The 57,671-nt window shown below is 50.3% G+C and carries 49 protein-coding genes, 1 pseudogene and 1 riboswitch (1 of these 51 running past the window's edge); of the genes and pseudogenes, 13 read left to right on the top strand and 37 right to left on the bottom strand.

Going from position 1 to position 57,671, the window contains the following annotated elements; genetic code table 11:
- The 6 genes from H583_RS35075 to H583_RS0102760 form a co-directional block, all read right to left on the bottom strand.
- Positions 1-3,302, bottom strand: partial view of an S-layer homology domain-containing protein gene (locus tag H583_RS35075; RefSeq protein ID WP_051235894.1) — the 5' portion only. 1,135 nt of this gene lie to the left of the window's left edge; only the first 3,302 of its 4,437 coding nucleotides appear in the window; it begins with the start codon at positions 3,300-3,302; its stop codon lies off the left edge, out of view.
- A 309-nt stretch (positions 3,303-3,611) separates the two neighbouring features.
- The gene (locus H583_RS0102780) at positions 3,612-4,913 is read right to left on the bottom strand and encodes a pyrimidine-nucleoside phosphorylase (RefSeq protein ID WP_028559132.1); all 1,302 of its coding nucleotides are present in this window, start codon (positions 4,911-4,913) and stop codon (positions 3,612-3,614) included.
- A gap of 14 nt (positions 4,914-4,927) precedes the next feature.
- Entirely contained in the window at positions 4,928-6,109 is a 1,182-nt protein-coding gene (gene deoB / locus H583_RS0102775) for a phosphopentomutase (protein ID WP_028559131.1), read from the bottom strand.
- Between the two features lie 27 nt (positions 6,110-6,136).
- On the bottom strand, positions 6,137-6,532 hold the full coding sequence (locus tag H583_RS0102770; protein ID WP_028559130.1) for a cytidine deaminase: 396 nt from the start codon (positions 6,530-6,532) through the stop codon (positions 6,137-6,139).
- 129 nt (positions 6,533-6,661) lie between these two features.
- Positions 6,662-7,330, bottom strand: coding sequence for a deoxyribose-phosphate aldolase (gene deoC, locus H583_RS0102765; RefSeq protein WP_036708279.1), 669 nt, complete (start codon positions 7,328-7,330; stop codon positions 6,662-6,664).
- Between the two features lie 339 nt (positions 7,331-7,669).
- The gene (locus H583_RS0102760) at positions 7,670-11,863 is read right to left on the bottom strand and encodes a choice-of-anchor I family protein (protein WP_245585828.1); all 4,194 of its coding nucleotides are present in this window, start codon (positions 11,861-11,863) and stop codon (positions 7,670-7,672) included.
- A gap of 264 nt (positions 11,864-12,127) precedes the next feature.
- On the opposite strand from H583_RS0102760, the gene H583_RS37835 reads away from it, so the two are divergent.
- Positions 12,128-12,259, top strand: coding sequence for a hypothetical protein (locus H583_RS37835; RefSeq protein ID WP_281170091.1), 132 nt, complete (start codon positions 12,128-12,130; stop codon positions 12,257-12,259).
- 5 nt (positions 12,260-12,264) lie between these two features.
- On the opposite strand, the gene H583_RS0102750 is transcribed toward H583_RS37835, so the two are convergent.
- Together H583_RS0102750 and H583_RS0102745 are read right to left on the bottom strand one after the other, a co-directional pair.
- Complete coding sequence (locus H583_RS0102750; protein WP_173477133.1) at positions 12,265-14,505, bottom strand: UvrD-helicase domain-containing protein; 2,241 nt, start codon at positions 14,503-14,505, stop codon at positions 12,265-12,267.
- Positions 14,506-14,703: 198 nt separating this feature from the next.
- Complete coding sequence (locus H583_RS0102745) at positions 14,704-15,795, bottom strand: branched-chain amino acid aminotransferase (protein ID WP_028559126.1); 1,092 nt, start codon at positions 15,793-15,795, stop codon at positions 14,704-14,706.
- A 125-nt stretch (positions 15,796-15,920) separates the two neighbouring features.
- On the opposite strand from H583_RS0102745, the gene H583_RS0102740 reads away from it, so the two are divergent.
- Entirely contained in the window at positions 15,921-16,811 is an 891-nt protein-coding gene (locus H583_RS0102740) for a LysR family transcriptional regulator (protein ID WP_028559125.1), read from the top strand.
- A 56-nt stretch (positions 16,812-16,867) separates the two neighbouring features.
- A complete protein-coding gene (locus tag H583_RS0102735; protein WP_028559124.1) occupies positions 16,868-17,884 on the top strand; it encodes a methyltransferase domain-containing protein in 1,017 nt (338 codons plus the stop codon).
- A gap of 90 nt (positions 17,885-17,974) precedes the next feature.
- On the opposite strand, the gene H583_RS0102730 is transcribed toward H583_RS0102735, so the two are convergent.
- From H583_RS0102730 to H583_RS31680, 3 genes and pseudogenes are all read right to left on the bottom strand, one after another.
- On the bottom strand, positions 17,975-19,261 hold the full coding sequence (locus H583_RS0102730; protein ID WP_028559123.1) for an amidohydrolase: 1,287 nt from the start codon (positions 19,259-19,261) through the stop codon (positions 17,975-17,977).
- Positions 19,262-19,460: 199 nt separating this feature from the next.
- Positions 19,461-19,859 (bottom strand): RidA family protein, encoded by a 399-nt coding sequence (locus tag H583_RS0102725; protein ID WP_028559122.1) that lies wholly within the window; start codon positions 19,857-19,859, stop codon positions 19,461-19,463.
- 590 nt (positions 19,860-20,449) lie between these two features.
- Positions 20,450-22,075: pseudogene (locus H583_RS31680) on the bottom strand (endonuclease); the annotation flags it as partial.
- Positions 22,076-22,574: 499 nt separating this feature from the next.
- Here H583_RS31680 and H583_RS0102715 point away from each other — a divergent pair.
- A complete protein-coding gene (locus tag H583_RS0102715) occupies positions 22,575-23,456 on the top strand; it encodes a hypothetical protein (RefSeq protein ID WP_028559121.1) in 882 nt (293 codons plus the stop codon).
- Between the two features lie 72 nt (positions 23,457-23,528).
- On the opposite strand, the gene H583_RS0102710 is transcribed toward H583_RS0102715, so the two are convergent.
- The 3 genes from H583_RS0102710 to uraA form a co-directional block, all read right to left on the bottom strand.
- Complete coding sequence (locus H583_RS0102710) at positions 23,529-24,581, bottom strand: hypothetical protein (protein WP_028559120.1); 1,053 nt, start codon at positions 24,579-24,581, stop codon at positions 23,529-23,531.
- Complete coding sequence (locus H583_RS0102705; protein ID WP_028559119.1) at positions 24,568-24,915, bottom strand: PadR family transcriptional regulator; 348 nt, start codon at positions 24,913-24,915, stop codon at positions 24,568-24,570. Before H583_RS0102705 ends, H583_RS0102710 begins: the two co-directional genes overlap by 14 nt.
- A 423-nt stretch (positions 24,916-25,338) precedes the next feature.
- On the bottom strand, positions 25,339-26,640 hold the full coding sequence (uraA, locus tag H583_RS0102700) for a uracil permease (protein WP_028559118.1): 1,302 nt from the start codon (positions 26,638-26,640) through the stop codon (positions 25,339-25,341).
- A gap of 332 nt (positions 26,641-26,972) precedes the next feature.
- Between uraA and thrC the strand changes: the two genes are divergently transcribed.
- The 3 genes from thrC to H583_RS0102685 all read left to right on the top strand — a co-directional run bounded on the left by thrC (position 26,973) and on the right by H583_RS0102685 (position 31,213).
- Entirely contained in the window at positions 26,973-28,367 is a 1,395-nt protein-coding gene (thrC, locus tag H583_RS0102695) for a threonine synthase (RefSeq protein WP_028559117.1), read from the top strand.
- 312 nt (positions 28,368-28,679) lie between these two features.
- A complete protein-coding gene (gene pepT / locus H583_RS0102690; protein WP_028559116.1) occupies positions 28,680-29,918 on the top strand; it encodes a peptidase T in 1,239 nt (412 codons plus the stop codon).
- Positions 29,919-30,142: 224 nt separating this feature from the next.
- The gene (locus tag H583_RS0102685) at positions 30,143-31,213 is read left to right on the top strand and encodes an NAD(P)-dependent alcohol dehydrogenase (RefSeq protein WP_028559115.1); all 1,071 of its coding nucleotides are present in this window, start codon (positions 30,143-30,145) and stop codon (positions 31,211-31,213) included.
- Between the two features lie 179 nt (positions 31,214-31,392).
- On the opposite strand, the gene H583_RS0102680 is transcribed toward H583_RS0102685, so the two are convergent.
- The 10 genes from H583_RS0102680 to H583_RS0102630 form a co-directional block, all read right to left on the bottom strand.
- Complete coding sequence (locus H583_RS0102680; protein WP_028559114.1) at positions 31,393-32,268, bottom strand: phosphotransferase family protein; 876 nt, start codon at positions 32,266-32,268, stop codon at positions 31,393-31,395.
- A gap of 78 nt (positions 32,269-32,346) precedes the next feature.
- Positions 32,347-34,230: a M56 family metallopeptidase gene (locus H583_RS35070; RefSeq protein ID WP_028559113.1), complete on the bottom strand. Its 1,884-nt coding sequence runs from the start codon at positions 34,228-34,230 to the stop codon at positions 32,347-32,349.
- A 6-nt stretch (positions 34,231-34,236) separates the two neighbouring features.
- Positions 34,237-34,608: a BlaI/MecI/CopY family transcriptional regulator gene (locus H583_RS0102670; protein ID WP_028559112.1), complete on the bottom strand. Its 372-nt coding sequence runs from the start codon at positions 34,606-34,608 to the stop codon at positions 34,237-34,239.
- A 208-nt stretch (positions 34,609-34,816) separates the two neighbouring features.
- Positions 34,817-35,794, bottom strand: a complete 978-nt coding sequence (locus H583_RS31670) for a ferredoxin family protein (protein ID WP_051235892.1) — start codon at positions 35,792-35,794, stop codon at positions 34,817-34,819.
- A gap of 422 nt (positions 35,795-36,216) precedes the next feature.
- The gene (locus H583_RS0102655; RefSeq protein WP_028559110.1) at positions 36,217-36,825 is read right to left on the bottom strand and encodes an alpha/beta hydrolase; all 609 of its coding nucleotides are present in this window, start codon (positions 36,823-36,825) and stop codon (positions 36,217-36,219) included.
- Positions 36,822-37,772, bottom strand: coding sequence for a ring-cleaving dioxygenase (locus tag H583_RS0102650; RefSeq protein ID WP_028559109.1), 951 nt, complete (start codon positions 37,770-37,772; stop codon positions 36,822-36,824). Before H583_RS0102650 ends, H583_RS0102655 begins: the two co-directional genes overlap by 4 nt.
- A gap of 13 nt (positions 37,773-37,785) precedes the next feature.
- The gene (locus tag H583_RS0102645; protein WP_245585827.1) at positions 37,786-38,427 is read right to left on the bottom strand and encodes a nitroreductase family protein; all 642 of its coding nucleotides are present in this window, start codon (positions 38,425-38,427) and stop codon (positions 37,786-37,788) included.
- 142 nt (positions 38,428-38,569) lie between these two features.
- Positions 38,570-39,043, bottom strand: a complete 474-nt coding sequence (locus H583_RS0102640) for a MarR family winged helix-turn-helix transcriptional regulator (RefSeq protein ID WP_028559107.1) — start codon at positions 39,041-39,043, stop codon at positions 38,570-38,572.
- A 268-nt stretch (positions 39,044-39,311) separates the two neighbouring features.
- On the bottom strand, positions 39,312-40,508 hold the full coding sequence (locus tag H583_RS0102635; protein ID WP_028559106.1) for an MFS transporter: 1,197 nt from the start codon (positions 40,506-40,508) through the stop codon (positions 39,312-39,314).
- Positions 40,509-40,564: 56 nt separating this feature from the next.
- Complete coding sequence (locus H583_RS0102630) at positions 40,565-40,846, bottom strand: ArsR/SmtB family transcription factor (protein ID WP_028559105.1); 282 nt, start codon at positions 40,844-40,846, stop codon at positions 40,565-40,567.
- A 182-nt stretch (positions 40,847-41,028) separates the two neighbouring features.
- On the opposite strand from H583_RS0102630, the gene H583_RS0102625 reads away from it, so the two are divergent.
- Positions 41,029-41,478: a universal stress protein gene (locus tag H583_RS0102625; protein WP_028559104.1), complete on the top strand. Its 450-nt coding sequence runs from the start codon at positions 41,029-41,031 to the stop codon at positions 41,476-41,478.
- Between the two features lie 124 nt (positions 41,479-41,602).
- Here H583_RS0102625 and H583_RS0102620 read toward each other — a convergent pair whose 3' ends face one another.
- Together H583_RS0102620 and H583_RS0102615 are read right to left on the bottom strand one after the other, a co-directional pair.
- Positions 41,603-41,881, bottom strand: a complete 279-nt coding sequence (locus H583_RS0102620; protein WP_028559103.1) for a hypothetical protein — start codon at positions 41,879-41,881, stop codon at positions 41,603-41,605.
- 17 nt (positions 41,882-41,898) lie between these two features.
- The gene (locus H583_RS0102615) at positions 41,899-42,714 is read right to left on the bottom strand and encodes an AraC family transcriptional regulator (RefSeq protein ID WP_051235890.1); all 816 of its coding nucleotides are present in this window, start codon (positions 42,712-42,714) and stop codon (positions 41,899-41,901) included.
- 129 nt (positions 42,715-42,843) lie between these two features.
- On the opposite strand from H583_RS0102615, the gene H583_RS0102610 reads away from it, so the two are divergent.
- The gene (locus H583_RS0102610; protein WP_028559101.1) at positions 42,844-44,076 is read left to right on the top strand and encodes an MFS transporter; all 1,233 of its coding nucleotides are present in this window, start codon (positions 42,844-42,846) and stop codon (positions 44,074-44,076) included.
- Between the two features lie 120 nt (positions 44,077-44,196).
- Here the strand turns inward: H583_RS0102610 and H583_RS0102605 are convergent, their stop codons facing one another.
- The 10 genes from H583_RS0102605 to H583_RS0102560 all read right to left on the bottom strand — a co-directional run bounded on the left by H583_RS0102605 (position 44,197) and on the right by H583_RS0102560 (position 52,000).
- Entirely contained in the window at positions 44,197-44,919 is a 723-nt protein-coding gene (locus tag H583_RS0102605; RefSeq protein WP_028559100.1) for a DNA alkylation repair protein, read from the bottom strand.
- Between the two features lie 149 nt (positions 44,920-45,068).
- On the bottom strand, positions 45,069-45,650 hold the full coding sequence (gene clpP, locus H583_RS0102600; protein WP_028559099.1) for an ATP-dependent Clp endopeptidase proteolytic subunit ClpP: 582 nt from the start codon (positions 45,648-45,650) through the stop codon (positions 45,069-45,071).
- Positions 45,647-46,207 (bottom strand): hypothetical protein, encoded by a 561-nt coding sequence (locus tag H583_RS0102595; protein ID WP_028559098.1) that lies wholly within the window; start codon positions 46,205-46,207, stop codon positions 45,647-45,649. Before H583_RS0102595 ends, clpP begins: the two co-directional genes overlap by 4 nt.
- Entirely contained in the window at positions 46,204-46,620 is a 417-nt protein-coding gene (locus H583_RS0102590) for a MerR family transcriptional regulator (RefSeq protein ID WP_028559097.1), read from the bottom strand. The genes H583_RS0102595 and H583_RS0102590 overlap by 4 nt, the downstream gene beginning before the upstream one ends.
- Before the next feature lie 178 nt (positions 46,621-46,798).
- Positions 46,799-47,593 carry a helix-turn-helix transcriptional regulator gene (locus H583_RS0102585; protein WP_028559096.1) on the bottom strand — a complete coding sequence of 265 codons (795 nt, stop codon included), beginning with the start codon at positions 47,591-47,593 and terminating at the stop codon, positions 46,799-46,801.
- A gap of 355 nt (positions 47,594-47,948) precedes the next feature.
- Positions 47,949-48,344, bottom strand: a complete 396-nt coding sequence (locus tag H583_RS36455; protein WP_154665786.1) for a hypothetical protein — start codon at positions 48,342-48,344, stop codon at positions 47,949-47,951.
- A gap of 40 nt (positions 48,345-48,384) precedes the next feature.
- The gene (locus H583_RS37940; RefSeq protein WP_028559094.1) at positions 48,385-49,053 is read right to left on the bottom strand and encodes an RHS repeat-associated core domain-containing protein; all 669 of its coding nucleotides are present in this window, start codon (positions 49,051-49,053) and stop codon (positions 48,385-48,387) included.
- A 139-nt stretch (positions 49,054-49,192) separates the two neighbouring features.
- On the bottom strand, positions 49,193-50,488 hold the full coding sequence (locus H583_RS0102570; protein WP_028559093.1) for a nucleobase:cation symporter-2 family protein: 1,296 nt from the start codon (positions 50,486-50,488) through the stop codon (positions 49,193-49,195).
- A gap of 101 nt (positions 50,489-50,589) precedes the next feature.
- Positions 50,590-51,177, bottom strand: a complete 588-nt coding sequence (locus tag H583_RS0102565; protein ID WP_028559092.1) for a xanthine phosphoribosyltransferase — start codon at positions 51,175-51,177, stop codon at positions 50,590-50,592.
- A 176-nt stretch (positions 51,178-51,353) separates the two neighbouring features.
- Positions 51,354-51,457: riboswitch (purine riboswitch) on the bottom strand.
- A gap of 126 nt (positions 51,458-51,583) precedes the next feature.
- Positions 51,584-52,000 carry a DUF1284 domain-containing protein gene (locus tag H583_RS0102560; protein WP_028559091.1) on the bottom strand — a complete coding sequence of 139 codons (417 nt, stop codon included), beginning with the start codon at positions 51,998-52,000 and terminating at the stop codon, positions 51,584-51,586.
- A gap of 267 nt (positions 52,001-52,267) precedes the next feature.
- Between H583_RS0102560 and H583_RS0102550 the strand changes: the two genes are divergently transcribed.
- From H583_RS0102550 to H583_RS0102535, 4 genes are all read left to right on the top strand, one after another.
- Positions 52,268-53,293: a LacI family DNA-binding transcriptional regulator gene (locus H583_RS0102550; protein WP_028559089.1), complete on the top strand. Its 1,026-nt coding sequence runs from the start codon at positions 52,268-52,270 to the stop codon at positions 53,291-53,293.
- A 293-nt stretch (positions 53,294-53,586) separates the two neighbouring features.
- Positions 53,587-54,978, top strand: coding sequence for an ABC transporter substrate-binding protein (locus H583_RS0102545; RefSeq protein WP_028559088.1), 1,392 nt, complete (start codon positions 53,587-53,589; stop codon positions 54,976-54,978).
- A 146-nt stretch (positions 54,979-55,124) separates the two neighbouring features.
- A complete protein-coding gene (locus tag H583_RS0102540; RefSeq protein ID WP_028559087.1) occupies positions 55,125-56,207 on the top strand; it encodes a carbohydrate ABC transporter permease in 1,083 nt (360 codons plus the stop codon).
- Between the two features lies 1 nt (position 56,208).
- Positions 56,209-57,294, top strand: a complete 1,086-nt coding sequence (locus tag H583_RS0102535) for a carbohydrate ABC transporter permease (protein WP_028559086.1) — start codon at positions 56,209-56,211, stop codon at positions 57,292-57,294.
- A 121-nt stretch (positions 57,295-57,415) separates the two neighbouring features.
- Here the strand turns inward: H583_RS0102535 and H583_RS0102530 are convergent.
- The coding region (locus H583_RS0102530; protein ID WP_028559085.1) for a transposase at positions 57,416-57,671 on the bottom strand (256 nt) is incomplete at its 5' end.

The following is a 57,671-nucleotide window of genomic DNA, read 5'->3' as shown; positions in this document are numbered from 1 at the left end:
TCCTTGGCATCCGGCAGAACAATGCGGACAGTCTTCTCTGGCTGGCCTGCCGCCTTGTCAGCTGCGGCCTGTACTTTCTCAGATGTCAGCGTCACCTGATCAGTCAGTCTGCCGTCTTCATGCTTGGTGCGCTCCAGATCAACCTGGACTGCGCCATCCTCATTCTCCGCCCCCGTCACTACATCAACTGTAATGATCTGTTTGCCGCCATTGTTATTCGGATTCGAATTGCTGTTGGTTGGCACAGACGGTCCTGAAGGGTAATATGGCGCAGGCTTCAAGCCCTCTCTTGCTTCTTTCAATTTGCTGAGAGCAGCCGCCACTTCGGCTGGGACAGGGTTGGCCTTGTCCAGCACGATTTTCGCCTCAGCCAATGCTGCTTCAAGCGCTCTCCAGCTGTCAGTCGAGTAACTGGCCCGTGTCAGCTTCTCAGCGATAATCTCATCGTATTTGGCTTGCAGCTCCGTCTTGTCTACCAGGGCAAGGCGGGCAGCATCCAGTTTCTCCCGTGCCGCATCGGCAGCAACCTGAGTCGTATTCGGATCATTCAGTACAGCATGGGCTTCTGCCAGAGCTTCTTCAAGCGTCTGCCAGGCCTCCGGAGCATAGTCCGCCTCTTCCAGCGTCTCAACTTCATCTACCTTCGCTTGAAGCGCCTCTCTGTCAACCAGTGCTTCACGTGCGGCTTTCAAGTGTGCCAGTGCAGCATCAATTTGCTGCTGAGATGCAGAAGGGTTGTTCAGCACCTGCTCCGCACCAGCCAATGCTTCCTGAAGCACCGTCCAATTGGCCGGCAAGTAGTCCGCTTCCTGCAATTCGTTTACCTCATCTGTTTTCTGCTGCAAGGCATGCTTGTTCACCAGCGCGTCTCTCGCCGCGTTCAGGCTCGCTTTGGCAGCATCAACTGCTCTTTGGGTCGCATCATCGTTGTCCAGTACTGCCTGGGCATCATTAAGCTGCTGCTGCAAGGCATTCCAGCTTGTCTGCGTATAATGCTCCGGATTCAGGCTTTCAGCCTCAATGCGGTTTTTGGCTCCGCTCAATCCGTCCTTGTCTACCAGCCCTTGGCGGGCAGCATTCAGCTTGCTCAGGGCATCTTTCACATCAACCTGAGTCGCCTCAGGATCGTCCAGCACCGCTTCCGCATCATCCATTGCATCCTGCAGAAGCTGGAAGTTCTCCGGTGTGTAATCATCCGGATTCAACGGCTTCAGCTCAGCAACACGTTCTTGCAGTGCAGTCTTGTCTACCAGAACTGCTTTCACCTCATTCAGTCTGTCCAGCGCTGCATCCGCCTCGGTTTGGGTAGCTTTGTCATTAGCCAGAACAGCATCTGCCGCATCCAGCGCAGACTTCATAGACTCCCATCTGTCCGCATCATACTGATTCGGCTTCAGCTTGTGCAGATCATCCGTACGACTTTGCAGGGCCGCCTTGTCTACCAGACTGGCTCTGGCTGCATCCAGCTTGGCAAGCGCAGCATTAATATCGGATGGCGCAGCATCACGATTGCTCAATACATGATTAGCCTCGGCAAGTGCGTTCTGAAGCTTCTGCCAGTTCTCCGGCTTGTAGTCCGCTTCTGCCAGGTTCTCGTTGCCAATGGCAGTTACCCGGTCTTGCAGTTCCTTCTTAACTACCAGCGCTGCCCTTGCAGCCGTCAATTCGGCCAGTATAGCATCAACCTCTTTTTGCGAGACATTCGCATCTGCCAGGGCTTGAGCCGCCGCTGCCTGCGCTGCCTCAAGCGCCGTCCAGCTGCCCTGTGTATAGTGGTTCCCGTTCAGGGCTTCTGCAGCAATTTCAGACTGCTTCGCTTGCAGGTCAGCCTTGTCTACCAGCGTATCCTTGGCAGTATTCAGCTTGCCAAGCGCTTCATTCACCTGCTCCTGGGTTGCATCGGGATTGGACAGCACCGTTTGCGCATCTGTTATAGCCTTTTGCAGTTCGGCCCATCTGGAAGGTGTATACTCACTCTCATCCAGACCGGCATTGATAATTTCACTCAGCTTATTGCTCAAAGGACCTGTTGCTACAAGATCAACGAGTATCAAGCCCGTATCCTTATCCAGTTCAGCATCCTGCAAGGTAACACTAATTTTGCGTTGTCCGCCTTCAGTTACAGATGTATTCTCGTAGCTGACGAGCTTGGCAACATCCTGTACAACCAGTTTAGTGACCGAATTGCTAAGCACACGCACATTGTCAATGTACAAGGAAGCCCCTAGCGCATAACCGCCTGTTCTGTCATAGGATCCCGCCACAAATCTGAACTGGTAGTTGCCGTCAGCCGGGATGATCCCGCGGGAGGTCGTCCAATTTTGCTTAAATCCCCGCCCGTACATCAGCTCTGTATATTGCTCGGTATCCACATTATACAGAAAGCCGTATACTTCATAGTCGTCTCCGCCGTTTTCAGCCTTCCAGTCAAAAGCCAGGCTTTCCCCGGCTGAAGCTTCAAACGGGGTGCTTACGGCATCAGGGCCAAATACAGTTCCGTATGCATTGTTCGCATTTGAACCGCTCACAAGGTTGCCTGAGAACCACAGTCTGAGAATCTTGTTGTCATTCTCGGTATTCACAGTGGCGTTGAAATTACCTGCACCATTCAAATTTCGTTCCACACCCTCGTTTCCCCAGGATGCCCTGCCGCCGGGTACCGAAGGACTGTAATTAAAGTCGGTAGAAAAAGAATATGGTTTTGGTGCTCCATTATTCACAACATTTCCGGAAACGGTATAAGGACCAGTGCCGGAAACCGTTACCGGCTTCCCTTGGGTTTTAGACGCCAGAGCGCCCAGAGTTACTTTGGACTTTGTAATCGTCCATCCGAAATCAGAGCCGCGCTCAAAATCCCCGTTCACCAGCGGAGTGGCAAAATCTATCTGAAGCTCTTTGCCTCCCTGCCCGTTATTTACGGAGTTGATCGAACCCACCTGCTTGGCAACTGTGCCATTGCCAAGATACACAGCGTCCCCTACGATTGAAATCGCACCTGCTGTCTTGTCCGGGTCCTGTACCCGTTTAACAGACAAATTCTCGCTTGGCTTCGCGTCTTCCACCTTGAATTTAATGAAGCCGCCGGAGAATGTGCCATCTCCGTTAACCTTCACATCCGGGGCCAGCGTGACCGGATTATGCCCTCCGCCATAAATAACCTTGCCCAGGTCTGACAACTCCGGCCCGGCGGCAGCAGACGCATAGCGAGGACTCCAGGCCGCAGACAAGCTGGAGGCCATCATAGTTACAACCAACAGCAGAGCCAGCCGCTTAAACCAATCCGATTGGCATTGTACTCTCATACTTCTAACCCTTCCCTTCTTGACCATTTGCAAATTTGCGATCGGCTTGCTTCATTTCCCAAAACTTCGGCTGATTCTCTTCCTGATGTGCCTGTGTGCCCCCTTTTTCCGATGAATAGCATAGTAATCCGCCTGACAACAACCGACAGATTTTGACTTTATTCTCTCAGAGGAAGTATAGCAATCCGACCTATACCAAACCTATACAACCATCCCCTTTGCCGCCGGGCAGCTCCAGTCAACTTCCTGAAGCACAAAAAAGGAGCACCCCCGCCTTAAAGACAGGGATACTCCTTCCCGGTAAAACTCCTATTCCGTTATTTCCGCATATACCAATACCGGTGCTTCTGCATGGTCACGAATATGAATATTGGCGCGGATCAGCTCGGCAACCTCAGCAACATCTTCTGTATTCGCATGAATCGTTGCCAGCGGCTCTCCTGCCTGCACCGCATCCCCGACCTTCCGGTTCAGCATAATGCCGACCGCCAGGTCAATCTGCGAATCTTTGGTTGCCCTTCCGGCCCCCAGCAGCATCGCGGCTCGCCCGATCTCATCGGCTACAATGCCGGCTACGAAGCCGTCTGTGTGCGCCTTGACTTCAATTTGATGGGCCGCCTGCGGCAGCTTCTCCGGATGATCAACGATCGAGGGATCGCCACCCTGGCTGGCTACGAATACCTTGAATTTCTCCAGCGCCTTACCGCTGCGGATCGCTTCCTTAAGCAGCTCCTCGGCATCCTCCAGCGATGCGGCCTTGCCTGCAAGATACACCATCTGCCGTCCAAGCGCCAGGCACAGTTCTTCCAGATCCTTCGGACCCTTGCCCTGCAGCGTCTCGATGGCTTCCTTCACTTCAAGCGCATTGCCGATTGCATATCCGAGCGGCTGGCTCATATCGGAGATGACCGCCATTGTCTTGCGTCCGACACGGTTGCCGATGCCAACCATCGCCCTTGCCAGCTCCTCTGCATCCTCTACAGTCTTCATGAAGGCGCCTGCGCCGGTCTTCACATCAAGCACAATGGCATCGGAACCGGCTGCAATCTTCTTGCTCATAATGGAGCTGGCGATAAGCGGGATCGACTCCACTGTCGCAGTTACATCCCGCAAGGCGTACAGCTTCTTGTCCGCAGGAGTAAGATTGCCGGATTGTCCGACGACGGCGATCTTGTTCTTGTTGACAAGCTCCACGAACTCTTCAGTCCCAATCTCGACATGAAAGCCGGATATCGCCTCCAGCTTGTCGACCGTGCCGCCTGTATGCCCAAGCCCCCGGCCCGACATCTTCGCTACCGGGATATCCAGGGCAGCCACAAGAGGCGCCAGTACCAGGGTCGTCGTATCTCCGACTCCCCCGGTTGAATGCTTATCGACCTTCACGCCTTCAATCGCTGACAGGTCGATCGTGTCACCGGAGTGCACCATCGCCATGGTCAGATCTGCCCGTTCCCGCTCCGTCATGTCCTGAAAGAATACTGCCATGGCAAAAGCGCTGACCTGGTAATCGGGAATTTGATCCTTCGTATATCCGCCGATAATGAAATTGATTTCCTCTGTGGACAGCTCGCGGCCGTCCCGCTTCTTCTGGATCAGATCGACCATTCTCATGGGGATGCCTCCTTTTACTTCAACTCATTCAAAAAGCTTGTGCCATGCTCCGGCAGCTTCACCCCGAAATTGTCGGCTACTGTCGCGCCAATATCGGCAAATGTGCTTCGCAGCGGCAGCTCTTGGCCGCCGTTCTTGAAGCGCGGGGAATACACAAGCAGCGGGACATACTCACGCGTATGATCTGTACCTCTGTAGGTCGGGTCATTACCGTGATCCGCCGTAATGATGAGCAGGTCATCCCCGCTTAGCTTCTCCAGCACCTCAGGAAGCCGCGCATCGTATTCTTCCAGCGCCTGACCGTAGCCTTGAGGGTCGCGGCGATGTCCATAAACGGCATCAAAATCGACCAGATTCAGAAAGCTCAGTCCCTTAAACGACTCATCCAGCACCTTGATCAACTGGTCCATGCCGTCGGCGTTGGACTTGGTGCGAACCGTCCGGGTCACACCCTCCCCGTCATAGATATCATTGATTTTGCCAAGCGCAATTACGTCAAGCCCGGCGTCCTGCAGCTCATTCATGACCGTACGGCCAAATGGCTTGAGCGCATAATCATGCCGGTTGGACGTCCGTTCAAAAGCCCCGGGCTTGCCGATGAACGGGCGGGCAATAATCCGGCCGAGCATATACGGGTCTTCCCGCGTAATCTCCCGGCAATATTCACAGATGGCGTACAGCTCCTGCAGCGGGACAATTTCCTCATGCGCCGCAATTTGGAGAACTGAATCCGCAGACGTATAGACAATCAGAGCACCTGTCTTCAGCTGCTCCCCGCCCAGTTCGTCTATGATTTCCGTCCCGCTGGCCGGCTTGTTGCCAATGACCTTGCGTCCGGTGTGCTCCTCAATCCTGGCGATCAGCTCATCCGGGAACCCGTCCGGAAAGACCCGGAAGGGCGTATCAATTCTAAGGCCCATAATCTCCCAGTGGCCGGTCATCGTATCCTTGCCGCTGGAGGCCTCCTGCATTTTCGTATAATATGCCAGCGGCGTGTCTGCCTTGGCAATTCCTTGAATATCCTTAATATTGGACAGGCCCAGCCGCCCCATATGCGGCATATTCAAGCCGTCTGTCGCCTCGGCGATATGTCCGAGTGTATCCACACCATAATCGTCAAAATCAGCGGCATCCGGCGCTTCGCCGATACCCGCTGAATCCAGTACAACGAGATGAACCCGCTGGAATGTCGTCATGAATCAAGCTCCTTTCCTGCAAGCAGGCTATGCCTTCATATCACCAGCCCGGAATGCCCCCGGCAGCAGCTCCGCCATCGTCCATTCTTCGGTATGCCCGTGAAGGTTGCTCAGAAATATCCGGGTATGCTCATCGCAAAACTCCGCCAGTACCTGCCTGCAGGCTCCGCATGGTGATACCGGTCCGTCCGTGTCGGCCACAACCGCGATCGCCTCAATTTTATGCTGCCCCTCGGATACCGCCTTGAAAATTGCCGTCCGCTCCGCACAATTGGTCAGTCCATAAGAGGCATTCTCAATATTGCAGCCCTGATAGACTTGCTTGTTCCCTGCCAGTACAGCCGCGCCGACTGCAAAGCCTGAATACGGAATATAGGCCTGCTTCCGGGCTTCCAATGCCTGCTGAATTAATTGGTCTTCCATCTTCATTGCGCATCCTCCTCAATAGGGTCCACTTCCCCCGCAAATTCACAGTTGCCAGCCTAACAAACTGGCCCCTCTGATGTTCTGCGGTTTTATGCTTAAGACGGTTTCAGTCGTTCTATGCCTTGCCTAATAGGAAGAATCAGACTGCTGGCCCTTTATAATTTGTACACCTGAGCTGCATCCGAGCCGCGAAGCCCCGGCCTCGACCATCGCTTTAGCATCGTCATAGCTGCGTATTCCCCCGGAAGCCTTGACGGACATTTCAGGCTTGATCGTACGACGCATCAGTGCTACATCCGCTGCAGTGGCTCCGCCCGTGGAGAAGCCCGTGGACGTTTTTACGAAGTCTGCTCCGGCTTTCGCAGACAGCTCAGAAGCCTGTACTTTCTGCTCATCAGTGAGCAGGCTCGTCTCAATAATAACCTTCACAAGCGCCTTGCCCGCCGCGGCCTCGACAACTGCACGGATATCCTGCTCCACCACATCAAGCTGCCCGCTCTTCAATGCGCCGACAGGGATGACCATATCGACCTCCGTGGCGCCGTTCTCAATCGCATCACGGGTTTCGAAGGCTTTGACCGCGCTGGTCGACGCTCCTAACGGGAAACCAATCACCGTGCACACTTTGACCGGGGTTCCCGCCAACTGTCCGGCTGCAACCTTGACCCATGCCGGGTTCACACATACGGAAGCAAAGCCGTGCTCCTTGGCCTCCTCTGTCAGCTTGATGATCTCATCTTGGGTCGCATCAGCCCGCAGCAGCGTGTGATCGATCATACCAGCCAAATTATTCATGACTACCGCCTCGTTTCTGGAATAGATTTCGTTCGTATATGCTCATTCTACCATGTCCCCAGTGATTATCCAAAAAGGCGGAAAAGGTGTAAACAGCTGTGCTTTTTTGGACAGTCACAGCATCCTTTTACATCCGAATAGAAGCTGCAATAGCCCGATAATCGTCTGCCTCTGGCGGCTCTGAGAGTAGCCAAAAGTCCCGGCAATTTGGAAATACACATGTCTTCCCAAACTGTGTGCCTCTTATAAACGCCCGTATTATAAAGAGCCTCCGGCGTGTATTCAGCCGGAGGCTCCTTCATCAAGGCATGTTCAGTAATGAATGCGGAGAACGTACGATTATTTCATCAGTTGCATGATCAGTGCCAGCATTTTCGCTGCCTCTTCACGGGTGGCATGGTCCTTCGGCGCAAAACTGCTGCCGCCCCCTGCACCCTGGCTCTTGCCGGCTAAAATTCCGGCCTGCTGCATCGCAGCGGCCGCGTCCTTGGCATAGTCCGCGATAGCCGACTGGTCTGCGAAGGCTGCAGCGGGATGATGCTTCGGAAGCTCCACCTTCATGGCATCCGCAAAGCGCTGGAGCATAACAGCCAATTGCTCGCGGGTAACCGGGGCATTCGGATTGAACTTGCCGTCTGCCGCCCCGTTCACAATGCCATGGGAAGCAGCCCATTGCACTGCATTGGCGTAGTAAGCGTTACGGCTTACATCGGAGAAGCCGGCGCCGGCCTCTCCGCCAGCAGTTCCGTCAAGTCCCCCGATGCGTGAGAGAATCAATGTAAAATCAGCTCTGGATATATTCGCTTTTGGCGCAAACTGTTCGCCGCCTACTCCTTCAATAATCTGTCTGGAAGACAGATAAGTAATGAACGGGGAAGCAAAGCCTGACCCTGTATCCGTAAAACTCTTTTTGTTATACCCGATTACAAAATCGGAGGCATGATTTACGGAGAAGATGACTTGTCCGGCTGTTTCATTAAATTGACCGTTGCGAACCAGCTCCAGCCCGCCCTTGCTGTCCTGCGCATAAATAATAATTGCTTGCGGATCTTCATTTGCCCCGCGGCTGTATGGAATGCTGACCTGAACAAGTCCGCTTCCAAATGCGGTAACCGGCTTGCCGTCCTTCGCCACTGCCAGCTCATATACCGGGCGGCCGTCTGCCGCTCCCGAATTCGTCGGCGCGTTCGTGCCCGAAGCTTCCCCGGTAGGGTTGACAGCCGCTGCCTTGCGGATCGCCAGTGCTACCTGCTTCGTATCCGTCCCTGCTGCAATGGAGGCCAGTGCCGCCTTGTCAAAAGACAAGGAGCCAATATCAGTCTTCACGTTTACTTCCGCCACACCTTCGGATACAAGCTTATCGAGCGATGCTTTTGGCAGACGCACGACTGCCCCGGTAGTTCCAGCATCGGATTTAAGCGTGACCGTAAGCACTGATGTGCCGCCTTCTGGTGTTGCCGCCGTCAAGGTCTTGAGGGCTGCGTCCAGCCCGGCAGCCGTAAGTTCCGCTGCTGCTTCCCCGGAATTACCCTTGGCGGCGTTCACTTGCAGAGCGGCTGTCGTCACTGACCCTTCCGTTTTCACCGTGGCCGTGCTTTCACCAGTTGTACCCGTTCCGCCCGTCGCATTGCCGCCTGAGCCCCCACCAGGGTTGGAAGGGTAATATGGCGTCTGGCCCGACACCGTAACCTTGCTTTCGGCAATGCCGTATCCATCCCCGCTAATGGCTGTAATGACGGCTGTTCCTTCAGAAACTGGCGTCACAATACCACTCGCATCCACCTTGGCAATTTTGCTGTCCGAGGAGGACCAGGTTACAGCCTGGCTGCTGTCTTCGATCTGGCCCGATACAACAGCCGAGAGCTTCGCGGCTGCTCCCCCTGCCTTTAGGCTAAGCTCTGTTTTGTCCAGTTCCACCTTGGTCACATTCATTTGATAGACCGCAACTGTACCGCCTACCTCATGTGCGACAAGCAGCAACGGTAATCCTGTCGGGCTCATGGTCGCCGGAATGAACTCCAGGCCTTCAGGACCTGTGTCCGTATCCAGCCCTTTATTAAACTCTCGTGTATTCGTATAGTTGGCAAAACGGGCCTTGTGCGGGTCCGTCACATCATAGAACATGACGCCGCCAATGCGCTCAAGTCCGGTGAACGCAAAATATTTGCTGCCGACCTTGCCTACCTTGATATCCTCCGGCTCCGGCCCTTTCTTCGTGCTGCGGTTGTCCATCGTCACATTGTCATTGCTGACATTGAAGTAGCCCGGGAAACGCTCTGCAGTAATGCGCTCGAAATCATTGCCGCTATCAAATACCTGCTTCATTGTCTTGCTGTCCCAAATGGAGAACGAGCGGCCGCCATACAAGTAGATGCCGTCATTACCCATATCGCCAGCTGCATCCAGCTTGTCATACTTGTCTGTTGCAGCCAGGAACTTCGCCGCAGCTGACTCGGGATTAAGCTTGCCCTTCAGTGCTCCGACTGAGCTGCCGTTCTTCCGGCCCGCCCAGTCTGTTGCATCGCCTTCATTGGCAGTAAAGATGTATGTCGTCCCGTCAATTGTTTTGGACGCTACGCCATCAGGCATATACATCCCGAAGAACGGCGCGTTTTCCAGCTCAATTGTGTTGTTACGGGCCATATCAAGGCTGTTCTGCGGCAGGCTCAAATCCTTGTACCCCAGCCCCTTAACCGACAGTACCTTGCGCTCTGCAATATCGATGGAAGCTACGGCATTATTCTCCTGCAAGGAGACATAAGCAAGCTTGCCGTCCTCGGAGATCGTAATGTATTCCGGCTCCAGATCAAATATGGCGTCAGCCTTCGTCCCTTTTCCGGTAATCAGTCCCGAACCATCCACAGCGCCGCGGATATGCACCAGATCGTCAATGAGCTCCGGATTGTCAAACTTCACATGCTTGACCGAATTGTCTTTCGTGTCGACGATTGTGACGCTGCCCTCCGGATCGGCTGCGCCTGCACCGCCGCGCGGCTCCGCCTCATCCGCTGTCAGAATATAACGCCCATCCGATGTGGAGGTAATCATATCCGGCTGAATGCCAGCCTCATACGTGCGAATCAGCTTGCCGGCATAGTCCAGGATAAGAATTTTGCCGTTCTGGTTCGGATCGGCATGCTGCACAGCAACGGCTACGCGTTTGGCTGTTGTATTGATATCTACACTGGTCAGGTCCCCATAAACAAACGCCGGATCATTCTCTTCAGCAATTGCTTTGACATTGACGGTCCCTGACTTTGCCATATCCCCGGACTGCTTTAGTGGAATGATATCGAGACTTGGCGGGTTGGTCGACCCGTTCACCAGATACAGGCTGCCGTTATCCTTGTTATACTTGACGATTTCCGCCACGCCGCCATCCTTGTTCGTCACCCCGACTTTATACTGGGCGATCTTCGTGACGCTGAACAAATCCTTCGCAAGCTCTGTCTCCGGCTGCGCGGGACGAATGACAAGGGTAAGCTCCTGCTGCTTCGTCACAGCCGGGGCAGCGTTGTCTGTGACCGTGACGGTTACCGTGCCCGTACCCTCCGCCTTCGGTGTACCGGAAATGATTCCCGTGTCCGCTTCAATGCTCAATCCTTCAGGGAGACCTGTCGCGCTAAATCCGTAAGCCGGTTTGCCGCCTTTGACCATGATCTGTGCCTGATATGGATTGCCCGCATTTCCGTCAGCCAGCGCTGCCGTAACAATGCTCAGCTGCTCCGGAAGAACGTCGCCATCCTTCCATGCGCCATCCGCGCTGCTGCGGGGCTTGTACAAAGCCAATTTGTCGCTTGCCATTTCAAAATATTCGACCTGCTGAAAGTCTGTTTTGTTATTGTCGGAGTCCTTCATCGCTGTACGGCGGATCGCCTTTTTCTTAGACGTTCCTTCGGCCGAGCCTGCAGGGTAAGCCGTCTCAAAACCGTCGATATCGCTGTCCTTGTCATTGCTTGCAGTTCCAATCATATCGACGTAGCCCTCAGGCATCTGTGCGAACGGATTTTTCAGCTCGCCGGGGAGCTGGTCCGTATTGTTCAACAGGACAACCTTCATGCCCTTGTTATTCAAATAAATATCCCAATTCTGATCCGCTTTGCCAGTCAGGTCCAGATCGAGCTTTTGTGTCGCTCCCGGAATATTCGTCGCCTTGCCCAGCACGAGGAAGGAAGAATAGGCCGGAATCGTGCCGCTCAGGTCAAGTTTTTTCCAGTCTCCGGTTGGACCATTTTTCGCATTTGAGCCCCGGTCGGCATATTGGAGGGACCAGCCTTGCAAATTTATCTCTTTATCTGTCGGATTATATAATTCAATAAAACCATGGGATATCCGGATGTCGGAATCGCCTTCCAGACCTCCGCCGTAAACCTGATTGATAATGATATGCGGAACCGCTACATCATAATGTCCGTTCGTATCATACGGCGTTCCAGCCACGGCAACATCTGCGCCATACACCATGGACGCCGGACTAACGGTGACAAGCAGGCTGGACGCTGTTATTTGGCCGGCCAGCAGTATTGCTGTCATTGTTTTGAGCTTCTTTTTTCCCATATCGCTCAGGTTCACTCCCATTCAGTAGTAATGTTTCAACTACCGATTATAGAAGAGAAGTATTATCCCTGGCACAGATTAGAATTAAGGCAATGTAAATGGTTTCGCGGATTATGTACATTTTCCTATATCCGGTTTATCTTATTTATAAAACGGGGGTCAGTCAGCCGGGAATCAGAAACTTCTATACTCTAATTGGGAAATCAGATTAATGCGGCACATGAAAGCGGGGTGAGTGCAATGATCATACTCTACATATTATTGGGGATTATACTGCTGGGCATTGCCAGCATGGATGCCCATCTGCGGGCAATCCGCAGCAGCAACAATGAAATCGCAGAACTGCTCAGAGAGCAGAGCAAGTCCCGCTAGCTTCACTAAGCCGGGACCTCTCTGCTGCCCTTCGCCATTGGCGCCTGGCATAGCGGACATTCCTTGGCTTCCAGAGCCTCTTCCGCTTCACCGATCCTTGTCCAGGCCTTGCACGGTTTGCGCGTACAGAGCCAGGCTGGCACAGTAACCACCTGCTTGCCTGCCTGTGCTTCCCCGCTCTGGAACGGAGCCAGGACAAAGCGCGACACCGGGGCCTTCTTGCCGCGGTACAGGGATGGAGAGCTGATCAGCAGCTCCTCGCGGGCGCGGGTCACGGCTACATAAGCAAGCCGCCGTTCCTCCTCCAGCGCACTTTGCAGCTTCTGCAGGCCGCTTTCCTTCGTGTAAATATCCTTCATCCGGTCGGCCTCCAGCGCCGAGCTGTGCGGCAGGCTCCCTTCACAGGCGCCGATCAGCATGACGACCGGGAACTCCAGCCCCTTCGAACGATGAATCGTCATCAGCGCTATCCGGTCGCCCTGCTCCTGGCTTTTGCCTGCAGCATCTTTGCTGCTTTTCAGCTTCACCTGACCGATAAAATCAAGCAGCTCCGGGATTGTCCCGAATCGCTTGGCGGACGTCTCCAGCTCGTCCAGCAGCTCCCTTTGCAGCTCTTTGTGCTGGGTCATCTTGTGATTTTCGTTCGTTTCAATATAAGCATCATAGAATTGCCTGCGTATGTATGCAATTGCCTGCTCCGGCCTCATCGGCTTGAGCAAGCGGATCAGCGCAAGCCGTTCCTTGATTTTCTCCTGCTGAAAATCTCTCAATCCGGGCAGCGACTCCAAATAGATAAGCGGCCCCTTCTTCGGACGGGCCTGATCGTGGGCGCGAACATGTGCCATCGCCCGCTCCCTGTTGAGATAGAGGGACGGCATAATACTCTCCATCGCCTGAAAATCCCGACGGTCCTGCGACAGTCGCAAATAATCGACGACAGGCTTCACCAGTCCGTGGTCATAGAGCAAGACCCCTTCCCCGTATTCAATGTGGGGAATATCCTGAAGCATCAACTGCTCCAGCAGGGCACGACTATTGCTCGCGGCGCGGTACAGGATGGCAAAGTCGCCATATGAGCGCCTTCCCTCTGCTACCTCCTGTGCAATATAGCGGGCGATATGCTGGGCTTCCTCGTCTGATGTAACCGGACGTATATATTGCGGCTGCTTTGGCCCCTGGCGGGTCGCTTGCAGCGTCTTGGCGCGTCTTCTCACGTTATGACGGATCATTTCATTCCCCAGTCCGACAATGACTGCAGTCGAACGGTAATTAATATCCAGAGTCACAACCGCAGCACCGGGATACAGCTTCTCGAATTCCAATATAAATTCGCTCTTGGCCCCATTGAAAGAATAGATCGTCTGGTCATCATCCCCGACGACCATCAGATTGCGGCGCGGCTCTGCGAGCATCCGGACCAGCTCGTACTGAAGCTCATTCGTATCCTGGAACTCATCTACCATTACATAGTGAAATCTGTCCTGCAGCGACCGCAGCAATCCGGGATTGTCTTTGAGCATCCGGTGTGCGATCAAAAGTACATCGTCAAAATCGATCTGCCCGTTATCCTGCTTCCACTGCTCATAGCGGAGCAAAATCCGCTTCATATCCTGCTCGCCCGCCGTTGTCTCCGGCATATCGGAGACAGTCAGCATATTCAGCTTGTAAGAAGAAAGCAAGGAGATCAGCGTCTCGGGCTGATAGGGCCCCTGAATGCCGAGCTCCCGCATGATTTGCTTGAGAAGGATATGCTGGCGCTGTGTGCTGCTGAAAATATCCTGTTCCACTCCCTGGCGGCGTATCAGCTGGAGGAAGAAAGAATGGAATGTGCGCGCATGAAGCTGGGCTGTCTCACGTCCTGTCACTCCGGGCAGCGCGGCAATCCGCTCCCTCATCTCGGCTGCCGCCTTGCTGGAGAAGGTCAGCAGCAGCATGCGGCCAGGAGGAATACGCCGGACGAACAGCATATATCCCGTCCGGCAGATCAGCATCGTCGTCTTGCCCGCCCCGGCTCCGGCCAAGGTCAGCAGCGGTCCTTCGGAATGCCGGACTGCCTGAAGCTGGGGCGCATTCAGCTCAATGCCGATACGCTCCAAATTTCGGAAATAGCCCGCATCCGAGTCCTCCGCACTTACCAGTTGCCTTGTGGTGGCCAGCGAAGCCAGCTTCGCCTCCGGAATCTCATTCTTCGCCGCCCCGGAAGGGGTCCGGGAGACTGTTATCTTTAAAGTTGCATCCGTCATCATCCATCACCTTTTCCCGCTGCAGTCATTGTGTCGGGATATTTCACTGCCTGTTTCTATGATTACTATTTTAACACAAATGAAGTTTTCAGCGCGTGCGGCCTGCCAATGTTCAGTTGTTGTCCAGCAGCACCGATTACGCAAGACAGCCCCGCTCCAGTAACGGGCGGGGCTGTCTGTCAGATAAACGTCAACGCATGATTAGGAAGTTGCGGATACAGTCCCCTTCAGCTCCATTACCCAGCCGAACGGATCTGCCAGCTCACCGCGCTGAATGCCGGTCAGTTCATTGTACAGTCTGGCGGACAGCTCGCCTGTGCGGCCTTCGCCGATGATCATCTTGCGGTCTTCCCAGCTCAGCTCGCCTACAGGGGAAATAACCGCAGCCGTTCCCGTACCGAATGCTTCAACAAGACGGCCTTGCTCTTGTGCCTCGAACAGCTCCTCAATGGAAAGGCGTCTTTGCTCAACTTCTACGCCCCAGCTTTGCAGCATTTGAATGACAGAATCACGGGTAATGCCCGCAAGGATACTGCCGTTCAGCTCTGGTGTGACCACCTTGTCGCCGATGCGGAAGAAGACGTTCATGCTGCCAACCTCTTCAATATATTTGCGGTGCACGCCATCCAGCCACAGTACCTGGGAATAGCCTTGTGCAGAAGCTTTCTCCTGTGCCTTCAGACCCGCTGCGTAGTTGCCCGCTGTCTTCGCTTGGCCAACACCGCCTGCAACTGCACGCACATATTCGGATTCCACATGAATCCGCACCGGGTGAATGCCTTCGGCGTAGTAGGAGCCTACAGGTGACATAATAATCATGAATTTATATTGGCGGGATGGTGCAACACCGAGCAACGGCTCTGTAGCGAATACATAAGGACGAATGTAAAGGGAAGTCCCTTCCTCATTCGGAATCCAATCCTGGTCAACCAGAACGAGCTGTCTGAGCGCCTCAAGCGCCAGCTCCTCGTCCACATCCGGAATACTCATACGCTCGTTGGAGCGGTTCAGACGCTTCAGGTTCTGCTGCGGACGGAACAGCAAAATGCGGCCATCCGCTGTGCGGTACGCCTTCAAACCTTCAAAAATAGTCTGTCCATAATGAAAAACCTTCGCCGCAGGGTCCATCATAATCGGCTGGTATGGCAGGATTTGCGGGCTATGCCAGCCTTTGTCCGCATCATAATCCATCATGAACATATGGTCTGTAAAGCAGCTCCCGAAGCTGATTTTATTTACATCCGGCTTAGGTCTTTTTGTCGTCGCAAGCTCAACTGAAATTGTTTGTGCCATTTTACGCAACATTCCTCTGTCGATAGATTTGTTAGTTGAATGATATCAATTCTTCTCGTATATTGAAAATATCTGTTTTATAGACCTATTATACCTTGAAGGTATGATGAATGGGGAGGAAATTCATGGACCTGCGCCAGCTTCGCTACTTTCTGGCCGTCGCCCGGGAGGGACAAGTAACAGCGGCCGCCAAACTGCTGAATATGGAGCAGCCTCCGCTCAGCCGCCAGCTCAAGCAAATGGAGGAGGAGCTTGGCGTAACGCTGTTTGACCGCAGCGGCAGACGGCTTAAGCTGACCCATGCCGGGGAGCTGCTGCGCCAGCGGGCAGAACGGCTGCTGCAGCAATATAATGAAACCATTAAAGAAGTTCAGGAACTGGATGAGGGTGTGCAGGGCGTGCTTTCCATCGGGGCCGTCGTATCCTGCGTCTCTCTCCTGCCCCCTGCTATAGAGAAGTTCAGAAATAAATATCCGCAGGTTACCTTTAAAATCCAGGAAGGTGACCACTTCCTGCTGGGCGATCAGCTGGAAAAGCGCAATATTGAGCTGGTCGTAGCCCGTCTTCCCTTTGAAGCGAACTTCGAAACCCAGCACTATTCGATACTCCCGCTCCCTTCTGATCCTTTCGTGGCCATCGTCCCCTCCCGCTGGGAGCAGTATGCCGGACAAGCATCCATCACGCCGGGAGAACTGGCGCGTTATCCCTTTCTGACATTGAAGACCGATCAGACCACAGGCATGCATGAACGAGTCATGAGCGAATTCCGCGCCCATGGCGTCCTTCCTTCCGTTATTTGCGAATGCTCCAGTGTCGTCATCATCATTGCACTGGTCGCATCAGGTCTTGGAGCGACCATATTGCCCAAATCGGTCATGGACGCATCCCTGTTCAATAACGTCCGGATGCTGGATATGGAGCAGGCCAATTTCCAGTCGGATGTCGGGATTGTGTGGCTCAAAGAACGGTATTTATCCCGCAGCGCGCGGAATTTCATCGATATTTTCAGCGAGTAAAGCTTTACCTGTACGCCGCGTGAAGGTTTACACTGGCTTAAAGGGAGGGGCGGACAATGAAGATCAGGGAAGCGGCACGAAGGCTGGGGATATCCGCCAGGGCCATCCGTTATTATGAGGAAAAGGGACTGCTCGCTCCGGCCAAGGAGCAGCAGAGCGGCTACCGCGTCTTCTCGGAAGAAGATATCTGGCGGCTGCAAACCATTATCGCGTTGCGGGAGACAGGCATGGGCACCCCGGACATCAAGCAGGCGCTGGAGGATGCGGAGGCAGGTTCTCCGGACGGCTTGCGTCGCGATCTGGAGCTGCACCGGTCAATCATGGTCAAAGATTGGCTGGAGCTCAGACAGATGATCGATACCACTGAGCATATGCTGTTGCTGCTGGACAAACAGCAAACGGTTCCGGTGAAGCCTCTGTTTGAGCTGGCGATGCGTTCCCGTTCCATGCTACAGCAGCGGCGATGCTGGGAGGACCGCTGGAATTACGACCAGCTTGCCCCGAAGCATGATCAGACGGTTGAGCGCAGCGAGGGCGTCTACAGTGATTATGAACAGGCGATGGAATGCATCTTGTCTCAGCTCTCGCCGCAGCCCGGCGAAGCGGGACTGGATCTGGGAACCGGGACAGGCAATCTCGCCGGAAGGCTAATGGCCCGGGGCGCCCTCATGTGCGGGGTCGACCAGTCGCAGGCGATGCTGACGCAAGCGCGGCAAAAATATCCGAACCTGGAGACCCGGATCGGCAATATGCTGGCGATCCCATTCGTCGAAGGAAAATTTGATTTTGCCGCGTCCAGCTTCGCCTTCCGTCACTTGACGCCGGAGCAGCAGCTTCTTGCCCTGCAGGAAATTCAACGTGTGCTCCAGCCTGGCGGACGAATCTGCATCGCGGACTTGATGTTCCCAAGCCCGGAAGCTCAGCGGCAGTATGGCGGCTCGCCGCAGGAAGGAACCGGCCATGCCGTGCTGCTGCCGCATTTGACGGGCTGGCTTACGGCACATGGCTGTGAGGTCCAGACACTGCGGATCAATGATCTGCTGCATGTCGTTTACGCTGTGCAGCAGATGTGAGCCTGCCCGGCATGTCCACCGTTGCGAAGCGGTTTGACATACCAGGCAGGCCCATAAGAATGCTTTGCTTACAAAATGAACGTGAAATCCTCAAATCCCTGCTGTAATCCGCTTGGCGCGGCCTGACACCTGCTTGAACAATTCCTCTTCATCGATTGTGAGGAGCTGTCTGCCGCGCATCAGAATTTTGCCGTTTACAATGGTCGTATCCACATCTCCCCCATTAACGCTGTAAGCCAGAAGCGATTCGATATGGTGAACAGGCTGCAAATGCGGCTTTTTCATATCGATCAAAATGATGTCCGCCTTTTTTCCAATTTCCAGTGTCCCGGCCTCATTGTAAATATGGAGCAGCTTCGCGCTTTCACGGGTAGCCATTTGGAGTGCCTGCAAAGCCGGCAAGCGGGTCGGGTCGCCATAATCCAGCTTTTGCAGCCAGGTTGCCGCTTTGATTTCCTCAAACATATCAACCGTCGTGGCACTGCCAGCGCCATCCGTACCCAATCCGACAGTGACACCCTGCTCCATCATATCCAGAACAGGCGCGATCCCGCAGCCCAGCTTCAAGTTGCTGACCGGATTATGGGAAACGCCGCCTCTCATGCCCTTTAACAGACCGATGTCCCTGCGGTTCAAATGTACACTATGCGCCAACAAAGCATGTGTCCGCTCGAACAGGCCGATATGGTACAAATATTCTGCCGGGGTCTGATTGTATGTCTCCCTGATCTTCACAACTTCTTCCTTGCTCTCGGCCAAATGCGTATGAACCGGCAGGTTCAGCTGTTCCGCCAAGGCAATCACTTCCTTAAACGGCTCAGGAGGACAGGTGTAAGGCGAATGCGGACCCAACATCGTTGTAATCCGCCCGTCTGCCCGGCCATGCCAACGGGTTATAAGCTCCAGCGCTTCGTTCATCCGCCGGCCGCCATCGTCCTCCAGGAAGACCATCCCCCTGGTCAACGACGCCCGCATGCCAACCTCCTCCACCGCAAAAGCTATTTCGTTCATATGAATATACATATCCGCAAATGCCGTCGTACCGGACCGGATCATTTCCGCCATGGAGAGCTTGGCACCCCAATAGATATCCTCAGGATTCATTCTGGCTTCTGCAGGAAGCATTTTCTTATCCAGCCAGTCCATCAGCTTGAGATCATCCGAGAAGGCTCTCAGCAAGCTCATCGGTGTATGCTGATGCGCATTGATAAGCCCCGGCATTGCTGCCATGCCTGCACCCTGAATGACCTCATCTGCATCCGCCGTCAGATTGGGGCCCATATCCGCAATACGGTCTCCCTGAATTAGAATGTCCCCTGCAAACGGCGCCTCACCATTCATCGTCAAAATGGTTGCGTTCTTGATTAGTATGTTCATCTAAACCCTCCCGGCAATTGTAGTAGCACCAGAATAAACGTTGCCGCTGCGTGAAGGTCAAGACCCTATGAGGAACGGGGGGAGAACACCTGCCCGGATATTATTATCCGGGCTCATGCAGCACCGCGGGAATGTGGAGATATACAAAAAACGCCAAGCAAAAGTTAACTTTTGCTTGGCGTTCAACAAGGCGGGCTCTTTAAACTTTAGCCGCCCACAGTTCAATTTCAATTTTGATTTCCGGCAATCCCAATTCCGAAATGTAGCCGATTGTCATCGCAGGATAATTGCTACCGAATAAGGTGTTCCATTCCCCATATAGATAATCCCAGTCTATTTTTTCAGTCGCCCAAATGTTGACTTTAATAATATTCCCGGATGTTAACGCCTCAGATTGAAGCACACTTTGGATATTGGCAAATGTATGCTTGATTTGTTCATTCATTTGCCCGGGAATTTCACCGTCGGGGCCAACCCCTATTTGACCGGAGGTCACATACAGCTCTGCATCTCTGGGAATCTTGGTGATGTGCGTGTAGTTGCCTACCGGAGTATACATACCTTCCGGGTTTTTTCTCGTAATTTTTGCATGTTCCATTTTTATGATACCTCGCATTTTAGATTTTTCTGCTGAATTTCCATTTTTGGACAGACTTCACCCGTTAAAGTGAATTCTAGAAGAAAACAGCAGTAGAGTACCCGTACCCAAACGCTAGCGAGTTCAAAGACTTTTTCTTCATGGCCGGGACACTCCTTTCTTGAATGCGATCATAGTTTGTTTTAATTATAGTTTATATGGATAGTGCCAGTCAAATTTCGAGCAACTCCCCTGAGGAAAAGAACAGATAAACAATCCTTGCGCCATATGAGGCTGCATGCATCGAATGGCGATCCTATTTGACAAAAGCCGCGGATTCCGCGGCTTTTTGCTTGTACTTTAGCTGTATATGACCTTCCCCCTCGACATCCGGTGTACAAAAAGGAAAGTGAACGAAATGCCACCAAGGGCATTTACCTAAAAGGTTATTTAGAATAAGCAATTAGCCCAAGCTATTGCAATTCGTCAAATGGTAGAATAAATTCTCGTCAGCCCCACTATGAAGCGACTTTCCCGCTCAAAGGGAATCCCGACGGACGCTGCCACCATTCTTTTGCAAATGTGTCGGCACTTGCCGGTTGTCTGAGTCCTTCCGGAATGCGGATGAGGGCAGAAGCCGCACTCGCTGCACTCGGAAGCGGCACTGCGGGCACGTTGGCCAATGTCACGGACGTCGTCAACAGGTTATTGCCATTTTGTCTTAATCTCAAGTTGGCTGCTCCGGTCGTACCCGGCTTGATCCTTACTGTGAGATCCTTGTATGCCTTTCCTTGGCTGTTCGAGGTGACGCTGAATACCTCCCCATATCCGAAAGACGCAGGCCATGTACCGTTCGCATTTTGAATTTTGGCAACCTGTGTCCCCCCTGTGAGGTACATTCCCAGGCTAAGTCCGGATACGGTGGAGTTTGCCGGCAAGTTCTCAACGACGACCCGGATTTGGAAATCCTGCGCGTTCGGGAGCTGAGTCTGATGAACGAAGCTGTACGCCACAATCGGGCCTGCAGACGGGCCGCCATAAGATCCCGGCTTGAAGGTTGAAGGATCCCACCACTTATAGCCTGGAGCCGGAGCAGACCATGGTTCAGGCTGCGGCTCGGTAGATTGGGCAGGGTCTTCAAACGGGAACAGGACGGTTGGCTGATCCAATTGCAGGTTTGGCACCTGGGTCAGATTCGTATAATTCTCTTGTTGGGCCAGCCAGTTGATCAGGTTGATCAGCAATTTTGCATCATCCTGCTCTTTGAAGCCGTCATACGTAGTTTTTTTCGTTCCTGTCTCCTCGCGAAGGTATTTCGGGGTCGCATCCTCGACAGGCGAAGAATCGCCTATAAAAGCCGCTTTGCCCAAGCCCACTTTGGAAACCGCAACATACGGCCCCTCAGCAATTCCGCCGCCGTTATACACACCCTGGTCAACCGCTGGTCCCCAGGCTGCATTCGTCTGCGGCAGATATACAATTCCCTTGGCTTTCGTCGGATCAAGAATTGCCACTGTCGAGCCCGCGTGCATCGCAACCGTTGATACTCCTGTCGTAATGCCAAAGGCTTGTCCAGGTGATACGATATTATTGGCGGTCACATCTCCCAGCGCATTGTAGCGGAACCGTACGCCAAAGTTATCGGCAAGCCAGTCTGAACTGACAACACCCTGCATGGCAGCAGAATTGCGCTCCTCCAGGCTCATCCCCTTGGCAGGATCGGTCCATGCGCCACGGCGGTAGCCGTTCATGACCTCGGAGCCGTCCCAACGGTTCTTGTTGCGGTCTGCATTGTAGTGGTCCCCAATGAAAAAGATGCTGCCGCCGTTTTCGACATACTGCTTCATGGCTGCCTGCTCACTTTGCTTGAATGGAATATTAGGCTCTGCAATAACAAATACATTGTAGCCGCTTAAATCACTGTAATTAATCGGTGTAGATTTCCGGAGTTCTCTTACTTCGAAGCCGTCGGCTGCAAGCGCATTGCCAAAATCAGAAAAGCCACCATCAATGACCCAATCGGCTGCCCCGGTTGTTGACCCGTGCGTGTTATCGAACAAGATTTTCTTGCCGGCATTCTGATTGATGACTTTAGGCAAAATGTACGGTGCAGGATCTCCTGGTCCCTCAGCATGGGCTGCCGGAAGTACCGGTAAAGCTCCCAGTTGCAACGATAGTGCAAGAGATAGCGCAATGCCTGCTTTTAACCATTTGACTCCGATTTTGCCAAACTTCATTATCCAATCCCTCCATTGCTTGCTTATATTTGGTTTTACAAGTCCATTTTTCCATACAAATATTTGCGGAAAATAAAACCTATGTAAACTATTTATTTCCAAATATGATTGCTAAATCCCCTCTCAGGGACCTGTTATTTTCAATTTTGAAGCTTAGTATGAACTGTTGCCAAATCACCCGGCTCTATTAATTAGAAAAATATTGCGTACGTGATCAGTGCAATTGGAGATTAAAGAAGTAATAGAACTACTGTCCAATTATCAGTGAGAGCCACTGAAACAAACAGGTTATTGAGATAGGGTCTTAATACCTAATCCACCTATCATATTTAAAATAGTTCTCCAGCCTGATTCCTTAAAATTTTTCTGACATAGATTCTAAATAAGCAAATAATAATTCTTTGCAGTTCATAAAATTCATATAAAACTTCATTTACCATGCTAAATTGGCGTCATGAGATGCTGGCCAGCTCCCATAAAAAAATTTTAGGAGAGAATAATGAAAAAATTGATTCGTTTTTCTAGTATGGTACTCGGCGTTTTTTGTCTCTTAAATTTTAGTGTTTCTGGATTTGTATTTGCAGAAAGCAAAAATAATGATGAAATTCAAACAATAAAACAAATTGTTAAACAGTATGAGCAGGCAGCATTGGAGGGTAACTGGGAGGAACTCACCTATCTTTCAAGGGATTTAAGATGGCCTGATCGAGACTTGTTAGAATATAATTTGTCGACCATGGAGGACAAACCTGAAGTTTTCAAGCTTATTAATATTGTGAAATTAGAGGATAACTTATATAAAACAACTATTTTTCAGAAAAGTAAAAATAGTTTACCATTAGAAGTTGAAGTTCCTGTTATAAAAGAAAATCAAGAGTGGAAATTAGTTTTAGGTCAAAATTTAGATAAAACGAATGGAGATTTTATAAATTTAAAAAACAGTAATGATTATTATAGTAGCATTCAAAGTTATGACTTTTATAATAACTACTTCCTCACATATAAAGAAAAAACACCAATTGCTGCTTTAGCAACCAGTGTCGTTTACTACAGCATTACTTTTAATACTCAAGGATCCAGAGATACATCTAAATGGAAGAACAACAGCTCTAGTCCCAGAATTATTGGTTGGCAACAACCAGATGGAGGACATGGTAATTGGATCGATATCGACTATTCGCTTAGAACAGTCACTTTTTGGGGAAGCAATGAAATATCCGGTGCTACAAAAAATTTCAAAGGAGCTTATTTTGAGTCAGATCGTCCTTGGTTCTCCCACACCTATAGTAATATTCCTGCTAACGACACAGAAATATTGTTAAGAATATCAAATAACGACAATTCATATAGAGTGGATATTGCAGGTAATGTTTACAACTAATATATAAACCTCCACTTAAATTGTAAGGAGACATTTCTTTGAATTAGAATTGTCCTCCTTACAATTAATTTATTATTTTTTCTTTAACCAAGGGAATAATACAAAAAATGTTCCAACAATGGAGAACGCTAAACCGTAAATAATAAGAGCGTTTGTTTGAGCAGGAATTTGAAAGCCAAATTCGTATAGGAATACATTTGTTCCCCGGTCGGGATTCACAACTATCCTTATCCCCTTAAACAAAATATAGAGCCCAATTAAGGATAATAGTAATCTAATGAATAAAACAGAATATTTTTTACTTATGGATTCTGTAAAATCTTTGTATACCCAATAACCCAAAAAGTTGAAAATCAAAATTAACAGGACCCATTTTTTATTCACATTACGCTTGTAATTCATGTTGATAATTGCCCAAATACTAAACAAAATCCAGTATAAAAAGAATAATAAAATGCCTAAATTCAGAAAAGTAGGCGTAAATTTAAGTTGCAAAATTGTTACATCCAGTTCTTCGTTCGTTTCCTGTATTCTAGTAGAAATATCTATTCTCGAATCGTAAATAAATAAACGCTCTCCTACTGTTCTTCCTTGAATGTTACCCTCTGAATCCATTGAAACATTTAAAGGGTATTTATAACTAATTTTTGAATTACTCACATTATTTAATGGAGTTATTTTGTACGAGACTGCAGTGATTCCACCATTTTGATTATCTACAATCTCCTTTATTTTATTATCCTCTATTTTAGTTTGTTTCGATGGATAATACATTTCTCTAAATTCCAGACTTATTATCTTCTTTGAGAGATGATTATTCCAAACTACATATGAAGAAATAAATAAAACACTAATAATGCCAATAATAGATGCTAAAACCAGTAGCCACTTGGCAAGATTTTTTTTAATATACTTTAACTCAGTTAACTCTGCTTGAAGATTCTCTACTTGACCAAAATTACTAATTGCAGTAGATATGCTTTCATCCAAAGTGTAGCCTTTTTTTTGTTCCTCATGCACCAGATCAACTAAATAATTTCTTAGTTCTTCTTTTGAATCTTTCACTGAGTCCTTTTTATGGGCATTTTTGTAGATCATGTCTATGTATTCATCAATTCTCTTCATGTTCTTCCTCCTCCAAAAAAGATTTGAGAATTTGATTTACTAAAACCCATTCCTGTTTTTTCAATAATAATCTTTCTTTACCCGGAGATAAAATTCTATAATACTTTCTCCTCCCCCCTTTGTTTCCATCTTCACCCCAATAGGATTCGATATATCCGTTATTCTCCATTCTCTTAAGTGAAAGATACATTGTCCCTTCCTTAAGATCAAAACTATGCAGGGATTTTTGTCTGGCCATTTTACTCAACTCATATCCGTACAAATCCTGTTTTAATAATAAGGAAAGAATAATCGTATCGATATGACCTTTTAAAACTTCTTTGTCGATCTGCAATTACATTCCCTCCTTTGTTTACATTATAAAATTAAGTACCTTATTATGCAATGTATTTTTATTTTCAATTTGACTACCTTGACTATGTTAAAAGCTCACTAATTTATCTTTCCCGCTGAGTGTAGTAGCTTCCGCTACATTTTGAGCCTCATTTTATATAGCGCGAATACAAATTGATATTGCTAAGGAATTTAGTGGGGATCACTTGCATGAACTCAAGAAAATATCCAATATTTATAAACTTAAAATTATATTCCTTATTAACCTCCAGCCTTATTGGCAATAAGCAGCAATTTGTGATAGCTTTTTTATGAGGAACCCTTCACATTATAAAGAATGAGAAATTGAAAAGAACCTGAGAAAGCGGCGATTCGCTTCCTCAGGTTCTTTTTTACTCCAACATTAGTTATGATAGCCAGCAGATTAATGACCGCTTTTCTCAGGTGTTTCATCTGAAAGGTTCAATTTCTCAATCAGCTTGAAGAACAGGCTGAGCACAATGGACAACACCGTCGCCAGCGCCATCCCTTTCAGGCTGAAGCTGCCGATGTTGAGCGAAAACCCGCTCAAGCCGACAACAAGCACAATGCTGGTGAGCAGCAGGTTGGTCGTTTTGGAATAGTCGACCTTCGTCTCCACCAGCATCCGGATACCGGATACTGCGATTACCCCGAACAGCAGCAGCGAGATGCCGCCTTTTACCGGATCAGGAATCGTATTAATAAGAGCAGCCAGCTTGCCAAGGAACGATAGCACAACTGCGATAACCGCCGCACCGCCGATAACCCATACCGAGTAGACGCGGGTGATCGTCAGAACGCCGATATTTTCTCCATAAGTCGTGTTTGGCGTAGAGCCGACAAAACCGGACAATACGGTAGATATACCGTTCCCCATCAGGGAGCGGTCAAGACCAGGGTCCTTGGAGAGGTCACGGTTTACAATTTTGCTTGTTACAATCAGGTGCCCGATATGTTCTGCAATAACAACCAGCGCTGCCGGCGCAATAATTGCGATAACGGACAGCTCGAACTTAGGCGCATAGAAGGTAGGTACAGAGAACAGGGACGCGTCCACGACCGGGGCAAAATTTACATACCCCAGGAAGTAAGCCAGTACATAACCGACAACCAGACCAATCAGAATCGCGATGATTTTCAAAAAGCCGCGCAGCATCACGTTCGAAATGACGATCGTGAACAGGGTCACACAAGCAATGAGTACAGCTGTTGGGTCCATTACCCATGCAGCAGCATCTGCAGGGTTTTCAGGAGCAATGAAACCGCCCATGCGCGCCGCAACCGGCACCAGCTCAAGACCGATAACGGCGATAATAGCGCCCATTGCTGCCGGAGGGAACACGATGTCCAGCCAGCCTGTCCCTGCCTTACTGATAATGAGTGCTACGATGATAAAGATAACACCACTGACAATGAAGCCTCCAAGCACTTGCTCATAGGAATGCCCTGTACTAAGAACAGTCAGAACCGGGGACAAGAAAGCAAAGCTTGATCCGAGATAGGCCGGAATTTCCCCCTTACAAATCAAGATATAAAGCAGGGTTCCAATACCATTCATCAAGAGGATCGTTGCCGGATCAACTTGGAACAGAATCGGGACAAGCACTGTCGAACCGAACATGGCGAACAAATGCTGCAGGCTGAGCGGCAGGCTCTTTAGCAGCGGCAGACGTTCGTCGACTTGAATTTCACGTGGCTGACCCAAACTTAAGCACTCCTTTTAATAGATGTGGTTTTATGACTACAGCAAGCGCACATACCGGTTGCCCTGTCACAGGCAATTCCGGTCTTGGCGTCGTTGTCTCATTGATGGGCACGGACAAGCCGCAAAAATCCCGCTATATATCATATCAGATTTCGTCGAAATTACCATGGGAAATGCAAAAAAATCATCGATTTCCATTTGGCCCCTATAACCCCCGTATTCCTGCCTGATTTTCTTTTCCTGCGAATGCCGCATAATGGGACAGATCACACGTCATAAGTCGGAGTTTTATGATATAATAAACAGCAAATTGCACATTTGAGGGGATGCAAATGAACTATATAAGCACACGAGGGAATGTTGGAGAGGTCGGCTTTATTGATGCCGTGCTCATGGGGCTGGCTGATGATGGAGGATTGCTCATTCCGAAGCAAATTCCCCAATTATCCGAGGCTGAATTGGCAAGCTGGAGCAAGCTGGGCTACAAAGAACTCGCGCTGGAAATTTTCTCCCGCTATATTAACGAAGAAATTCCCCGGGACGAGCTGAAGGAGCTGATTGAAGCCAGCTACTCCACGTTCAGGGATTCCGATATAACACCTGTCCGCAAACTGCGTGACGATTCTTATGTACTGGAGCTGTTCCACGGTCCTACCTTTGCATTCAAGGACGTGGCGCTGCAGTTCCTTGGCAATCTGTATTCTTACATTGCCCGCAAACGCAACAGCATTATCAATATTCTCGGCGCCACCTCAGGCGATACCGGCGCTTCCGCGATTGAAGGCGTGCGCGGCAAGGAAGGCATTCGCATCTGTATTCTGCATCCGCACCAGCGTGTGAGCAAGGTTCAAGAGCTGCAAATGACGACTGTCGAGGATGCCAATGTACTCAATCTTGCGGTAAAAGGCAACTTCGATGACTGCCAGACACTCATCAAGGAGCTGTTTGCCGACGTTGAATTCAAAAATCAATACCATCTGCGTGCAATCAACTCGATCAACTTTGCCCGTATTCTGGCGCAGACGGTTTACTATTTCTACGCTTACTTCCGGGTGACAGCGGACGCTCCGGGAGCCAAAGTGAATTTCAGTGTGCCGACAGGCAACTTCGGAGATATTTTTGCAGGCTATCTGGCGAAGCAAATGGGATTGCCGGTTAACAGGCTCATTCTGGCTACCAATGAAAATAATATTCTGGAGCGCTTCATCAAAGAAGGCGTGTACCAGCCGGGTGAATTCCACATTACCCACAGCCCGTCCATGGATATTCAGATTGCGAGCAACTTTGAACGCTACCTGTTCTATCTCTGCAATGAAGATGCTTCACAGGTTGCCGGCTTGATGAACCAGTTCAAGACGGAGGGAAAAATCGTAATCGACAGCGAGAAGCTGAAGCAGGTCCAAGCCGATTTTGCAGCCCATGGCGTGAGAAATGATGAGTGCCTCGAAACGATTCGCACTGGCTACGAGTCGGCTGGCTATCTTCTTGATCCGCATACCGCCTGTGGAATTGCAGCTTCCGGCCGGTTTACCTTTAGTGGTGAAATTACGGTTACACTGGCAACTGCGCATCCGGCGAAATTCGACGAGTCGATTCAACTCGTCAACATTAAGCAGGAGTTCCCTGCACAGATTAGCCAGCTTTTCGATAAGCCGCAATACCAGACCGTAGTTGAGCTTTCCAAGGCCGACGTGGTTGAACATATTGTGAAATTGTATCAGGCATAAGCTAAGAACAACGTAGACTTCACATTCATAGAGCCAGTTACATCCAGGCTGGCAATGAGAATACCCCTGCAGGGTGACTGTGGGGGTATTCTTTCGCATATGCGACTGTTAATTGGTTGGTATACCGATAGCGATTCGTTTTTCTCCCAATGCGGTGACATCACTGACTTTAAGGCGTGCATGACTTATCAAACTTCCTTTCCCTACTGCTCCTTGCCCTATCCCGGTTATGTCGTGCTACAATAAAGGACATAATGTATTCCAGCAATTCAAGTTCAAGTCTGGGCTCAACCGAAAGGAGCGCAATATCCATTGAAACAAGAATTAATTGACCGTTTTACTTCCTATGCCCGTATAGATACACAGTCTGATGATAATAGCTCTACCTGTCCGACTACACCAGGGCAGCTTATCCTTGCTAATAAGCTGGTTGAGGAGCTGAAAGAGATCGGCATGCAGGAGGTGACACTGGACGAGAATGGCTATGTCATGGCGACACTTCCGGCCAACGCAGATGGCCCCGTGCCAACAATCGGTTTTCTGGCGCACCTGGACACAGCTACCGAGCTGACTGGCGCGGGCGTCAATCCGCAACTGGTGGAAAATTATGATGGCGGGGACATTGTACTGAATGCCGGGCAATCTGTTATTCTCTCGCCTCGTGACTTCCCTGCGCTGTCCGGCTATAAAGGACAGACTCTCATTACGACGGACGGAACGACTCTCCTTGGCGCTGACAACAAAGCAGGCATTGCCGAGATCATGGTAGCTATGCACTATCTGATTGATCATCCGGAAATCAAGCATGGCAAGCTCAGAGTCGCCTTTACACCTGACGAGGAAATTGGCCGCGGGCCGCATAAGTTTGATGTGAAAGCTTTCGGTGCAGATTTTGCCTATACGGTAGACGGTGGTCCACTGGGCGAGCTGGAGTACGAGAGCTTCAATGCCGCAGCAGCCAAGATAGTCTGCAAGGGCGTCAATGTGCACCCGGGCACAGCCAAAAATAAAATGATCCACTCCACCAAAATGGCGATGGAACTGCACAGCAAGCTGCCAGCCAAGGAAGCGCCGGAGCATACGGAGGGCTATGAAGGGTTCTTCCATCTGACCTCGATGAGCGGCAATGTAGAGGAAACGAAGCTCCAGTACATCATCCGCGACTTTAAGCGCGACCAGTTCGAAGCCCGCAAGGAGAAGCTCTCCAGCATTGTGAAGGAGTTGCAAACTGTTTACGGCGAAGACCGGATCACGCTGGAGCTGAAAGACCAGTATTACAATATGAGAGACAAGATTGAACCGGTAAAAGAAATCGTCAATACCGCACACGAGGTTATGGTTGGTCTCGGCATTCAGCCAATCGTCAAGCCGATTCGCGGCGGCACGGATGGCTCGCAGCTCTCGTACATGGGTCTGCCGACTCCGAATATTTTCACCGGCGGGGAGAATTATCACGGGAAATATGAATTCGTGTCTGTCGATAACATGGTGAAAGCATCAACGGTCATCGTGGGAATCTCCAAACGCTTCGCAGAGATTCACGCCCGCTAATTTTCAAATCAGAACAACCAAGAACCCTCTTGCCACAGCCTGAGCGTTCCCCTTGCAGTGACATTGGAACAACCCTTTGGTTAATCCGATAGTCCATGGGGTTCACCTTGTGTGGAAGCGGGTTCTTTTTTACATTGCCCCCTGTCTGCTTCAGGGTTAAAATGGAGTCAAGCAGGCTCCAAGCCTCGCAGTATATAGTAACCGACAGAATGGAGAGCGTTTACATGACACAATCAAGTATTCCAGCAACCATGAAAGCAGCGGTTATGCCCCGGCCAGGGGAAATTGCCATTCAGGAGCTGCCGGTGCCCCAAGCAGGTCCCGGAGAAGTTCTGATTAAAGTAATGGCAGTCGGTGTATGCGGCTCTGATGTCCACTATTATGAGAATGGCAGAATTGGCAGCTACATTGTACAAAAGCCGATTATTCTCGGACATGAATGTGCCGGGGAAATTAGCGCAGTCGGCGAAGGCGTAACCCGCTTCAAACCGGGAGACCGTGTCGCTGTGGAGCCTGGCGTTACCTGCGGCAAATGCCGGGCATGCAAGGAAGGACGCTATAATCTGTGCCCTAAAGTGGAATTTCTCGCGACACCGCCCTATGACGGGGCATTCGTTCAATATATTAAAATGCGGGAGGACTTTGTATTCCCGATTCCTGATTCCCTCTCCTATGAGGCAGCAGCACTGAATGAGCCATTTTCGGTCGGCATTCATGCCGCCAAACGCAGCCGTCTCCAGCCCGGATCTACAGTAGCCATCATGGGCATGGGACCTGTCGGTCTGATGGCGGTGGCGGCAGCCAAGGCCTTTGGCGCCGCCCAAATCTTTGTCACCGATCTGGAGCCCATCCGTCTGGAGGCTGCCAAGCGGATGGGAGCGACACATGCCATCAATGTCCGGGAGCAGGATGCTGTTGCGGTCATCAAAAGCCTCACGAATGATGAGGGTGTCGATGTGGCCTGGGAGACCGCCGGGAATCCCCGGGCTCTGCAATCTGCTATGGCTTCGCTGCGCAGGGGCGGCAAACTGGCGATAGTCGGTCTGCCTGCCCAGGACGAAATTCCGCTCAATATTCCGTTTATTGCTGATAATGAGCTGGATATCTACGGCATTTTCCGGTATGCGAATACGTATCCGAGCGGAATCGAGTTTTTGGCCTCGAGGCTGGTCGATATTGACGCTCTGATCACAGACCGCTATACGCTGGAGCAGACCCGGGAAGCGCTTGAACGGGCACTCACCAACAAGAGCGGCAGCCTCAAAGTAATGGTCTATCCAAACGGGCAGCAATAAGGATTAAAATCTGATATTATCGTAGGCAAATGAGGTTTCATCCTTCTATTACCGCTAAGTGCTACTACCCGTTTGAGCGTTTATATGCCGGTTTAAAAATACGCCTGTATTCCTCAGCCATTCGTGAGGGATACAGGCGTATTTTTCGTCTTTTGAACTTTGATTCGCCATATCGGCAGCTATCTGTAGGCTTGAATACCATTCTCAAAGGCTTGTCTGTCCTGATGCTCTAATCCATGCAAAGCCTCCTGCAAGGCGAATGTGCTTCTGTAAAACTCAACCCGCTTCGCAATATCTTGGCCATTTGGATACAGATGAATGCACCGGTTGTAAAAAGCTTCCCCGTAGCTGGACAATAAGCCTGCGAAGTCATACGCGGGGTCACCCAGGCCTGAACCGCCAAAATCGATAATGCCCGCTATTTGTCGCGCAGCCGGGTTCCATATAATATTTGAATCTCCAAAGTCCCCATGAATAAGTGTGGTTTGTATGCTTGAAGAAGTTTCGCTTCTGAAGAAAGCCTCAAAAGAGCAGGCTGTCTCGTCCCTTGCATCCTGCCTCATATAAGGAAACAGCCTGCTTTGAATGTCTTCAAATAGCGCAGCCATTTCTTCCCGGGGATTCTGATCCTCCAATTGTACGTATGTGCACAGCTCGTCTTTTGGAACAGAATGAAGCTGGATAAGAAATCCTGCAAGTTGTACGGCCAAGTTTTGCAGCGCATCTTCATGTTTAATTTGGTCCATATCCTTTTTCCATAACGGACTCCCCTGGATCAGAGAATACCCCGTGAATACCTTCCCTGCTTCCAATTCTTCAAAAGAAGTGTACAGCAGCTCGGGAATGGGCATGGATACCCGGCTTTTCAGACATGACAGTATTTTGGTTTCTTCTATTAAACACTCTATGCCGGACTGATACTTAGGGAAGCGAAACACAAGAGACTCATTGATAATGAGCACATCGTTATTTTGCCCGATCGCATTCGACTGCCAGCCATGAATGGATAAGTCCGGGTATGTCTGCACGATCCGGTTGATATAGTTCTCAGACATAAATTACACCCCCTTGTCTTCGCATATTTCAATCTAAATCCGTACTAACAACCCGCTAGAATCATGGACATCAGAGACCTATTTCTTACCGGGTCGGCTTTCTTGAATATTCTCCCCCACAAATCTCTCTACCCATTCATCATCCGACAGCCGGTCTGCAACCTGCCGCTGCCATTCCGGCGGGTCTTGAAGAGCAGACAACGGCTTGTCAAACCATTGTTCAATGCTGCTGCGATCCGCATAATAGGAGCGCCCTTCCAGATTCCAGCGCATCCCGTCCAAATTGTCGATCAGCACGAAATTCGCGGTGAAACTGTACAGCATTGCCTGCTGAAATTCCCTATCGTCCATATTGACAGGGGTTTCTTTAAAGTTCAATTCTGCAATCCGATCTTCCGGGTAAAGCTGAAATGTTTTGCTGACATCGCCCAAGGGCAGCTTCTGATTCAGATTGATCAGATTGGACGCATTGCCCATATACTTGTTCTTGTACTTCAACACCGTGCCAAAATCATGCTCTGCCGGACTCGCAGCACCCGGATAGATCCACTTCAGCGGATCGGCAGGACTATCATTTTTGAGCAGTGTAAACTTCAGATGCGGGCCCGTGCTGTGGCCGGTCGAACCGATTGTACCGATTTGATCCCCCGCCCGCACCCGTTGCCCCGCGGCAACCTGAATGTGCTCCAGATGACTGTAAAGCGTGACATAGCCTCCTGAATGAGCAATACGGATGTGATTGCCCTCGACTGGAACATAATCTGCCTGCTCGACTTTCCCCTCTGCAGAAGCATATACCGGAGTCCCTGACTCACCTGCAATTGAAATAAACGGATGCTCCTGAGCAAAACGGACGTTGATCTTGCCGGCAGCAGGCGAGACGAAAACCGCCTCCTGCTCTGCAAGCGGCAGAGCGGAAGTATCCTTTTCTGTAAAGGTCAGGACAATCACAACAACCAGTCCCAGGAGGACCAGCGGCGTCCATACCCGTTTGCCTTCCGTAAATTGTTTAATCATCTCTACTCTCCTTCTGGTCATCGACTTTTTCCCGGCATAGTACGTTGGGAGCCATGACATCCAGCTCAGCCGATAGCCCGCTTGTGTCCACTCCGTCAATTTTAGCAGCGTCCTCCCGTACTCCAGCCGTCCCGTATGCTCCAGCACTCTGCTGTCACAGGACAGCTCCTGGTCCTCTCGCATGCGCTTATAAGCGACCCACATAAGCGGGTTAAACCAGTTCACAATCAGCAAGACAGCCATCAATTGGTTCCAAAACACATCCCAGCGCCGCACATGGACCAGCTCATGCATCAGGATGCTGCTCCAGTCCTGAGTGTCCAGCTTGCCGATCAGCCCCTCCGGGATGAGAATACGCGGGCTGATAAGACCACTCATCATGGGCGTATGGACCAGAGATGTCTGATAGATTCCCACGCTGCGGCGCACCCCTACATGGCGCTTGCATTCGTCCAGCAGCCCCTCTAGCGCAACTGCGGATTTCCGGGAAGCTCTATGCACCGCATAGCTCCAATAACTGATGGATACAAGATACAAGAGCATAAGACCGCCCGCAACAGCCAACCATACCAGGAAAAATGCAAATAATCCTTGCGATACCAAGGCTGTAGCCGGAGCATCCAGAAGCAATGGCAGACGTGGGACCGGAGGACTTGAATTCGTAATTGCAGCAAGCTGTTCGGCTGGAGAAGCCTTCATGCTCTCCACTGCGCCGGTCAGCACCTTGTCCGGAACGGCATTCCACAAGCTAAAGACGCTTGGCGGCGACCATGGCATGACGAGCCTTACGATGAGCAGCAGCCACAGGCCATAGACAATCCTTGGGCTGATTCGTGCGCCGAACCACTTCCTGACCATTAGAATCATCACAATCAGAACAGCGGCAGCCGGGGTTACCGCCAGCACATGCTGGAACAGCTTTTCCGTGAGGTAGATGATATCCATCGGCCTCTACTCCTTTTGCTCAAGCAGCTTTTTCAATTCATTTATCTCTTCCCGGCTCAGCTTCTCATCTTGGATAAAATGCGCCAGCATTGGCGACAAGGCTCCGCCGTATATCCGCTTGAGGAATGATTTGCGCTCCTCCCGTACACATTCCTCCTCAGCCACAGCAGCAGAATAGTAGTAGACCTTGCCTGCTGCTTCAAAACGGATGGCGTGCTTCTTCACCAGTCTGCTGATCAACGCCTTTACGGTCTTTGGATTCCAGCTCATCGGCTCTGCCACCTGGTCCACGACTTCTTGTGCAGTGATCGGCGACTTTCTCCACAGCACCTTCATAATCTCCCATTCAGCGTCTGATATATTCGGTATTTCAGCCATAAGACGTCTACCTCCATCAAATTGATTACATATGTAGTCCTTTTGTTATTATGATTACACATGTAATCATAAGTGTCAAGAAGCTTTTCCGGCAAAAAAAGAAAACCCCCAAACCACAGAGCGATTGCTCTATGCTGTTTGGGGGCTCAGTTGCCGAACGTTATGGAATTAAATATTTTTGAGGTACGGCCCGCCCATCCATTAACCTTTAACGAACTGCCAACTGCCTGACCTCACTGTCATGTCCGCAGCCGCCTGTCTTGACTGTGCCTGCAACATAAACCTCGAACTCGGACGTTCCACAATCCGATCCGTCCGGTGATTGATACGTGAGCTGTATTAAAGCCCCTGTATCACTCTGGCTCTGGATGACCATGTCTTTGGTGTACTGGAGCCATGCCCAGCCCTTGCTTGCAAACAGCTCACACTCTGCGGCTTGTGCAAATGGTCCAATGCCGCTTACACCCCGGCAATAACGGATAATATCAGCTGCAGCGCCTTCACGTCTCACTATAGCATCCAAAGCCTCGCTTGTTACATGCGCCCAGAAGCGCCCCTCCGGGAAATCGATCAGCGTTGGCGCAAACCGGTGTCCGCCAATATGACTGACCCGCCATGCCCGCAATTTCGTGTCCGGTGATGACGCATATACTTCTCCCAATTCCCGGTATATCGGGTACCCATACTTGCCGCAGCACAAATCATGACTTCCATGTGTGCAGACCAGTATATCCCGGATTCCTTCATCTGGCTGCAGCCAGGAACGGAACCGGTCTGCATTGCCTGAGGTCAGCAGCGTCTCAGCCAGATCACTTACTTGTTCGGTCGGCACCAGGTATTCGCGTTTTGTGAATGGCACCATTTCCCCCGCCGGCTGACGATATTCGATCACCCGTGTATGTCCGGGCGGGGGGCTGTTGAATTCCGACCATATAGCCAGAAAGCGGAATTGCAAGCCCTGTGCCATACATTTCTTAAGCACATCATTTATGCCAACCGGGAATTTGCCTGACTCTGTAATTTTATCCGCCCATGGCATCGGCACCTCCACGAGCAAATAATGGCTTTGCACCCCGGCAGTTCCCACCGGATTTTCACCCATTGCTTGGGATATGCCCGCACAATATTCACGTTCCGGCTTGTCATTGCGGAAACCGGAAACATCCGCTTGCTCTCTTTTATCCACTTCATGCTCTCCCTTCAACTGGCCCGATTTATTTATTTGAAATATGAGGTTTATTCATATTGAGAATCATTTTCGATAGTATGAGTGTATCGAATAATAAGACGGGGCGCAATACGAGCTTATATTCGGTTGCGCCATATGACTGGGCAACACTTCAGAGTATGGAATTTCAGCCTGTAGTGACACATTGCCCCTCGTTCATCGTTGATTATCCAACCGCTCAAAAAGAAGCCTCTCCCGGATGGAGAAGCTTCTTTGGTTGAATGATATAAACTATAACCTGCTTAGACAATACCGCTGTGACTGAGCCTCTGACCGCAATACTCGCATTCCGCGACTTCTCCGGCATGAAGCAGCCGCTTCGCACCACAGCCCGGGCATTCCTTGTGTCTACGGCGCCCCGCTGGTAAAGAAACATGCCCTCAACCAAACTGACGGTTGAACCAAGCGGCTGCAGCCGCAACCTCCGACGAAGTCAGGCGGTGTCCCGCTGCTTCCCAGTGAACCTCCACTGCCGCGCCTGCTCCTTCCAGCAGCTCCGTCAACTCCTTCGTTTCAGCGGGGGAGCAGATTGGATCATTCGTGCCAGCGCCAATGAAGCATTTAAGTCCCTCCAAGTCCGGCAGTTCCATTCCCCGTATCGGAACCATCGGATGGTGGAGAATAGCTCCGCTCAGTGCATCGGCATCATGGAACAGCAAGCTTCCGGCAATATTGGCCCCATTCGAGTAGCCGACAGCGACAAAGCGGCTCCGGTCCAATCCGTATTCAGCAGCCGCGGAGTCCAGAAATTCCTTTAACTCTTGTGTACGCAGCTTCAAATCCCCGATGTCGAATACACCTTCAGCCAGACGGCGGAAAAAACGCGGCATTCCGTTCTCCAGCACATTCCCCCGTACGCTCAGCACGGAGGATGAGGGAGATATCTCGCTTGCTAGCGGGAGCAAATCACGCTCTGTACCGCCTGTGCCATGGAGCAGCACCAGTACAGGGGCTGACGGGTCCGGGCCCTGTTTGAAAATGTGCTTCACTTCTTATCCTCCTCCAGCTCACGAACCACAAAGGGCTCCAGATTGCGCTCAATTTCAGCACGTCGCGGCTCATACCATTCGGGCAGCATCAGCCTGCTGCCCAGTTCATCCTTCTCCTCGTCCCTCGCAAAGCCCGGGGGGTCAGTCGCAATCTCGAACAAAATGCCGCCGGGCTCCCGGAAGTAGATGGCATTGAAATACTGGCGGTCCACAATTGGCGTCGGCTGGAGGCCGCTTGCTTGTACATGCTGTCTCCACGCTTCATGGTCCGTATCATCCTGCGCACGCCATGCAATGTGATGCACGGTTCCGGCACCGCCTGCACTGTAAGACTGGAGGCTGGTTTTAATATCAATCAAATTGCCCAGATCCCCGGTCGCTTTAAAGCGGATGATATCCCCTTCCTCAGCCGTCTTTTCTAGACCCATAACCTGCTCCAGCACCCGCATCGTCTCCCTTGGAGAAGTACTATACAAGACTGCACCTCCAAAGCCCTTGATTGCCTTGTCCGCGGGAATTCCGCCGAAGGACCAGTTGCTCAATGACCCTGCCATACGCTCCACCAGCTCAAGCTGCAAACCGTCCCGGTCCTCCAGTTGCAAATACTGCTCTCCAAACCGCTCAGTCCTGTGGAAAGAAACGCCCAGCCGTTCAAGCCGTTCCGCCCAGAAAGGAAGTGCGCCTTCTGGAACCGCATAGGTGGTTACACCAACTTGCCCTCCGCCAATTTTGCCCTTGCGGGAGTGTGCCCACGGAAAGAAGGTAATAATCGTCCCCGGGCTGCCGATCTCATCGCCAAAGTAGAGATGGTAAACTTCAGGGGCATCGAAGTTGATCGTCTTTTTGACCAGCCTAAGCCCCAATACTCCGGCATAAAAATCTGCTGTTGCCTGGGCGCTTCTGACAAATGCCGTAATATGATGAATGCCTGCTGTATGTTTGGCCATTTCCAAGCCCTCCTTAAAATGTATCGTAGCTGACGAATTCGCCCGCCGGCTTGCGGTAGCCGCGCGGCCTTTGACCGGACGTATCTTCTTTGCCAAGCGTAATCATGAGGACAGGCACGTAGCTGTCCGGAATGTTCAAGGCGGAACTCAGCGCCTCTGGATCAAACCCGATCATCGGGCATGTATCCCAGCCCTTTTCCTTGGCAATAAGCATGAATAACATCGCCGACAAACTGGCATTTCGAATGGCTTCCTCCCGCATGAACGTATCCCCGCGGCCTTCATAGAAGCTTTCTACCGAGCTCACGGTCGATTCATATTCCTGCTTGCTCAAAACTCCCAGATGCAGCAATCCCTCGTTGATCCGGGCGGCGTCCTTGTATGCCTCTTTATTTCCGAGTACGACCAGCACTGCGGAAGCAGTCTGTACTTTATATTGCTTGAATGACGCTTCGTACACCTTCTGCTTCACTTCCGGGTTTTTTACGACAACATAATGAGAATGCTGCAAGTTAAAAGCGGAAGGGGCAAACTTCACCAGACTTAGCATCTCTTCCAATTCTTTCGTGGAAATCTCCACATCCGGGAGAAATTTCGAGGCGGATCGGCGCTCCTTCACCAAGTTTTCAAAATTCATCTCAATTTGCGTGCTCATCTTCATAATCTCCCTTCAATTTTCAAAAATGAATCATTAATTTTTATGAATTTTTATTAAATTAAAGAATCTTAAATTAAAGATATAATATTTAAAAATGCAATAGCCCATTCACCCTCTTTTTAAAAGAGGGTGCCAACTATCATACCGGATCATCTCCACTGCGTTTCCGCTGCTTAAAGCTCTCCTGGGCTGATCTTCCCAGCTTCTTGAGCAAAATAGAAGCCAATTGCTGCTCTTCCGCGGTCAGACCCGAAACTGCTTGTTGAATAACGAGCGCATGGCCGGGAAAAACATCCTCGATAAACTTTTTGCCCTGCTCGGTAACTTCGGCGTAGATCAGGCGGCGGTCCTCAGCGCACGACTTGCGCCGCACGAGCTCCTTTTTCTCCAGCTTATCTACGACGTAGGTAATATTGCCGCTGCTCATGAGCACCTTGCCGCCAATCTGCTGAATTGGCTGCTGCCCTTTATGATATAACAGCTCCAGTACCCCAAACTCGGTACGGTTGAGCCCATTGCTTCTAATATCCCGGTCCGCATGGGCATTCACCCATTGACTGGCTCTGGATAAAGCAATAAAAAGGTCGAGTGCTCCGGTTGTGGATTGCTCCATTCCCAACACCTCTTTTGCATTTAATTTCTGCATTTCAATTATCTTAATTTAAAGATAAAGGAAAACGGTGTAATTGTCAACTCTGCTTAAATGGAAGCCCAGCCTGGCTTATTTGACGATGTCCATATTGCTGACCGGTACTTTTAAATATTATGCAAAACGGCCTCCGCTCCCCGGGAATGAGGAGAAAGGCCGCTTACAGAACTTTTTCTGGTTTTTCCCTTTAGGGTCAGTGCGTTCCTTGCCCTGTACTCTCGTACAGCAGAATTTACAGGTTCTGTTTATCTGCTGCCGCTATTGCAACCTTCACTTCTGTCCGGGAACGGACGAAGCCCAGGGACACAAGGACGGTAAGCGCCGCAACTCCTACCCCTGCCCCGCCGATCCAACCAACTGCAGGCAGCGAGACCTGTTCCACCACGATGCCTCCGATACCGGCTCCCGCAGCCATTCCCAGCTGTACCATGGAAGTGTTCAGGCTGAGCATAATGCCCGATGCATCCGGCGCCATGCTTATCAAATTAACCTGCTGCGTCGGACCTGTCGACCAAGCCGAGAATGCCCACAGAATCAGCATCACCATCACAATCGAAGATGACTGGGCAAAGCTCGTCAGCAAGAATAAGATAGCAGAATGGAGCAGCAATCCGGTTACCAATGTACGGGGTGCTCCCCACCGGTCTGTACTAAAACCGCCCAATTGCGAGCCGAGGAGACTCGCCAGTCCGAATGCGAATAAGCCGATACTCACCATTCGTTCGCTCATCCCGGTTACTGTCAGCAGGAAAGGCGAAATATACGTATAAACAATCGAGTAGCCCAATATCCATAGGAAGGTAACCGACAAGGCCACCGCAATGCGTGAATTTTTAAGCAGAGCAAGCTGCGTCCGCAAAGGTACCGGAGCCTCTGCTGCGGATTTGGGAATGGTGAATAATATAAGCAGCATCGCTGCAAGACTCAGAACGCCTATGCCGGCAAAGGTCAGCTTCCAGTCATACGCGCCTGCAACGACTCTGCCGATAGGCACACCTACAATAAGAGCTACGCTAAAGCCCATAATAACGGTAGCAATCGCACTCCCTTGCTTGCCCGGCTGGGCGATTTTGGATGCCACCGTGAGCGCGACCACGATGAATACACCTGTGCTTAATGCCAGTACAATTCTGGAGACCAGCAACATTGCAAAGCCTGTTGTGAAAACTGCCATCGCATTTCCCAGGAAAAATAAAGCCAAAGCGACCAGCATCAGCTTTCTTCGTTCCATCCGGGCCGTCAGAGCCATGAGAACGGGCGTACCGAATGCATAAGCCAGCGAAAATACCGTGATGAGCTGACCTGCGGCAGCTACGGACACCCCAACATCTGCCGCTACAATGTCTAATATGCCGGCAATGATAAATTCTGACGTTCCAACCAAAAAGCTGATTACAGCCAGCATATAAATCTTCCATGAGTTTCTCATGACCTTGATTCTCTCCCTTTATATTTCTAGAAATATCGAAACAAAGAGTGAAAAAATTACGCCAATAAATACGGCGCATATTTCTCTGCGATATCCCGATTGACGCTATAGTAAATATAAGTGCCGTCTTTGCGGAGGTTCAGCAAGCCGCAATCTGTCAGCTGCTTCAGATGATGAGACAATGTCGAGCCGGCAATGGACTCCAGCCGTTCCCCAATGTCCGAGCAGCATAGATTGATCTCTTCGGTAAGCAATAGGGCGATCTTTATTCTTGTCGGCTCTCCCAATGCTTTATACACCTTGACGGCTTGCCCGATATCCGCTTGATTTTCTCTCATCTTCTGTTCCTCCTTCGTCCAGACTATATTTCCATAAGGATCGAAATAATACTAACATGTAAACTTTTAAATGTAAAGCCCATTACCTTGAACAAAATATGAGTACAATCGCCAGCTGGGAGAAAGTACCTGTGACAAATGTTGTCCAGGCGGGTAATAAAAATAAAAAGGAGTTGAGGCATATGTTTCATAACATTGTTGTTGCAATTGACGGGTCGGAAATCAGCCATCAAATACTGGAAACCGCTTTTCATCTGGCAAAAGAACAGCAATCTGAGCTAAGCATTATATATGTGGGCAAAGAAACAACTGCCGCTTCGGTCGCTTTTATCGGTATGGCTTATGTGCCGGAGGACTACTTTACTTCCATCAAGGAGAATGTCCGGCAAGAAGGCGAGCATATTCTCCAGAAGGCAGCTTCACTTGCGGAGGAAGCCGGCATTATCGGCGTGCAGACGTTCTATATGACGGGCGATCCCGCAGGGATGATTCTGGACTTTGCCGATAAGCACGGCAGCAACCTGATTGTGGTCGGAAGCCGCGGCTTAAGCGGAATCAAGGAGTTAATGCTGGGAAGCGTCAGTCATAAAATATCGCAATACTCCAAATGTCCCGTTCTGATTGTCCGATAAGGAAATAAATAGTCAAGGGCAGTTCCCGCGTTCAGGCTTGGAGCCTGGCACAGGGACTGCCCTTTTTGCAGGGAAATGAAGCTGCTTTTCCTGCAGCTGTCCGCACTGTTTGTGCTTGAATAGCCTAATCCAAATACCCCGCAACGCCCTTCTTGATAAGGAAATCCATCTCGGTCTCCAAAATCGTCTCCACGGTCAGCTCGTCCAGCTTGACGTCAGAGCGGCTGACCACATAGTCCACCAGCTCATCAATATCCACATCGACCTCACCCTTGGAATCTTCCTGCTGGGCGTTGATATAGGCCTGTTCGTGCTTCAACACGAGCTTGATTTCAACTGCCTGTGCTTGTGTCTTGTCCGCGATAAACTGAATTAGCTCCTGCTCATTGTACTGCTCACTCATATCGGTTTTGCTCCTTTTTAATGGGTTTGAAGACGATATTGCTCCGGGGTTACCCCGGTTGATTTCATAAACACTCTATAAAATTGGCTTGTGCTGGAGAACCCCAGTCCGAAGCTAATTTCTGTAATGGTCACTGACGAGTATCGCAGTTGTTTCCTGGCTTCCTCCATACGCAGTCTGAGTACATATTGATATGGGGTCATTCCCGTTAGCGATTTGAAGGACCGGATAAAATGAAACCGGCTTTGCAGGGCGACGGCTGCCAGCTCATCGATACTCACCTGGTCAATGTAATGGGCATGAATATAATCCAGCACCCGGTGCAGGTGCCCGTCTCCATCTTTTCCTGTACATGCACCCTTCCCCGCAGTCTCTTTCTCCAATTGACCGCTTCCCCAAATCAAGCGATGTACGTATTCGAGCATCTGCCCTTCCTTTTCCTCCATTTCCAGACGATCTGAAGGCTCGACTGTAAACAGGGAGGACGTCCATTGCTGCAAAAAAACGGACAGCTCTGACGGATTGAAGCGATACCGCTGTTCAAGCTCAGGAGGGTTAAGCGCATTTGACGGATGGAGACTGTGGTCATTTATTTTGAAAATGATGACTTTGTCCTCCGGACCCAAATGAAAGGAGTGGCGGTCCTGAGGATTCAGCACCAGCCCATCCCCGGCCGCAAGCGCCAACTTTCTGTTCTCATGTACAAAGTGGCAACTGCCGCGGAGCGGAACGGTAATCTGATAATGCTCCTCATGATAGTGAGGCATATTCTCAAAGCTGCTCTCAATACTGTGCAGCTCTATGTGCGGAAATATAATTTGCATGTGCATCATCTTTCACCCTCCGTCCATTATAGCAAAAATTGCTCAATATCCAAGCAACATTCACAACGACAGCATTGCCCTCATTCCGCTACGATAAATCCTATCGAAAATAAACTTCAAAAGAAAGGATGCTCAACCATGTCACAAACAACTGTCGCTTCTACAGTAAAGACGACGCAGACAACGGCGATGACGGTGTTGCTGGGTGTCAGCGCCGCCCATCTGCTGAATGATGCCATGCAGTCGGTTGTACCAGCGGTCTTTCCGTTATTTCAACAAAATCTGCAACTAAGCTTTACCGAGGTCGGATGGATTGCCTTTACGCTCAACATTACGGCCTCTATTTTACAGCCTCTGATCGGCTACTGCACAGACCGGCGTCCGATGCCGTTCTTGCTGCCCGTCGGCATGCTGTTCACCCTGCTTGGAATGATCGGACTGGCCTTCGCTCCTACATTCGCCATGCTGCTGCTCGCCTCCGCCCTGATCGGGGTCGGCTCATCGGTTCTCCATCCGGAATCCTCGCGCGTTGCACATCTCGCGGCAGGCAAGGGCAAAGGCTTCGCCCAATCAGTCTTCCAGGTAGGGGGCAATTTTGGGCAGGCGCTCGCACCGCTAATGGTCGTCTTCATTATCATGCCTATCGGACAAATCGGATTCTTGTGGTTTACACTGCTTGCTCTCATCGGGATTGTGCTGCAGTCCGCCATTGGCAAATGGTACGGCAGACAGCTGCGTGAACGGGCCGCAAAACCTAAGAGCAGGAGTACGGCTGCGCCAGCAAAGTCGTTCAGCAAGCCATTCATCGGTTATGTGCTGGCGATTCTGATTCTGATGCTCTTCTCCAAATTTGTCTATTTGGCCAGCATGACAGGCTACTACGCCTTTTATTACATGGGGAAATTTGGACTGCCGCTCTCCAGTGCCCAAATTTGCCTGTTTGCGCTGCAATTCGCGGGCATGGCCGGCACCTTTATCGGGGGGCCGCTGGCCGATCGCTTCGGGAGACAGAAGATTATCTGGTTCTCCATACTGGGAACAGCACCGTTCTCACTGCTTATGCCTTACGCGGGACCAGTCACCTCAGTTCTGCTCTGTATCGCGATCGGTCTGATATTGATGTCCGGCTTCTCCGTCATTATCGTCTACGCCCAGGAGCTGCTGCCGGGTCATGTTGGCACGGTCGCCGGATTATTCTTCGGTCTCTCATTCGGGCTTGCCGGGCTCGGATCGGTGCTTATGGGCTGGCTCATGGACACACATGGAGTCACTTCCATGATTCAATGGTGCTCCTTCCTGCCGCTGCTCGGGCTCTTCGCCCTGCTGCTGCCCAAGGATTCCGTCATTATGGGTGGAGCTGCCGCCAAATAAGCTAAGCTAATAGGGAATGCAAGACCAGAATCGCAAAGAGGCCGTCACCTGAAGCATGTTACTGCTGCGGGGTTGGACGGCTTTTTGTATTAGGCATAACTTATCGGCAGCCCTTCTTTTTTAGCAAATGCAGGTTTTGCGTTTCTTGCCTACAGTGCCCCGCTGCTCCACCTTCTCAATATAATCGGCTGCCAGCGGAACCTTGCAGGCTGTCTGGCCGACATCAACATGCACTTTGCCAATCCGGCGGGCAGTATCCTTGGCGAGTTCATTCAGATCCTGTACATAAGTGCCCACAGAAATCACGAACCCGTTCATCGTATAACGGACCCGGTTGCGCTCTTCATGAATGGTATGGCCCGCCTGCTCCAGCAATAGGGTGATCTCCTCTTGATCCAGCCGTTCATCCGGAGTTATGGATAAGTAATTCGCGTAGGCGCTCCAGCCGGATGCGGCTACCATCTCCTCATCCGATTGCATCCATTCCAGCGCAAGCTCGCGGGCGTACGGACTTTCAGCAGCGGCACTTGCTACCGTATATTCGGCCAGCATGTACCAATACGCTCTTCTAGCCCAATCATGCAGCCGCTCTTTGGAGATTGCCTTGGGGTCAATCGTCAGTCCAGCCAAATACATCGCATCCGAATTGCCGGTATCATACAAATCATAGACGAGCTGCTGATTTTTCTTGACGCTGCGGACCAGTTTTTTCAAATCCCCGACCCGAACGCCAAACAACGGCTCCTGTGCGCCATGGCGGATAAAGGTCTTTTTTGTCTGCTCATCCCCCAGCTTTGCCAGTTCGGCCATTATTTCCGTCAATGCAGGATCAGATTGCTTCATAGTATCCGTTTGCACCTCCACAGCTCATATTTTCCTTTAACCCCATCGTACACCAAAATCAAATACAGAAGTCGTAGCAATACTTGCTAAAATCGAAGACGTCCTATGCCCGGTAGAGCCTAGCGGCATTTTCGCCGTATTTACAGCTCTCAGGCAGAAGCCAGCACACCATCAATAATGCCGTATTCCGCTGCTTCCTCCGCAGACATGAAGCAGTCGCGATCTGTATCCTTAGAAATCCGCTCCAGCGGCTGCCCGGTATGCGCAGACAGCATGGCATTCAGACGTTCGCGCAGCCTGATAATTCGTCTGGCGCCAATCTCAATATCAGATGCCTGGCCTTGAGCGCCGCCAAGCGGCTGATGAATCATAATTTCACTATTGGGGAGCGCGTAGCGCTTGCCCTTCGCACCACTGGCGAGTAAAAAGGCGCCCATAGATGCCGCCAGTCCGACACACAGTGTGCTTACCTGTGCCTTCACATGCTGCATCGCATCATAAATCGCCAGACCCGAAGTAACCGATCCTCCCGGACTGTTAATATACAACTTGATCTCCTGCTCCGGGTCCTGGCTGTCCAGATACAGCAGCTGCGCAATGATGCTGTTCGCAAGTTCATCGTCAATAGAACCCGAAAGCATAATGATGCGATCCTGCAGAAGACGGGAATAAATGTCGTAAGACCGTTCTCCCCGGCTCGACTGCTCTACAACATAGGGTACGAGATTCATCCGGCGTATCCTCCCTCAATCCGGTATTTGCGCTCCAGCTCGGACATGGTTGAAGGGAGCGCCAGACCGTGCAGTGCCTGCTGGTATGCATTTAAGAATGGCTGCTCTTCTTCATCCGCCACAAGCTGAATGCGATTCACTTTCTCCACAATATCCGCATTCACACAAGCTTCGTCGATCTCATCTTCCTCAGCAATCGCAAGGGTCAGCTCCTGCTCCCAGCGGCTAGGCCGTCCGCCCTCATCCGTACCGGACAGTGAGATTATCAGCGTCCGGCTGCCACACGGAACCGGCGAGGTCGTGAACAGCTCAAAAACCATCTCACATTCCGTATCACCCGGTACAATATCGAACATTGTTTTCCCCTCATCAGAGGCTGAGGCTGGCAGTCTTTTCACATACAAGCCCGGAGGAACGACTAATTGCAGCTTCATTTTACAGGGCAGGGAAGGTTTCTCTGTCTTCCGGGCAGTTGTCCACGGCCCAAGCTGCAACCACAAATGAGTCAGTCCTTCCTCATTTTCCAGCATCGTCTTGGTCAAGCCGCTTTTGATCATGACTGTTCTCCCTTCATCATTTTCGTAACGGTCTCAATGACTCTGGACCGGAGCGCAGCATCCATGCGGGGACTGACAGACAGAATCAGGTCCTCGTTGATTACAACCGTATCATTGTGAATCAGTTGTCCGGACTGATAGAGCCTCAAGCTCTCTCCGATTTTAGCCACCTCTTCTGTCGTAAGCCCATTCAACTTCTCAGCAACAGCCGCCAGCGTATCTCCACTCTTGGTCAGCGTAAGAATCGCCCTAAAGTAATGAAGATGCGTCTTTGTGTACACCCTTTTGTTGCCTGCCAGCTCCAGCGGCGGGACAAGTCCGATTTGAGTGTAATAACGAACCGTCCGCAGATTCATCTGTGGTTCATCCTGTTGAAGAATATCTGCCAGTTGCTTGGCTGTATAGATTTCCATTGAATTATCACACCTTTACACTTTAGTGTGTTAATTACACTACACTGTATTAGTTACACTTTACTGTAACTAAAAACAAAATGCAAGCTCATGAGCCTGCATTCCTGGAAAAAGTATTATATGATGTGTGACCATCCTATCTATAGTATGGCTCATATAAATCAGACATGGACCCCATTCAACAGCCTGCGGGCTGGCGGACCCGGCTTAAGAAACGGTTCATCAGTAACGGGAGTGAAATCAGGATCGGCGGGTCGTCAAGCCGCGGCGGATACAGCATGATATCCAGCGGAGGAACCTTTGTGTAAGGCTGCACAATAATCGGCGTTCTTGAGCGGGTGCGGAGAGTAGCCTGGGGGAGCATAATATCCGCAGCCTGTGTCCCCCATGAAATCGTAGTCGCCATCAGATAGTATGTCCCCGGCTTTACATGCGTGAAGCGGAAATCTCCTAGCGAGGACAGCAGCGTACCGTACAGCGGCAGGCCTTCCGGAATCGGTCTGGCGAACAAACCGATTAGAATTACGCCTTGAAAAGGGGTCTCTGCACGGATGATTCCTTCCACCGTTAAAGAAGGACTTAATACCAACTCCGGTTCCTTCCAATTCGTAAGCTGCTGCAGGGAGCTCAAATGCTGGCCTGCCTGCTGTCTATAGTTACGAAAATTGGCTGGAGTTAACCCGACTCTTTCCGTGAATCGTGTAGTAAAGGTTCCGAGGCTCTGCTGTCCAATTTCAAGCCCAATGTCCCGAATGTTCATATTTGTATGAAGCAGCAGGTCCTTGGCCTTTTGCAGCCTGAGGGCGGAAATATAATAATGAGGGGAGAGACCCATTCTCTCCTTAAAGATTCGGGTAAAATGGTATGGGCTATAAGCTGCATACGCCGCCAGTTTGGCAAGTGGAAGAGGATCAAAGATATGTTGATGAATATAGGCGATGACACCTTCTATTTCCGCATACCGGCCGCTCATGACTTGCACATCACTCCTTTTAATGATAGGAACAAACGTTCCTGTTTATTCTATCATAATTCTTTTGGAGCGGGAATGATAAATTTATTTTCATGTTTAAATCCGGTATTTTAGAGTTCCTCAATAAAAAACAACCGTCAATAGGCTGGTCCAAATAGCCGTCGACGGTTGAGACAGTTCATTTTATCTAGCCCCTACATTTACCTTGCCAAGCAAGCCCAAAACAATAATCGCAACACATACCACCAATGTAATATAACCTGAAAGGCGATAGCGCTTTACAGCACTTTTAGTCGGTTTTTTTCTGAGCGTATTTATACCTGTCAGTCTAACGGCTTGTTCGGGAAAAAAGATACTATGCAAACTGAATAATACTACAGGCAAAGTAATTAAAATAATGACTAACTTCTCGTTCATTTTTTCCTCCTCGTAAATGCCTCTCCCATTCAGAAGCAGTCATAGGATATGAATGATTAGACTGTAAGGATATCTTTATTTCAATAGGTTCATAACCTAATAGAAAGTCACCACTATACATTGGGATTTCAGTTAGAACGCCTACACCACCGCCTATAATTCCTTTAAGATTTCCATTATCGACATTATAGCTTAATCCTCCTTCAATAATCATAAAGCTTGGGAGTTGCATTGAATTACTAATAGAAGCAGTGCGTTTTCCAGTTGAACCTATTGCCACTCCCCCTGTAAGGGTTGCACTTGCACCTATCTTACCATTCACTCCCAAATTCAAAGTGAAAATAAAATCTCCATCTTGTATTTTAGCAGCCGCACTAGCAGAACCTATAAACGAATACAGAAACTTCACCTTTAGTATATGTTTGGACAACAGAATTACCTTTATGAGGAGTTACTTGTTTATTGGCCGAAACGCTGCTACGTCCTCCATTAATAAAATCTATTCTAGTCACAGAATTTGCATATTGTAGTCTTATTTTGTTTGCATTATCATGTGCTTGTTGCATTGCATACTGCAACCATGCTTTTTCATAACTGTTTAAATACTTCAAGTCATCTGGATTACATCTAGGTTTAATATTTTTATCGATTTCCATTGCATGTCCTGAAGGGTCTATATATTTCAAAGGGTTATTTACAACATACGTATACAAGTTGAGAGATAAGGGATTGTTCAATTCTCCTTCATAGGCATCCTGACTAATAAATCTACCAATACCCGGGTCATACCATCTCGCCCTGAGATATTGTAATTCTGTACTATTATCCCAATACTCTCCAGAGTAACGGAATAGATTTTCCACCCTTTCAACGGTTACTATCGGTCTTCCCCAAATGTCATATTCATACTGGTTAAGAGGTATACGATCTGAGTTGTAAATTGCCACAATATCTCCGTGACCATCTTCATGCAGAAATTCCGGGCCTTCAGCCCCTGTTCTGCACAGGGATGCGATAAGACCTGGATCATGAATACTTGCCAACAAAAAGTGCACCGGGCTCAATATCAAAAAAAGTAGCGATGCAACTGAGTTCAGGCTTTAAGGCTGCATTCAGGAATGAACGGCAGCTCACAGCTTGTTCTTCGAGCATCGCTACTTCTAATGTTATTGCCAATTAAGTCTAAGATACTTTTTTGATTTCCACCGGCTCCGCTTCAATTTCTTGTTTGGACAAGAACAGATTCAGCGCAATCGCCGTCAGAGACCCGGAGACGATGCCGTTTTGCAGCAGCATCTTCGCGAAATCCGGAAGCTGGTCGAACATTTGCGGCAGCGTAGCCGAACCAAGTCCGACCGCAATACTGCAAGCGGCGATCATCAAGTTGTTGCCCTTGCGCAGGTCGACCTCGGACAGAATGGAAATACCTGCTGCGGCTACAGATCCGAACATCACGATCATCGCGCCGCCCAGCACCGCATTCGGGATGACCGTAGTCAGCGCGGCCAGCTTCGGCAGCAGACCCAGCACGAGCATGATGCCCCCGGCTGCGAAGATGACATCGCGGGACTTCACACGGGTCAGCGAGATCAGGCCGACGTTTTGTGAGAATGCCGTGTACGGGAAAGCATTGAATATCCCGCCCAGCATGATAGCCAGACCCTCGGAACGCAGACCGCCCACAATTTGGCGCTGCTCAACCTTCTGGTCGGTCGCTTTACCAACGGCGAGATATACGCCTGTGGATTCCACCATGCTGACGATATTAACAATAATCATTGTAATAATTGCTGTGATGCTAATTTGCGGAATACCGAAGTAAAACGGCTGAGCGATACTTACCAAGCCCGCTTCGCCAACTGCAGAGAAGCTGACAATGCCCATCGCATACCCTGCTGCCGTTCCTGCTGCAAGTCCGATCAGTACGGAGATGGCGCGAATAAAGCCTTTTGTAAAGCGGTTCACCAGCAAAATAGTAACCAGAGTACCCAGTGCCAACAGCAGATTGCTTGGTGCACCAAAGTCTGGCGAACCCTGGCCGCCAGCAGCATTGTTCATGGCTACCGGAATCAGCGATAAACCAATAATGGTGACGACTGATCCTGTAACAACCGTAGGGAAAAACTTAAGCAGTTTTCCATATAACGGAGCAGCTAAAATAACGAATATACCTGATATAATGATGGCCCCGTAAGCTGTAGCCAAATTCGAGGTTGAAGCAATTGCAATAATTGGCCCTACTGCTGTAAAGGTACATCCGAGCACGACCGGAAGGCCGCTGCCGAAATACTTTGTACCCATAACCTGCAAAATAGTCGCCAGACCGCAGGTAAATAAATCTGCGGCAATCAGATACGCCATCTGTGTCTCTGACAGGCCAAGCGCTCCGCCGACAATAATCGGCACGATTACAGCACCGGCGTACATCGCCATCACATGCTGGAATCCTAAGGTAATGACTTTCTGTTTGCTAAGCATTGTAGACTCTCCCCATTCTATATATCAGGAATATCCAATATTCCCGGTAAAGCGCAAATCAGATCCGTCAAGCCTGAGTGCAGGCGAGATGCCAACTGCGCTTATTTCACCACTGCTTCTTCCACAAAATGAACCACTCCCGGTGCCATCGACGCAATGCGGGCCAGTGAATGCACCTCTACGCCTTTGGCCTCCAGCAGACCGCGTCCTTCCTGGAAGCTCTTCTCAATAACACAACCTACGCCGGCGAGCTCTGCACCCGACTCCTTGACAATATCAACGAGACCGACAAGCGCCGCTCCGGTAGCCAGGAAATCATCCACGATCAATACCTTGTCCTCAGGTCCCAGATATTTTTGCGAAATACTGACTTGATAGCTCTCTTGTCTGGTAAACGAATAGACCGGCGCGGAATAGACCTTCTCGGCAAGTGTGACCGCCTTTTTCTTCTTCGCATAAATAAACGGCACATCCAGCGCAATTCCTGCTGCCATTGCGAACTGGATACCGCTCGCTTCAATAGTCAGCACCTTCGTAATCGGCCTGCCGGCAAAAATGCGCGCGAACTCCCGCCCAATCTCCAGTGCAAGCCGGGTGTCCACCTGATGATTGAGGAATGAATCGACCTTCAGCACCGTATCCGACAGTATCAAGCCTTCCTCACGTATGCGTTCCTGTAATACTTTCATTCTCTTCTCTCTCCTTTTGGAAAATCAAAAAAAGGACAGACTCCTTGAGTAATTTCTTCTCAAGTGAAGTCTGTCCTGCCGGGTTATTATCCCTTGCGGTGCAACATAAAATGTAACACAAAACAGTATCCGCAACGCGGATCCTCTGCCCTGCCGCTGACGTCAGGGTAAAAAAAACCAGTTGCGCTTTCACTCATAGTCGGATGATTGCAGTGGTCATCCGGTAGAAACTTATGGGCCATATTCCCAAAATTATACGAGTTATATGAAGTTTTACTTTGTATCCGGCTTATATTTACCTTGTATATAGTACACTCTCTCTCCTGGTGTTTCAAGAACAAATTTATGCTTGTCCTCGTCGCGGCAGCGGGCAATAAGAACTGGGAATCATAGACGTTAACAATATTTAGGGAAGCTCGCGAAGCGCGCCGAAATGGCGAATATGGCTGACTCCCTCCCGGCATAGTCCAAGAGGCTCCCATCGGCAGTCCGAGCATAATGTCCGGATGTCGTCCGGCTGCACAAGGGCTGCTGCATGCAGAATCTCCGTCCAGGTCATGGCATGCCCGATTTCAATACCGACAGCATGCAGAATCTCCCGGTCCTTCCGGTACACGGATTGATTTTGGCAATGATGCGGCTGATCCGGCGGAAAAGCGCGGCAAATATCATCCGGCCCTTCAATAATTTCGATGACCGTATCCGGCTGTGTACGCAATGATTCATAGATTTTGGTCATATTTGCGCAAAAATTCTCCGAGTATCCCTTCCCCCGGTATCCGAGCAAGCACAAAATATGATGGCCCCGCAGCATAATAGCCATCTCATCCACCTTCCTTTTGTTAACCTTATATAAACCATAATAGTTAACAATTGTACAGAAGTAAATGTTTGTTCTTTTTTGAATACCGTTTACCGGCAAAGTTTAAAAATAAACAGGCATCATCTTCGAAGAAAAACTGGATAAATCCGGTTGTCAATCTTGATAATAATGGATATAATAACTTTGAAAAGCTTTTCAGAAAAGGTTTTCAAAGTTATTATACACTTTTATTTCATGATAAGGATTAAACCGGGAAGGCGTGTTTTGATGAAAGCTACCATTCGTGATGTGGCCAAATACGCTAACGTTTCCATCAGCACCGTATCCAGAGTCATGAACGCTCCGGATACGGTCGCCGAGGAGAAACGCAGCCGTGTACTGGAGGCGATTGAGGCCCTCCAATACCAGCCGAATGCATTTGCAAGAGGATTAATATACAAGAAATCCGATACCATCGGCGTTATGATACCGGATATCGAGAATCCCTATTTCGCCGGACTGATCCGGGGGATGCAGGATGCCGCTGTCAAACTGAACCACTCGCTGATGATCTGCAATACCGACCGTGACAAGAAGCGGACAATTGCTTATGTACAAAGTTTTTTTGAGAAGCAGGTGGACGGCTTCATCTTCGCCAGCGACTCCCTCCACAAGGAATATTACGAGGAGATGGAGCGCTATCATCTGCCATTCGTCCTTGCCTCTACCAATGCGCCGGAATATAACATTCCCTCCGTCGACATCGATGATGAACAGGCAGCCTTTGAAGCGGTAAGACACTTGATTGCTTCCGGACACCGTAATATTGGCATGATCAACATGCCGCTTGACCGAACCATCTCCGGCCAGCCGCGCTACGAAGGATTTCACCGTGCATTAGAAGAGGGAGGACTTCATCACTGCAAGCCTTATGTAGAATATGCCGAGCACCGTTATACCGATGCCTATGAAGCCGCAGCGCGCCTGTTCGCACAGCATCCCGAATTGACAGCCGTATTTGCAGCCTCCGATGAATTTGCCATGGGGACGATCTCTTATTTGCGCGATCAGGGGAAATCCGTACCCGGTCATGTATCGGTAATTGGCTTTGATAACATCCGCATGGCTGAAATGTTCATCCCAAAACTGACCACCATCGAGCAGCCGACCTATGAAATCGGCTACCGCAGCGTACAAATGCTTCACGAGCTGATTACAAAAGGAAAAGTCAGGGTATTAAGAGAAAAGCTCCCTCACCGCCTAATCGTCAGAGAATCTACTGCCATACATATTCATCCCGTCCATGTCGATTAAACTTAGTCATTGTTCTTGCGGGGAAGCAGCATTGTTTGCCACTCCGCTCCCCTCTACAGATTTGCGGAATAGCTGCTGACACCTGAATCTGAAAAGCTTTTCACAACTAATGTAAGCGCTATTTATAGACAAAGTAGTATTTTTATCCATAATTGAGCATGAAAATTCAATGATATTAAGCCAGGGAGGTGATGACCTGCACCAGGTCGCATAAGCATGTAGTTCCTGATGATACAAAGCGGGTTTTCTCAAAAGGACTTATATTTATCCATCTAAGAAAGGGTTGAGGTCTCATGCAATACAAACCAAAAAGAAGCTCGATGCTGATCTTGATTATGATGCTGGCATTCTCCCTGACACTGACAGCTTGCGCAGGCAAGGGCAACAACACGCCGGCTGCTCCTGAACCGGGCAAAGAGAACAATCAGACAAACGGCAATACCGGAGCTGACGGAGATTCTGCGCTGGCAAAAGCACTCAACGGGGAATTCAAAGGGAAAAAGGTCACCATGTTCGGACCGTTCACGGATGCGGACGAGGTCAAGTTCAATGAGAGCAAAAAAGCGTTTGAGGAAAAAACAGGAATTGAAATTGCCTACGAAAGCTCCAAAGAGTTCGAAGCGACGATTTCTGTACGCGTCAACGGCGGCAATGCCCCTGATATTGCCGACTTCCCGCAGCCGGGACTGCTGGGCAACTTTGTTAAGGAAGGCAAGGTCATTGATGTATCCTCCTTCCTTAGTGATGAATATCTCAAGAAGCAGTACAACCAGAGCTGGCTGGATATGGCGAGCATGCCAGGACCAAATGGCGATATTCAGGCAGGCGTCTGGGCCCGCAGCAGCGTAAAAAGCCTGGTTTGGTACAACAAAAAGGAATTTGAGGCTGCCGGCTACACCATTCCAAAAACATGGGATGAGCTGATGGCGCTGAGTGATCAAATTGCCAAGGACGGTGATCCGGCCTGGAGCATCGGTATTGAAAGCGGGACAGCAACCGGCTGGACAGCAACGGATTGGCTGGAGGATATCATGCTCCGCACGACTACACCTGAGAATTACGACAAATGGGTGAACGGCGAGCTGCCGTTTACAGACCCGATTGTGAAAAATGCGGTGGAGAAAATGTCTGAAATCTGGTTCAACGAGGACTATGTGTACGGTGGACGCAAGTCGATCGCAACGACATCTTTCGGTGATTCAGCCAAAGTGTTATTCGACAACCCTCCTAAAGCGTGGCTGCACCGCCAGGCCGGATTTGTTACGAGCTTCTTCCCGGAAGGACTCACTGCCGATGATTACGACTGGTTCCCGTTCCCGTCCATTGATTCGCAATATGGAACACCTGCTTTGATCTCAGGCGACATTTACGCTATGTTCAATGACCGCCCTGAGGTTCGCGCTGTTATAGAATACTTCACAACCGGCGAGTCCCTGAAAACATGGATTCAAAGCGGTGGCGTTACGGCCCCGATGAATGATGCTGATCCGTCCTGGTACGCCAATGATCAGGAGCGCCGCATGGCCGAATTTGTGCAGAATGCAGACACGATCCGCTTCGACGGCTCCGACCTGATGCCAGGCGCAGTAGGCGCGGGTACGTTCTGGAAAGGCATGACCGACTATATCACCGGTACAGTCGATCTGGATACAGCCTTGAAGGAAATCCAGTCGGGCTGGAAGTAATATAACGCTCCCGGATATCTGCTGATCCGCTTTCGCCGCGGGCAGGGACGAAACATTTCAAAGCCTGATGTTCCGGCGAAGTTGATAGAGGTATCCGGGACCTCTATGACTCTGAAGCATATTGCATACAAGAAGGAGGGTTCGTTATGGAGTTACAGGCTAAAAAGGGCAATACTCTGCGTTTGCTGTTGCTTTCCCTGCTTGTGCCTGCCTTGAATGCAGCCATTCACGGGCTGTTTTTCTTCCTCTTCCGCGACGCCGGGCTCCATCCGATTCTGAACGCGATTGTCGCGGTCATCTGGGGTGCGTTTGGCATTTATTTTATTTACTACTCGATGAACTGGGTAGTCGAGCAATATCCGGATCAATGGAAGCGGAGAGTTTTGCCCTTTATATTTATCGGACCAGCCGTGCTGCTGCTGGGCTGGCTGCTGGTATTCCCTACGATACGCACGCTGTACCTGAGTTTCTTTGACAGCAATTCGGCCAACTTTGTCGGTCTTGCCAATTATGCCGCCGTCTTCACCGACCGCCTGTTGGTTATGGCGCTGCGCAACAACCTGCTGTGGGTATTCTTCGGTACGCTCGCCTGTGTCAGCCTCGGGCTGCTGATCGCGATTCTCGCAGACCGGAGCAGCTTCGAAAAGCTCGCCAAAGGGCTGATTTTCATGCCGATGGCCATTTCATTCGTGGCAGCGGGCGTTATCTGGAAATTTATTTACTACTATCAGCCGGGGCATGAGCAGATTGGATTGCTGAACGCCATCGTTGTCTCCCTTGGGGGCGAGGCGCAGGCCTGGCTGAGTATGATTCGTCCGTGGAATAACCTGTTCCTGATCGCCATCCTCATCTGGATGCAGACCGGGTTCGCCATGGTTATTTTCTCCGCCGCGATCAAGAGCATTCCGGAATCAATTCTGGAAGCTGCACGCATGGACGGCGCGGGGGAAATCCGCATTTTCTTCAGCATTATGATTCCCTATATCTCCGGCACGCTGCTCTCGGTTACGACCACAATTATCGTATTTACACTGAAAATATTCGATGTCGTCATGATTATGACAGGCGGACAATACGAGACGGACGTTGTGGCGACGCAATTTTACCGGCAGCTGTTCATGTTCCAAAACACAGGCTATGGCTCGACGCTGGCGATTGTGCTTCTGATTGCGGTCATTCCGGTCATCATCATCAATCTGCGCCAGTTCCGCAGAGAGGGGGGCTTCTAACATGCGCCGCAAAAGCCGCAAATCCAAATGGCTCGTTAACACCGTGCTGGCGATTATATGCCTGATCTGGACGATTCCTACACTGGGGCTGCTTGTCTCCTCAATCCGGCCTGCTGCGGATATTCTGTCCACCGGATGGTGGAAGGTCATTCCGCACCGTGGCTGGACAACGGCCGAACAGCTTCAGCTTCCGAAGGACACCGATCTGCGGAAACCGATAGCGATTCAAGACAAAACCTATACGGACGATGAGCTTCGTAGCGGTGTCGAGGCGGACGGCAAGCGCCTGATCTGGGAAAACCGCCGCGCACGATTGATCAACGTTCAGGAGAAGGCCTGGACCTCCCATATGGAGTTCACGACCCAAAACTATGAGACCGTACTCGGCGGGAAGAACTATTCCATCACGATGCCGGACGGCAGCACCAAGACGGAAAAGGGCAGCGGAATGGGACAATCCTTTTGGAATACGCTGGCAGTAACCGTCCCCGCTACGATTATTCCAATATTCATCGCTTCCTTCGCCGCCTATGCCTTCGCCTGGCTGCGGTTCCCGGGCAGGCGGACGATGTTCGTCATTGTCATTGCATTGCTGGTTGTGCCTATGCAGGTAGCACTTATTCCGATTCTTAGGGATTACACCTCACTCGGATTGAACGGGACCTATTTTGGCATCTGGCTTGCGCATACCGCATTCGGCCTGCCGCTGATTACGTACTTTATGTATACGTCGATCAGCCAGCTTCCAAAGGACCTGTTCGAATCAGCCTTTATTGACGGCGCATCGAACTTTACGATCTTCAGCAGGCTGATTCTGCCGCTGTCCGTGCCTGCACTCGCTTCCATCAGCATCTTCCAGTTCCTCTGGGTATGGAACGACTATCTGGTATCGCTGATCTTCCTGGGCAGCAGGCCGGAGGTACAAGTAATGTCGATGAACATCGCCAACCTCGTCGGCTCCCGAGGCAATGACTGGCACTTGCTGACGGCGGCCGCCTTTATCTCCATGCTCATGCCGCTCACCGTGTTCTTCGCTCTTCAGAAATATTTTGTACGCGGCATGCTGGGCGGATCAGTGAAGGGATAAACAGAAAACCAGCTAATACTTTGTCAATAGGCGGTTTTATTAGACAGCTGTTTTTGTTATACTGAATTCAACGCATGACAAACAAACCTCCACCTCATGGAAGTTTGTGGAAGAAAAGGCTTTAAGAAGCGAAAGGTTGCCGTTTTCTAAGCATAGCGTAGACGTGATGTAATACCTTGTTGGCGCAAGCAATCACGGCTACCTTATGGGGCTTACCTTCGCTTCTTTTCTTGTCGTAATACGCTCTTAGGAGGGGATTCAAGCCCTTCCTTAACCCGCATATGACCACCAGATAAGCAGCTCTGCGCAAGCGTTTTGAGCCCCGTTTCGTGATTCTATTTTCACTTGCCGTAAACTTCCCGGAACTAAAAACGCTT

This window comes from Paenibacillus pinihumi DSM 23905 = JCM 16419 (assembly GCF_000422505.1).
In the GTDB taxonomy this organism is placed as follows: Bacteria; Bacillota; Bacilli; order Paenibacillales; family Paenibacillaceae; genus Paenibacillus_D; species Paenibacillus_D pinihumi.
The sequence above is the reverse complement of the archived record's forward strand: the minus strand, read 5'-3'. Positions and strand labels throughout refer to the sequence as shown.

What these genes read in the sequence shown, in the direction of transcription:
- H583_RS0102725 (WP_028559122.1), bottom strand. Translation starts at nt 19,859, where the DNA reads ATGGAACATGCAAAAATTACGAGAAAAAACCCGGAAGGTATGTATACT.
- H583_RS0102640 (WP_028559107.1), bottom strand. Translation starts at nt 39,043, where the DNA reads ATGGAGCAATCCACAACCGGAGCACTCGACCTTTTTATTGCTTTATCC.
- H583_RS0102670 (WP_028559112.1), bottom strand. Translation starts at nt 34,608, where the DNA reads ATGGCTGAAATACCGAATATATCAGACGCTGAATGGGAGATTATGAAG.
- H583_RS0102730 (WP_028559123.1), bottom strand. Translation starts at nt 19,261, where the DNA reads ATGAACATACTAATCAAGAACGCAACCATTTTGACGATGAATGGTGAG.
- H583_RS0102630 (WP_028559105.1), bottom strand. Translation starts at nt 40,846, where the DNA reads ATGAGAGAAAATCAAGCGGATATCGGGCAAGCCGTCAAGGTGTATAAA.
- deoC (WP_036708279.1), bottom strand. Translation starts at nt 7,330, where the DNA reads ATGAATAATTTGGCTGGTATGATCGATCACACGCTGCTGCGGGCTGAT.
- thrC (WP_028559117.1), top strand. Translation starts at nt 26,973, where the DNA reads ATGAACTATATAAGCACACGAGGGAATGTTGGAGAGGTCGGCTTTATT.
- H583_RS0102625 (WP_028559104.1), top strand. Translation starts at nt 41,029, where the DNA reads ATGTTTCATAACATTGTTGTTGCAATTGACGGGTCGGAAATCAGCCAT.
- H583_RS0102745 (WP_028559126.1), bottom strand. Translation starts at nt 15,795, where the DNA reads ATGGCACAAACAATTTCAGTTGAGCTTGCGACGACAAAAAGACCTAAG.
- H583_RS0102780 (WP_028559132.1), bottom strand. Translation starts at nt 4,913, where the DNA reads ATGAGAATGGTCGATCTGATCCAGAAGAAGCGGGACGGCCGCGAGCTG.
- H583_RS0102715 (WP_028559121.1), top strand. Translation starts at nt 22,575, where the DNA reads ATGAAAAAATTGATTCGTTTTTCTAGTATGGTACTCGGCGTTTTTTGT.
- H583_RS0102540 (WP_028559087.1), top strand. Translation starts at nt 55,125, where the DNA reads ATGGAGTTACAGGCTAAAAAGGGCAATACTCTGCGTTTGCTGTTGCTT.
- H583_RS0102650 (WP_028559109.1), bottom strand. Translation starts at nt 37,772, where the DNA reads ATGGCCAAACATACAGCAGGCATTCATCATATTACGGCATTTGTCAGA.
- H583_RS0102605 (WP_028559100.1), bottom strand. Translation starts at nt 44,919, where the DNA reads ATGAAGCAATCTGATCCTGCATTGACGGAAATAATGGCCGAACTGGCA.
- H583_RS0102620 (WP_028559103.1), bottom strand. Translation starts at nt 41,881, where the DNA reads ATGAGTGAGCAGTACAATGAGCAGGAGCTAATTCAGTTTATCGCGGAC.
- H583_RS37835 (WP_281170091.1), top strand. Translation starts at nt 12,128, where the DNA reads ATGATCATACTCTACATATTATTGGGGATTATACTGCTGGGCATTGCC.
- H583_RS0102680 (WP_028559114.1), bottom strand. Translation starts at nt 32,268, where the DNA reads ATGTCTGAGAACTATATCAACCGGATCGTGCAGACATACCCGGACTTA.
- H583_RS0102610 (WP_028559101.1), top strand. Translation starts at nt 42,844, where the DNA reads ATGTCACAAACAACTGTCGCTTCTACAGTAAAGACGACGCAGACAACG.
- H583_RS0102565 (WP_028559092.1), bottom strand. Translation starts at nt 51,177, where the DNA reads ATGAAAGTATTACAGGAACGCATACGTGAGGAAGGCTTGATACTGTCG.
- H583_RS0102750 (WP_173477133.1), bottom strand. Translation starts at nt 14,505, where the DNA reads ATGATGACGGATGCAACTTTAAAGATAACAGTCTCCCGGACCCCTTCC.
- H583_RS0102710 (WP_028559120.1), bottom strand. Translation starts at nt 24,581, where the DNA reads ATGAAGAGAATTGATGAATACATAGACATGATCTACAAAAATGCCCAT.
- clpP (WP_028559099.1), bottom strand. Translation starts at nt 45,650, where the DNA reads ATGAATCTCGTACCCTATGTTGTAGAGCAGTCGAGCCGGGGAGAACGG.
- H583_RS0102545 (WP_028559088.1), top strand. Translation starts at nt 53,587, where the DNA reads ATGCAATACAAACCAAAAAGAAGCTCGATGCTGATCTTGATTATGATG.
- H583_RS0102550 (WP_028559089.1), top strand. Translation starts at nt 52,268, where the DNA reads ATGAAAGCTACCATTCGTGATGTGGCCAAATACGCTAACGTTTCCATC.
- H583_RS0102615 (WP_051235890.1), bottom strand. Translation starts at nt 42,714, where the DNA reads ATGATGCACATGCAAATTATATTTCCGCACATAGAGCTGCACAGTATT.
- H583_RS0102760 (WP_245585828.1), bottom strand. Translation starts at nt 11,863, where the DNA reads ATGACAGCAATACTGCTGGCCGGCCAAATAACAGCGTCCAGCCTGCTT.
- H583_RS0102590 (WP_028559097.1), bottom strand. Translation starts at nt 46,620, where the DNA reads ATGGAAATCTATACAGCCAAGCAACTGGCAGATATTCTTCAACAGGAT.
- H583_RS0102595 (WP_028559098.1), bottom strand. Translation starts at nt 46,207, where the DNA reads ATGATCAAAAGCGGCTTGACCAAGACGATGCTGGAAAATGAGGAAGGA.
- H583_RS0102560 (WP_028559091.1), bottom strand. Translation starts at nt 52,000, where the DNA reads ATGGCTATTATGCTGCGGGGCCATCATATTTTGTGCTTGCTCGGATAC.
- H583_RS0102585 (WP_028559096.1), bottom strand. Translation starts at nt 47,593, where the DNA reads ATGAGCGGCCGGTATGCGGAAATAGAAGGTGTCATCGCCTATATTCAT.
- H583_RS0102735 (WP_028559124.1), top strand. Translation starts at nt 16,868, where the DNA reads ATGAAGATCAGGGAAGCGGCACGAAGGCTGGGGATATCCGCCAGGGCC.
- H583_RS0102570 (WP_028559093.1), bottom strand. Translation starts at nt 50,488, where the DNA reads ATGCTTAGCAAACAGAAAGTCATTACCTTAGGATTCCAGCATGTGATG.
- H583_RS35070 (WP_028559113.1), bottom strand. Translation starts at nt 34,230, where the DNA reads ATGGATATCATCTACCTCACGGAAAAGCTGTTCCAGCATGTGCTGGCG.
- H583_RS0102685 (WP_028559115.1), top strand. Translation starts at nt 30,143, where the DNA reads ATGACACAATCAAGTATTCCAGCAACCATGAAAGCAGCGGTTATGCCC.
- H583_RS0102645 (WP_245585827.1), bottom strand. Translation starts at nt 38,427, where the DNA reads ATGAGCACGCAAATTGAGATGAATTTTGAAAACTTGGTGAAGGAGCGC.
- H583_RS0102740 (WP_028559125.1), top strand. Translation starts at nt 15,921, where the DNA reads ATGGACCTGCGCCAGCTTCGCTACTTTCTGGCCGTCGCCCGGGAGGGA.
- H583_RS0102535 (WP_028559086.1), top strand. Translation starts at nt 56,209, where the DNA reads ATGCGCCGCAAAAGCCGCAAATCCAAATGGCTCGTTAACACCGTGCTG.
- deoB (WP_028559131.1), bottom strand. Translation starts at nt 6,109, where the DNA reads ATGACGACATTCCAGCGGGTTCATCTCGTTGTACTGGATTCAGCGGGT.
- H583_RS0102635 (WP_028559106.1), bottom strand. Translation starts at nt 40,508, where the DNA reads ATGAGAAACTCATGGAAGATTTATATGCTGGCTGTAATCAGCTTTTTG.
- H583_RS0102770 (WP_028559130.1), bottom strand. Translation starts at nt 6,532, where the DNA reads ATGGAAGACCAATTAATTCAGCAGGCATTGGAAGCCCGGAAGCAGGCC.